This is a genomic window from Flavobacterium ginsenosidimutans (assembly GCF_003254625.1).
Classification (GTDB): Bacteria; Bacteroidota; Bacteroidia; order Flavobacteriales; family Flavobacteriaceae; genus Flavobacterium; species Flavobacterium ginsenosidimutans.
Genome location: NZ_QJRJ01000082.1, coordinates 576,717 through 634,387, shown reverse-complemented (window position 1 = coordinate 634,387; position 57,671 = coordinate 576,717). Strand labels below are relative to the sequence as shown.

Genomic DNA, 57,671 nt, shown 5'->3' with positions numbered 1-57,671 from the left:
GTTGAGCAATATGAGCTTCTAAAGAAAGTAAATCAATATTATCCAGACATTTCATTAAGCAAATCGGTTACAAATTTTTACGCTGACGGAAAAATTATCGATTCGCAACAAGATTTTGATTTAAGAGGAACAAAATTTTCAAGCTACAAATTAGGAATTGAACCAGGAAACAAAAAAGTAAAATTTGATTATACTTCTAGTGAAGCTGGCCACGTATATGGCGACGTTACAATTTTTAACGGAAATGCTCTGCGAACAACTTTTAATGAAAAAACAAATCAAATTGATGTGTCACTAAATGGAAAATCAGTTTATTTGAAAAAGCTATAATTTTTTTCAGATTAAGAAAGCATCATAGATTTATGATGCTTTTTTAATTTATATTTGGTTCAAATTTTTAATAAAACGATTCATAATGAAAAAATTTCTTTTTATAGCATTTTTGATTGCTTTAAAATCATATTCACAGCAAAATAGATTTTCTGGAACTTGGGGAAATGAAAAATGCAAAGACTGTAAAAAAGAATTTATTTTCACCATAACAATAGCGCAGTCAAATTCTAAGATTTTTGGAACTGCAGAAGTTACAAGCGACCATAAAGAACTAAATTCTGGAATTTTAGAAGTTACCGGAGATGTTTATCCACTTGGCGATAAAGCTCAAATTAAATTGAAAGATAAAGACGGAACAAAATCGAGCGCAGTTTTATTTGTAAACGATGCTGTAATCCAGTTTACAAAAAATGGCGGAGGCGATGTTGTGCCAAAAGAGATGATTTTGAAAAAATTATACGAATAACTCTCTTCTCAGAGTTATTCCATTTTGACCTATAATTTATATTATGTAAAATAGAATATTTTAAAAACTGTCCTATAAATGTGCTGTACGGATTTTTGTTTGGGAAATTTTAATTTATGGCAAATTTACCTTCTGCCTCTAAAGATCAATTTTCTGTTAGAATATTTTTTTTCTTAAAACTGAAATCCTTCATAAATACGCTGTATAATTTTTATTTTTAAAAATTCCTGAATATTCAAAATTTAGCTCGCTGGATTATGCAGTTTATTTTTGAATCAAATTATTTTCCTCAAATTCAAATCGCTTATAAATGCGCTGTATGATTTTTATTTTTAAAAAATCCCAAATATTCAAAATTCAGCTTGCTGGATTTCTATACAGTTTATTTTATAATTAAAACATTTTTCTTAAATTCAAATATTCATAAATGCGCTATATGATTTTTGAATTAAAATATTTTCAAATATCGCAGTATTATCGATCTAGTTTGCCAATCATTTTGAAAAGATTAAAACTTTTTGAAGTCTTATTACCATTATCTTTTAACATTTCTTTAAAATAATTAGTTTCTGCTAAAGATACTTTCATTGTAAGACTTTATTTTACTATTTTTACATTCGATACTTTAAAAATAAATTATCACATATATGAATACAGTCGCTGAGCATATTGCAGATTTTTTAAAAGAATACAAACCATTTGATAATTTAACTTTCCAGGAATTATCAGATATTGCCACGAATATTCGTGTAATCAATTTAGAAAAACATGCGGTATTATTTCAAAATAACGATCCGCTTCACGAAAGCTTTTATGTTGTAGCTTCTGGTGTTATCAATCTTACAACCATTGCAGACGCTGAAGAAACCATTATAAATAAATGTCATGAAGGTGATATTTTTGGCTTGCGTCCGTTTTTTGCTAAGAATAACTACATGATGACTGCTAAAGCACGTGAAGAAAGTATTATTTATGCTATTCCAATCGCTGTTTTTAGACCTTTTGTTGCCAATAATTCAGATGTTTTAAACTTTTTATTGGAAAGTTTTGCAGTGAATTCGCGCCATACAAAAGACAGTATGAATTCTAATGGGAAATTGATTTCTGATGCCGATTACCTTGATCAGCAGACAGAAATGCAATACATTCAGTCACTTAACTATAATAATTCGCCATTAACAACTCAAGCTGGTTCTATCATAAAAGATGTTGCAATTTTGATGACAGATTCTATGCTTGACAATATTATAATCTGCGAAAAAAATCATCCAATTGGTATTGTTACCAATGCAGATTTATCGTCTAAAATTGCCACTGGCCGCTATCCTATTACAGAAACAATTGACAAAATCATGTCGTCTCCAGTTGTTACTGTTCTTGAAAATGTTTCTTTAGCAGAAGCACAATTGTTAATGCTAAAACACAATGTGACACACTTATGTGTTACAAAAGATGGAACAAGCAAATCTGTTGTAAAAGGAATTATTTCTGAACACGATCTTATTGTTGCTCAAGCTAGTAACCCTGGCGTTTTAATTAAAGAGATTAAGCGTTCGCAGTTGCCTAAAGACTTAAAACAAATTCGTGATCGTTTATCTGATTTGATTCAGAATTCGATTCAAAAAAATATTCCAATTTCTCACGTTAGTAATATTGCGAGTGAAATTAACTTGGCAATTATCAAAAGGGCAGTTGAATTATCAATTTTAGATTTAGGCTCCCCTCCTGCACGTTTTGCTTGGTTAAGCATTGGAAGTCAAGGGCGTAAGGAGCAGCTCTTACTTACTGATCAAGACAGCATTTTGATTTTTGAAGATGTTACTCCTGAAAAATACAGAGAAGTAAAAGATTATTTCTTAAGATTGGCAAAAAGAACAACTTCTATTTTAGAAAAAGTTGGTTATGACTATTGTCCAAACGGACATATGGGAAGCAATATGCTTTGGTGTAAATCATTGAGTGACTGGACAAAACAATATAATAGCTGGATGAATACTCCAGGTGAAAATAGTAATGATTTGAGCAGTATCTTCTTTGATTATGAAATTGTATTTGGCGAACCAAAAATTGAAGAAGCTATAGAAAATGTAATTTTCAAGAATGCTGTCAACAATACTTTATTCTTCGACTTTTTAGGAAATGATGCTTTAAAGAAAAATTCTCCTTTAAGTTTCTTCAAGAAATTTATAACCGAAGAAGATGGTCCGCACAAAGAGAAATTTGATATTAAAACTCGTGCATTAATGCCGCTGATTGACGGCGCTCGTTTATTGATATTAAATGCAAATATTAAAGGAATTCAAAATACATACCTAAGATTCAAACAATTAGCTATAACAGATTCTAAAAATGCGGAAATTTATTTAAGCTGCGCAGAAGCTTTTTTAACGCTTTCAAAATTTAGAACTGTCGAAGGATTAAAAAATGACGACTCTGGCCAATATATTAATTTAAGAGAAATGTCAAAATCTGACAAAGAGAAATTAAAAAATGCTTTAACCCCAATGAAAGATCTGGAGGAACTGATTAAGAGTAAATTTCAATTGACACAATTCTCATAAAATATGCTAGACTGGCTAAAAAATATCAATAAAGACTATCCAGATTTCTGGAAAGACTATTTAACTAAATTCGAAACTAAACCTAATAAGTTTGTTGTTTTATCAGCAGAAACTTCTGGGCTTAATCCAGATAAGGATGTTATATTGTCTTTGGGTGCATTTTCTGTAATTGATGACAGTATTGTAATAAAGGAAAATTTTGAAACCGTTTTGCTACAATATAAATACCTTCAAGACAACGGACTTTCAAATGAATTTATCATTGAAAGTAAAATGATGAAAATGCCTGAACCTGATGCACTTGAGGCTTTTGTTAATTTTATTGGAAACTCAATTTTAGTTGGGCATCACATCAATTTTGATATTGAAATGCTAAATGCAGCTTTGGAGCGCTTAGATTGTGGCCGATTAAAAAATGAAGCTTTAGATGTTGATGTAATGTATAGAAAACTTACAGATATAAATGACAAGCAGTTTTCTCTAGATGATTTGTGCGAAATTTATAAAATTCCGAAAAGTGATCGAAACTCTTCTTCTGAAGATGCATACAAAATCGGACTTTTATTTTTAAAATTAAAATCTAGATTGGGAATCAAGTAAATTTTTAAAATTTCAAAGTTTTTAAATTCCAATCCCGTATATAGAAAAGCCTCTTAAATTTTTAAGAGGCTTTTCTATTCTTAAAAAAACAAAAATATTTACAAATTTGATTTTTTTAGAATGGTCTGTCCTATTCTATTATTATTTTGTCTTTTAGAGGCTATTATTATCTTTTTTGAGTGAATAGATTTGCTCATAATTTTACAATAAATTATATCTTTAAAATAAAAATAAATCCTTTCTAAAACTTGAATTCTATGAAAAAGCTATTATTTGTTCTGTCATTGCTATTTTTTGTTTCAGCAATTTTTGCACAAAATCAAGATCCTTCGTCTAAGCGTATTCTAGGAAACTGGTATTCTAATACAAACCGAAGTACAAAATGGGTTTTTACCCAAGACGGGAAAGTTTACAATTACAACAATAACCAAATGAAAGTAATGTATAAATATACGGTCTCACACAGCTGTCAAAATTACTCAGATGATACTGCTGAATTTGTAACTCTACGTGACAAGGACGGTAATGAGTTTTGCTTTAAGATAAATGGAATTAATGAAAACAAAAATGGAATTCTGTCGCTTATTAATTTAAGCAATATGCAGCCTCTTGTTTTTGTGAACGATGAAAAATCAAAAATTGTGCAATAATTCCAATCAGTATTATATAAAAAAAATGCCTCTTTTATTAAGAGGCATTTTCTATTTATGTTTTAAATTAAGCAATTCTATCTTTCATAATTTGCTCTACAACTTCTGGATTTAATAAAGTTGACGTATCTCCAAAATTAGAGAAATCTCCTTCTGCAATTTTACGTAAAATTCTACGCATAATTTTTCCTGAACGAGTTTTTGGCAAACCAGAAACGAATTGAATTTTATCTAATTTAGCGATTGGTCCAATGTGATCTGCAATATATTGATTGATCTCTTTAGTTAAGTTCTCTTTATTTCTAACTTCACCAGTTTCTTTCAGAATAACAAAACCATATAATGCATTTCCTTTAATATCATGTGGGAATCCAACAATTGCAGATTCTGCTACAGCTGGGTGCTCGTTGATAGCGTCTTCAATTGGTGCTGTTCCTAAATTATGTCCAGAAACAATTACAACATCATCAACTCTACCTGTAATTCTGTAGTATCCAACTTCGTCTCTTAAAGCTCCGTCACCTGTAAAATATTTTCCAGGGAAAGCAGAGAAATAAGTTTCTTTGTAACGATCGTGATTACCCCAGATTGTTCTAGCAATTCCAGGCCATGGGAATTTAATACATAAACTTCCAACTACTTGATTACCTTCAATTTCATTACGTTTTTCATCCATTAAAACTGGCTGAATTCCCGGTAAAGGCAATGTTGCATAAGTTGGTTTTGTTGGCGTAACAAAAGCAATTGGAGAAATCATGATTCCACCAGTTTCAGTTTGCCACCAAGTATCTACAACCGGACATCTCTTATCGCCCACGTGGTCATTGAACCAGTGCCAAGCTTCTTCGTTAATTGGTTCTCCAACAGATCCAATAACTTTAAGTGATTTAAGAGGATATTTTTGAATATAATCTAAACTTTCTTTTGCTAACGAACGGATTGCAGTTGGCGCAGTATAGAATTGTGTAATTTTATGCTTTTCGATAATATCCCAAAAACGGCTAAAATCTGGATAAGAAGGAACTCCTTCAAAAATTACAGTTGTAGCTCCATTCAATAATGGTCCGTATAAAATATAAGAGTGACCTGTGATCCAACCGATATCTGCCGTACACCAAAAAATATCATTGTCTTCATAATTGAAAACATTTTTAAAAGTATAAGCAGTATAAACCATGTAACCTGCCGTAGTGTGAACCATTCCTTTTGGTTTTCCTGTTGATCCTGAAGTATATAAAATAAATAAAGGATCTTCGGCATCCATAATTTCAGCAACGCTATTATCTAAAGCTGCATCTAATAATGGCTGTAACCAAATATCACGGCCTTCTTTCATTTTAACATCTGTATTAGTTCTTTTTGCAACTAAAACTTTTGTTACAGAAGGGCAAGTATCTAGAGCTTCATCTACAATTCCTTTTAAATCAATAGTTTTATTTCCTCTATAACCTCCATCAGATGTAATTACCATTTTACATTCGCAATCGTTGATTCTCGCAGAAACTGCAGAAGCAGAAAATCCAGCAAAAACAACAGAGTGAATCGCTCCAATTCTAGCACAAGCTAAAACAGAAACTGCTAATTCTGGAATCATTGGTAAGTAAATACAAACTCTATCTCCTTTACGAACACCTTGCTCGCGAAGAACGTTTGCCATTTTTGAAACTCTCTCGTACAATTCATTATACGAAATATGTAAAGCTTCTTCAGAAGGATCATTCGGTTCAAAAATAATTGCCGTTTTATCTCCTCTTTTGCTTAAATGTCTATCAATACAATTTTTGGTAATGTTAACTTTAGCGTCTGTAAACCATTTTACTTCAGCTTCAGCCATATTAAAATCAACTACTTTTTCCCATTGTTGGTACCATGTAAAATTTTCTTCAGCTATTTTTCCCCAAAATTTTCTTGGCTCTCTTATTGACTTATTATAATGTTTAAAATATTGTTCTAAATTTTCAATTTTGTAATAGCTCATCGTTTGTTGAATTTTTTTATAAATGTATTAAATCTGAACGTATTCGTGAAATAATTTAATTCATAAATTTTACCAAATAAAAACATTTATTTAATAAAATATGATAATTATTTGTGTTTGTTTTAAAAATTTAAATTTTAAAGCAATTTAGAAAGGGCAAAAAAGGCATAATAAATAGATATTATGCCTTTTTTAATTTAACAAATTTCAATAACAATTAATTTTGTCAACTGCACTGCGAGTTTTCCTCTATTTTGAAAATAGCAGCATCATTATTAATTAACATAGAAATTTCAACAAGTATATTTTTTTAAGTAAAAATATACCCCAATTTTAGGGATTAGCCTCACTTAACTTACTCTCACTGGAAGTTAAGTGAATGCAATATGCATCTATATCTATTATCTTAATAAGTGCTTACTAATTCAAAATATTACAAATCATTGATACAGTGCAAATCCCGCAAAATCGAATTCTGCGGGAATTCCCAATTTTTTAATTATCCAATTTTTTTCATTGCTGTCATAGACTCTCTCAACCAAGCTCCTACTTCTTCAATAGGATGTTGACGAATTTCTTTGTTTACAGCAATTAGTACCGCATTATCTACTCCGTTTGAAGTTGAAAATGGTTTACCAATAATATTAGTTTCAACTTTTTTCATGAACTCAGTCAATAATGGCTTGCAAGCATGGTCAAATAAGTAACATCCGTACTCAGCAGTATCAGAAATTACACGGTTCATTTCGAACAATTTCTTTCTTGCAATTGTGTTTGCAATTAATGGTAATTCGTGTAATGACTCATAGTAAGCTGATTCTTCAATGATTCCAGCTTCAGTCATTGTTTCGAAAGCTAATTCAACACCAGCTTTTACCATTGCAATCATTAACACTCCATTATCAAAATATTCTTGCTCAGAGATTGGAGCTTCTTGCGGAGCTGTTTTTTCGAAGTTAGTTTCTCCTGTTGCAGCTCTCCATTTCAATAAGTTAACATCGTCATTAGCCCAGTCGATCATCATAGTTCTAGAGAATTCTCCAGAAATGATATCGTCTTGGTGTTTTTGGAATAATGGACGCATGATATCTTTTAATTCTTCAGCTAATTCGTAAGCTTCAATTTTTGAAGGATTGTTTAAACGATCCATCATATTTGTAATACCACCGTGTTTTAAAGCCTCAGTGATAGTTTCCCATCCGTATTGGATTAATTTAGAAGCGTAAGCAGCATCGATTCCTTTTTCAACCATTTTATCAAAACATAAAATAGATCCTGTTTGAAGTAAACCACAAAGAATAGTTTGCTCACCCATTAAATCTGATTTTACTTCAGCTACGAAAGATGATCTTAAAACTCCTGCTCTGTGTCCTCCAGTTGCTACAGCGTATGCTTTTGCCTGATCTAAACCAAATCCGTTTGGATCGTTTTCTGGGTGAACAGCGATAAGAGTTGGAACTCCAAATCCTCTTTTGTACTCTTCACGTACCTCAGAACCTGGACATTTAGGAGCACACATAATAACAGTGATGTCTTTACGAATCTGCATTCCTTCTTCTACGATGTTGAATCCGTGAGAATAAGACAAAGTAGAACCTTGTTTCATTAATGGCATAATAGCAGTTACCACAGCTGTATGTTGTTTGTCTGGTGTAAGGTTACAAACTAAATCTGCAGTTGGAATCAATTCTTCGTAAGTTCCTACTTTGAAACCATTTTCAGTTGCGTTTTTATAAGAAGCTCTTTTTTCTGCAATTGCATCTGCACGCAATGCATAAGAAATGTCTAAACCAGAATCTCTCATGTTTAAACCTTGATTCAAACCTTGTGCTCCACAACCAACAATTACAACTTTTTTTCCAGCTAATGCTGCAATTCCGTCTGCAAATTCTGATTGCTCCATAAATTCGCAAACTCCTAATTGTTCTAATTGTAATCTAAGTGGTAATGTATTGAAATAATTTGCCATTTTTGTTTTAATATTTAATGAAATGAAATTTTAATATTGATTTTATATAACTAAGATTTATTATTTAAAGGTTTCTAATAATGCAGAAATCTCCATTTTTTGTTTAGAAACTGATATTCTTCCAGAACGTACAAACTGCATAATTCCGTATGGTTTGAACTTTTGGTACAATTCTTCAATTTCAGAACGTCTTCCTGATTTTGAAATCACGAAGAAATCACGAGAAACCGTTACAATCGTAGACTGGCTTTCTTTGATAATATTCTGAATCTGTTTCTCATCAAACAACAAACTTGAAGCGATTTTGAATAAAGCATTTTCTAAGAAAATCGTTTCTTCATCTGTATGATAAAATGCTTTTATTACTTCAATTTGTTTTTCAATCTGGCCTACAATATTCTGAACCCATTTTTCTGTCGTATTTACTACGATGATAAATCTTGAAACATTCTCTATTTCTGATTCTGAAACATTTAGACTTAATATATTAATGTGACGCTTTAAGAATATCCCTGATATTCTATTTAATAAACCCACGTTATTTTCTGAGTATACCGATATGGTAAATGTTTTATCTTCCATGTTGTTTTTTAGTTTTATTTGTTTCAAGTTTCAGGTTTCAAGTCTTGCTTAACTTGGAACATGAAACTTGAAACATGAAACTTTTTTCTTAACTTAATCTAATTTCTGATACACAAGCTCCTGTTGGAATCATTGGGAAAACGTTGTTTTCTTTTTCGACTACAACTTCTAAGAAGTATGAATCTTTTGATGCTAGCATCTCAGCGACCGCTGCATCTAAATCTTCACGTTGTGTAACTTTTTTAGATTTGATATAATATCCTTCAGCAATTGCAATGAAATTTGGATTAATCATTTTTGTTGAAGCATATCTGTTATCAAAGAATAATTCTTGCCATTGGCGAACCATTCCTAAGAATTCGTTGTTTAAAATGACAATCTTCACTGGAACCTGAGTTTGGAAAATAGTTCCAAGTTCCTGAATTGTCATTTGGAAGCCTCCATCACCAATAATCGCTACTACTTCACGCTCTGGTTTTCCCATTTTTGCTCCAATTGCAGCAGGCAATGCGAATCCCATAGTACCTAAACCTCCTGAAGTAATGTTACTTTTAGTCGAATTGAATTTAGCATAACGGCAAGCAAACATTTGGTGCTGACCCACATCTGAAACAATGATTGCATCTCCTTTTGAATGTTTGTTGATCATTTCGATAGTTTCTCCCATCGAAATTCCTTTACCGTTTGTTGGATTTAATTCTTCTTTTATTACTGAATCGTATTCAATTTTACTTAACTCTTTAAATTCATTATGCCAAGCATCATGAGATTTTGCATCTAATAATGGTAATAAAGCAGCTAAAGATTCTTTCACATCTCCTAAAACAGCAATTTCTGTTTTAACGTTTTTATCAACCTCTGCAGGATCAATTTCGAAGTGAACTACTTTTGCCTGTTTTGCATAAGTGCTTAATTTACCTGTAACACGATCGTCAAAACGCATTCCGAAAGCAATTAAAACATCGCATTCGTTTGTTAGTAAATTTGGCGCATAGTTTCCGTGCATTCCTAACATACCAACATTTAAAGGATGATCTGTTGGTAAAGCTGATAATCCTAAAATTGTCCAAGCTGCTGGAATTCCAGCTTTTTCAACCACTGCTTTAAACTCAGCTTCTGCCTGACCAAGAATAACTCCTTGTCCAAAAACAATAAAAGGTTTTTTGGCACTATTGATTAAAGCTGCAGCTTCAGCAACTTTATCTAAATTTAATTTTGGAACTGGAACATAACTTCTTATTCCTGTGCATTTTTCATAGCTAAATTCGAACTCATCAAACTGAGCGTTTTTAGTAATATCAACCAATACAGGCCCTGGACGTCCAGAACGAGCAATATAAAATGCTTTTGCAATAATTTCAGGAATTTGAGAAGCTTCAGTTACCTGAAAATTCCATTTTGTAACCGGAGTTGAAATTCCGATAATATCTGTTTCCTGAAATGCATCAGATCCTAATAAATGTCTTCCAACTTGCCCAGTAATACATACTAATGGAGTTGAGTCGATTTGAGCATCTGCAATACCAGTTACTAAATTTGTAGCTCCTGGTCCAGAAGTAGCAATTGCTACCCCTACTTTTCCTGTAGCTCTTGCATAACCTTGAGCTGCATGCGTTGCACCTTGTTCGTGACGTACTAAAACGTGGTGTAACTGATCTTGAAATTTATATAATTCGTCGTAAACTGGCATTATAGCTCCACCTGGGTAACCATAAATTAAATCTACTCCTTCTGCTAATAAACATCTTATAACGGCTTCTGCCCCTGATATTTTCATAGTATATTGTTTTTCAAAAGTCAAACTTCAATTTTAAATTTTTATTGATGTTGAAGTTTGCTTTTTGATTTTGTTATTTTTTTTAATTAATTATCGGTTACACATCCTGTTGATGCACTAGAAACCGATCTAGCGTATTTAAGTAAAACCCCTCTGTCAACTTTTAATTTCGGCTGAACCCAAGCCGCTTTTCTAGCTGCAAATTCTTCGTCAGATATCTTCAGGTCGATTGTATTTTTCACAGCGTCAATAGCGATTAAATCCCCATCTTTTACTAGCGCAATACCACCACCATCATATGCTTCTGGTGTAACGTGACCTACCACGAAACCGTGCGAACCGCCCGAGAATCTACCGTCTGTGATTAGTGCACAACTGCTTCCTAATCCAGCGCCAATAATAGCAGATGTAGGCTTCAGCATTTCAGGCATTCCCGGACCACCTTTTGGCCCACAACCCCTGATGACGACTACATTACCTGGTTTAATCTTTCCGGCTTGAAGACCTGGAATTACTTCAAATTCACCTTCAAATACAACAGCTGGTCCTTCGAAATATTCTCCTTCTTTTCCGCTGATTTTTGCCACAGCACCTTCAGAAGCAAGATTTCCGTATAATACCTGAATATTTCCTGTTGGTTTTAATGCTTTTTGAATTTCATGAATTACTTCTTGTCCGTCTTGTAAATCTGGAGTTGAAGCTAAATTTTCAGCAACTGTTTTTCCTGTTACAGTCAAACAATCTCCGTGAATAAGTCCTACTTTCAGTAAGTATTTCATAACTGCTGGAATACCTCCAACTTCGTGAATGTCTTCCATCATATACTTACCACTTGGTTTCATATCTGCCAATACTGGTGTTCTATCGTTAATCGCCTGGAAATCATCTAAAGTGATTGTAATTCCAACTGAATGCGCCATTGCAATTAAGTGCATAACCGCATTTGTAGAACCACCTAAAACCGCTACGATTGTAATAGCGTTTTCAAAAGCCTTACGAGTCATAATGTCTCTTGGCTTAATATCTTTTTCTAATAATATTTTGATTGCTTTTCCAGCTTCAAGACATTCGTCTCTTTTTTCTTGGCTTAAAGCAGGATTAGAAGAACTATAAGGCAAGCTCATTCCTAATGCTTCAATAGCAGAAGACATAGTATTTGCAGTGTACATACCACCGCAAGCACCAGCTCCCGGACAAGCATTTTGAATAACTCCTTTAAAATCTTCTGGAGTAATTTCGCCTTTTACTTTTTTTCCTAAAGCTTCAAAAGCAGAAACGATGTTTAAAGATTCACCTTTCCATTTTCCAGAGTGAATAGAACCACCGTAAATCATCATTGACGGACGGTTCAATCTTCCCATTGCGATTAATGCTCCTGGCATATTTTTATCGCAACCAGGAATTGCAATAATACTATCATACCATTGCGCTCCCGCAACAGTTTCGATAGAATCTGCAATTACGTCTCTAGAAACCAGTGAGTAACGCATACCTTCAGTTCCGTTAGAAATACCGTCACTGACACCAATGGTATTAAAAATAAGTCCGACAAGATCCGCATTCCAGACACCTTTTTTAACATCTTGTGCTAAATCATTCAGGTGCATGTTGCAAGTGTTACCATCGTAACCCATGCTCACAATACCAACTTGTGCTTTTTTTAAATCTTCCTCAGTTAAACCAATTCCGTACAACATCGCTTGCGCCGCAGGCTGTGTTTGATCTTGTGTGATGGTCTTGCTGTACTTATTTAATTCCATTATTGCTTATTTATTTTTTAATTTTTTGTTCAAAAAAAAACCTTCCAAGTATTTGGAAGGTTTGTAATATAGTCTTTCAATTATATTTATAACATTCCCGATGCAGATGTGTGAATCACATTGACAACAACGACAGAAGTAATAATAATTGAGATTTGCATCCTTTGTTTTTTAGTGTTACAAAAGTAAATAAACTTAAGCAACTAAAAAAACAAAATCTCAACATTTCAAAGACTTCTTGTTATTATCTTCACATTTTAACAAAAAAGATTAAACAATTGTCGATTGCCCAATACTTACATTGTCATTATTAAAATACAGCAAATCATCTTTACTGAAAATAAAATTAGAAACGAACTCTCCTACTTCGTTTGTTCCAAATTTTGAATCTGGTTTCAAATCAACTGTAACTACTTTGTATTCAATTGCTTTTTCTACCGCTTTATAAACTACATGAGCTTCTTTAGTCAATCCAAAATGCTCCAGCAAAAGCGCAGCCGCTAAAATCGAAGCAATCGGATTAGCAATGTTTTTTCCTTTTGCCTGTGGATATGATCCGTGAATTGGCTCAAACAAAGCATTTTTCTCTCCTAAAGATACTGATGGCAATAAACCAATAGATCCTGTAATTACACTAGCTTCATCAGATAAAATATCTCCAAATAAGTTCTCAGTCAAAATCACATCAAACTGTTTTGGATTTAAGATTAACTGCATTGCTGCATTATCCACAAATAAGAAATCTAAAGCTACATCTGAATACTCTTCGCTCACTTTCTGAACTACTTTTCTCCACAATCTAGAAGTTTCCAAAACATTTGCTTTATCAACCAATGTTAGCTTTTTGCGTCTTTTTTGTGCCGATTTAAAAGCTAAATGTGCTATTCTAGTGATTTCTTCTTCTGAATATTCACATAAATCAGAAGCATGTGTTCCTTCTTCATTTAGTGTTTTAGCTCCAAAATAAGCACCACCTGTTAATTCTCTAAAAATGGTAAAATCAGCTCCTTCAATAATTTCTCTCTTTAAAGGAGAAGCTTCAATTAAGGCTTTATAAGGTTTTATAGGACGAATATTAGCAAACAATCCTAATTCTTTTCGCAGTTTTAATAATCCTTGTTCTGGACGAACTTTGGCATTTGGATTGTTATCGTATTTAGGATCTCCAATCGCACCAAGCAAAACTGCATCTGTGTTAAGACAAAGATTCAGAGTTTGCTCCGGTAAAGGATTTCCCGTTTTATCGATAGCAACCGCTCCCATCAGCGCTTCTTCAAAAACAAATTCATGATTATACACTTCGCCAATGGCGTACAAAGCTTTCTTGGCTTGTAAAATTACCTCAGGCCCAATTCCATCTCCTGGTAAAACTGCAATTTTTAAATTCATAATCTCTCGCTCTTTATGTCTTTAAATCCTTATTGTTCCAAATTTATTTTTGAAATATTAACTTCTGATTAATTCGCCTTCTATTTTAGAAGCTTCAATAATCTGATGAATATCTGCGTCTACAACTTCTTTTTTAATGTCAGCGAATTTCAAGAATTCGATATAAACGATATCTAATTGTGTTTTTGTCAATTCGTAACCTACTTTTTTAGCACGGTAAGCCAAAGCAGCTCTTCCGCTTCTTGCTGTTAAAATGATTGAAGATTCATTTACACCCACATCTAGCGGATCCATAATCTCGTAAGTTGCTCTGTTTTTAATTACACCATCTTGGTGAATTCCAGAACTGTGTGCAAAAGCATTTGCTCCTACGATTGCCTTATTTGGCTGAACAATCATTCCCATACTTTCAGAAACTAAACGACTCATTTCGTTTAATTCTCTTGTATTGATGTTTGTATCTAAATTTAAGTAAGGGTGTTGTTTGAAAATCATTACTACTTCTTCAAGTGCAGTATTTCCAGCTCTTTCACCAATACCATTAATTGTACATTCAATTTGTCTTGCTCCATTGATAGCACCTGCGATTGAGTTTGCAGTTGCCATTCCTAAATCATTATGACAGTGACATGAAAGGATTACGTTTTCGATTCCTTTTACGTTTTCTTTCAAGTATTTAATTTTTGCTCCGTATTCTTCTGGAAGACAATATCCAGTAGTATCAGGAATATTCAATACAGTTGCTCCAGATTTGATAACTTCTTCGCAAACTTTTGCTAAGAATGCATTATCAGTTCTTCCTGCATCCTCTGCATAGAATTCAACATCTTCTACATACGATTTTGCATGTGCTACAGCGAATTTCGCTCTTGCAATAATATCTTCAGGCGTAGTTTGTAATTTGTGGAGTATGTGAGATTCTGAGGTTCCGATTCCAGTATGGATTCTAGGTTTCTTAGCGTGCTTTAAGGCAGCTGCCGCAACATCAATGTCATTTTTTACGGCTCTTGTTAGTCCGCAGACGGTTGCATTTTCTACAATTTTACAAATCTCAGAGACCGATAAAAAATCGCCCGGACTTGACACAGGAAACCCTGCTTCGATAATGTCAACCCCCATTTTGTCAAGTCGTTCTGCGATAACTAATTTTTGTTTAGTATCTAACTTACATCCTGGGACTTGTTCACCATCTCGCAAAGTGGTGTCAAAAATTTGAACTTTCTCTCTATTCATATTCATTAATTTAATGTAATTTCACATCTTGATAACAAATATATATTGTACTATCGCAGTACGAAATTCGTTTTCATGAAATTATACTGCTCATAAAACGTTTTATATCTTATTAACTAATTTATTATCAATAAGTTACATTATTATTTTTTACAATGGCTAACCATCAAAAAGATTTCTTATTTGTTTTAATCAAATCACTTTCGAAATCAGAAAAAAGACAGTTTAAAATTTTTGCAAGCCGATTAGAGACGAGTTCAAACACAAAATTTATCGAATTATTCAATATTCTCGATAAATCTGAAGTTTATGATGAAAAACTCATTTTAAAAAGTGGCGTCATTCAAAAAGTACAGCTATCTAACTTAAAATCATACTTATACAAACAAATCTTGGTTAGTATAAGGTTAAATATTCCTAGCCAAAACATTCGTTATCAGCTTCGAGAGCAAATGGATTTTGCTGTTATTCTTTATAATAAAGGATTATATAAGCAGAGTTTAAAAATATTAGACAAAACAAAACAGCAAGCCCTTGAAAATGATGAAAAATATATGGCGTATGAGATTGTAGAATTCGAAAAATTAATCGAATCGCAATATATTACCCGAAGTATCCAAGGCCGCGCAGACGAACTGGTTATTCAGGCAAAAGAATTAAACTACAGAAATACAATTTCAAGTAAATTATCAAACTTATCACTTCAGTTGTATGGAATCATGCTGAAAACAGGATATGTAAAAAGCGATGCCGAATACAAGTATATTGATGATTATTTCAACAGACATATTTCAAAGTTAGACGAAAGCAAATTTGGTTTCCGAGAAAAATACTGGTTTTACAATGCCAATTTATGGCGAAGCTTCTTGGTTCAGGACTTTTTAGCAAGTTATAAATATGCCTATAAATGGGTTACATTATTTTATGATAATCCAAATATGATCTATCTGAATCCTGTATTTTTCTTAAAAGGAAATCATTATTTCTTAGAATCGCTTTATATGTTAAAATATACATCGAATTTCAAAAGATACCTGAATCTTCTAGAAGAGACTATTGCTGATCCAAAATTCCCTGTAAATGACAACATTGCGTCACTATCATTTCTATATGTTTACAATAACAAGTTAAATCTACATATCTTGGAAGGTACTTTCGCGGAAAGCGAATATTTAATTCCTGAGATTTTAAATAAACTGAAATTACACAGCGAACATCTGGATGAGCATCACGAAATGCTGTTTTTCTATAAAATTGCTTCTATTTATTTTGGTAGCGAAAAATACAATGAATGCATTAATTACTTAGATAAAATCATCAACAATAAAAACTTGACAATGCGTGAGGATTTAATGTGTTTCGCGAGATTGTTATCGCTGATTGCGCATTATGAGCTTGGAAAAGATTATTATTTAGAAAATCATTTGAAGAGCACGTATAAGTTTTTATTGAAAATGAATGACTTACACGAGGTTCAAAAAGAGATCATAAAATTCCTTAGAAACTTAAACAACTTCTACCCTGCTGATATTAAAAAGGAATTTAAAAAAATGCATACTCGTTTTGTAGAACTTGAAAAGAATACCTACGAAAAAAGAGCTTTTTTATACTTAGATATCATTTCATGGCTTGAAAGCAAAATAGAAAACAGAAAAATTGCGGATATTATTAGAGAAAAAGCGAAATTGAATAATCGATAAGTTTTTTAAACTCCAATTCTCTAAATTCCAAATTCCAATAACAAAAGCGCTAAAAAAACTTACTTTTTTAGCGCTTTTGTTGTCATCCTGAGGAACGAAGGATCACACTCGTAAATCAACAAAGATTGGAAAATTACTATTCGATAGTTTCTAGTGTGATCCTTCGTTCCTCAGGATGACAACTTTACGCAAAAAACAAACCCGACAGATTTTTAAAACCTGTCGGGTTTAGTATTAATAAAATTCCAATTTTGGAATTTAGAATTTTTATATTGGAATTTCTTAAACTTTATTCCACAATATTAGAAGTCGTAACATAGAAGTTTTTATCAACTTCCAGCTTTCTATCCTCACTTGTTGTTTTTATTGATTGCCATTCTGTTGTTGGTTTCAGCCAAGTTTCAACTCCGTTTAATGTAACTTTTACCGGCATATCAAATTTCGAAACACAATTTGTCCAATGGTATCCTAAAGTTCCGTTTTTAAACATATATTCAAAAACAGGAATTTTAGTTGTAGTCAAATATTGCGCATAAACTCTATTGAAATTAATTCCCGATTGCTCGTTAATATAATCCTCAATTTGTTTTGAAGTCACGGTTTGATGATAAAAAGTTTTATTTAAACCTCTTAAAATAGATTTCCATTTAGCATCGTCATTAATAACCTGACGAATTGTATGAAGCATATTCGCTCCTTTTGGGTACATATCGCCAGATCCTTCATTGTTTACATCGTAATGACCAATAATTGGTTTATCATTTTCAATACCATTTCTGCATCCAATCACATATTCAGCTGCTGCTTCTTTACCATAATAATACTCAATAAAAAGGCTTTCAGAATAATTAGTGAAACTCTCATGAATCCACATATCAGCTATGTCTTTGTATGTAATATTATTAGCAAACCATTCGTGCCCTGATTCATGAATAATGATAAAATCAAATTTTAATCCCCATCCAGTTCCACTAAGATCTTTTCCTAAATAACCTTGTTTATACTGATTCCCATAAGTAACAGAACTTTGGTGTTCCATTCCTAAATAAGGCACTTCAACTAATTTATAGCTGTCTTCGTAAAAAGGATAAGGTCCAAACCAATTTTCAAAAGCTTTCAACATTTTTGGAGCATCTTTAAAATGTTCTTTTGCCAAAGCCAGATTATCCTTTAAAACATAATAACTGCAATCTAAGTTTCCTTTTTCTCCTTTGAAAACTTCAGTAAAGTTTGCATAATCACCAATATTAATATTTACACCATAATTATTGATTGGATTAGAAACATACCAATTGAAGGTTTTTGTGCCGTCTTTTTCTTTTTTAACACTCTTCAATCTTCCGTTAGAAACTTCTGTCAAATCGCCAGGAACATTCACGCTGATTAACATGTTTTCAACTTCATCATACATATGATCTTTGCATGGCCACCAAACGCTCGCGCCTAAACCTTGACAAGATGTAGCAATAAAATCTTTTCCATTTTTATCCTTTTTCCAAGAAAATCCGCCGTCCCAAGGAGCTCTAACTGCTTCTTTCGGTTTCCCTTCATAAGAAATTACAATCTCTTTAGTATCTCCAACTTTTTGTTTTTCGCTTAAAGTGATAAAAAAAGCATTTCCATCTCTTTCAAACTTTAACTCTTTTCCGTTTTGAGTTACTTTAGTGATGTTCATCGGCTGCTGCAAATCAATCTGCATTCTGTTGTTTTCTGTTAAAACAGCATAACGAACGGTGTTAGTACCCGAAATAAATTTATCAGATGGCTTTACTTTCACATCCAAATGATAGTATTTTAAATCCCACCAAGCTCTTTCTTTTGTAATACTGCCTCGCAATGTATCCTGATGCGTAAAAACAGTTTCTGACTTGTTTAAAAGTCCTTGTGCATTTGCAGTGAAACCAACCAAAAAGGCGATAAAAACGCCACTAAAGTATTTTTTCATTATTTAAAAATTTGTATGAAATAAAGGAATTAAATCAGTTTATTTTTAACAAATGTAAACATTCAGATCAAGTAATTTAAAAATTTATGATTTTGATGATAAAAAAATACCTCCAATTTTAATTAATCTTCTCTATTTTAGTGGTTTCAAAATATTAGAATTTAAATATGAGATTTGACACCATACTTTCGTCTTTGGCCGTAATAATAACAGCAGCTGTTAATTCGCAAAATATTCCAATTCCAAAAACAAAAAGCAAAATAAGCATTGATGGCGATTTATCTGATTGGAAAACTCCATTTTTAGGGCCTTTTGCAATTCATGATTCAGAAAAAAAAGCAGTACAGAATACATTTGTTTCACTTTCGTGGGATAAAAAAAATCTCTATTTAGCTTATAAATGCACAGATTCTAATATTATTGGAAAAACACAAGACAAAGATTCTCAAATTTTTTACACCGATGATTTGGTTGAAATTTTTCTGGATCCAGATGGAGACAGCCACAATTATATTGAAGTTGGAGTAAATGCATTTTCTACAAATTATGATTTGCTTTTAAAATGTATTTCGCCAGAATGCGGAGGATGGAATACTGAACTAAATTTTGATATTAAAGGAATAGAAACTGTAAGCAATATAAATTCTGATGGATATACAGCAGAAATAAAAATTCCCTTTTCTAGTCTTGAAAAAATTGAAAATGGAGGCTTTATAAAACCAAAAATCGGAACGAAATGGAAAGGAAATGCTTTTAGAATTGATTACGGTAACACAACTGAATATCTTGCTTTACACCCTTATAAGAGTTCAAAATTTGGATTTCATCAGCCTGAAGAATTTGCTGTTTTTGAGTTTATCGAATAATTTGTTTAACCGTTTATTTGGTTAATTGTTTAATCGTATAGTTTGTCATTTCGACTTCAAAGTTTGGTTTTCATCAATCAGCACAATTTGCGGTTTTTAAGTTTACCGAATAGTATTAAACATAGCCCGCGGTTTCAACCGCAGGAGTGCATGTAATATAACAATACGTTTCCCGCGGTTGAAACCGCAGGCTATATTAATTGACAATTTCTATTATTTAAAACCTATTTCTGACGCTTTTTCAAAACTTCAATAACATCATTCAGCTGAAAACCTTTTGCTTGAAGCAGAATTAAATAATGAAACAATAAATCCGCGCTTTCGCTAAGGAACAAATCATCATTACTATCTTTTGCTTCAATAACAACTTCTACAGCTTCTTCACCTACTTTTTGAGCTATTTTATTGATGCCTTTTTCGAACAAATAAGCTACATAACTTTTCTCAGAATCAGCATTTTCTCTACGAGTTTTAATTGTATTTTCTAACTGAGAAATAAAACCGTAATTCGCATCATTTGGCTCTTGCCAACAAGTATTAGCACCTGTGTGACAAGTTGGCCCAACAGGTTTCGCCTGAATTAAAAGCGTATCTCCGTCGCAGTCGTTTTTGATACTTACTAAGTTCAAAAAGTTACCACTCTCCTCACCTTTTGTCCAAAGTCTTTGCTTAGAACGGCTGAAAAAAGTTACTTTTTGGGTTTCTATTGTTTTTTGAAGCGATTCTTCGTTCATATAACCCAGCATCAAAACATTTTTTGTTTCTGAATCTTGGATTATAGCCGGAATTAATCCGTGTGCGCTTTTGATATCGATGTCCATAATTATTTTAGATTTTTGATTTCAGATTTTAGATTCTCAAAGCTGAAATTGATTTTTTTATTTATTGGTTGGAATTTGGAATTTAAAAATTTGGAATTTCCTCTCAAATTCTAACTTCTATATTATTGTTTTTTAATTCTTGTTTCAAGGTTTTGATTTCTATTTCTTTAAAGTGAAAAACGCTTGCTGCTAAAGCGGCGTCTGCTTTTCCTTCTTTAAACGAATCTACAAAATGCTGAATGTTTCCAGCGCCTCCCGAAGCTATAATCGGAATATTTACTAGTTCTGAAAGTTTCGCCAAAGCTTCATTTGCAAAACCATTTTTAGTTCCGTCGTTGTCCATCGAAGTAAATAGAATTTCTCCTGCACCACGTTCTGCAACTTCCACAGCCCAATCGAATAAATTTAATTCAGTTGGAACTTTTCCGCCAACCAAATGTACAATCCATTGTCCGTCGATTTGTTTCGCATCGATTGCAACCACAACACATTGGCTTCCAAATTTCTGAGCCAAATCATTAATCAATTGCGGATTTTTTACTGCCGATGAATTAATCGAAACTTTATCAGCTCCATTATTAAGCAGAATATCAACATCTTCTACAGATGAAATTCCGCCGCCAACAGTAAACGGAATATTGATTTTTTCTGCCACGCTTCGTACCATATTTACTAGTGTTTTACGTCTTTCTTCGGTTGCTGAAATATCCAGAAAAACCAATTCATCTGCACCTTCAGCCGAATAAATTTCAGCCAATTCTACAGGATCTCCAGCATCTCGCAAATCAACGAAATTAACACCTTTTACAGTTCTTCCGTTTTTTATATCTAAGCAAGGTATAATTCTTTTTGCTAACATTTTTAATTTGGTTGTTGGTTATTGGTTGATTGTTGTTGGTTAATACTATAAACTATCAACCGACAACTAACAACTATAAACCAATTATATAATTCTCTAACTGTTTCAATGTAATTCTTCCTTCGTAAATCGCTTTTCCAATTATGGTTCCTTCACAGCCTAATTCAGCTAATTTTGGCAATTCGTCGAAAGTTGAAATTCCGCCAGAAGCGATTAATTTTATACTTTTTGCTTCCGCTAAAATTTTACCATACAAATCAAAACTTGGACCTTGAAGCATTCCGTCTTTGGCAATATCTGTACAAATAACGTACTGAATTCCTTTGGTTTGATAATCTTGAATAAACGGAACCAAATCTTCATCAGAATCCTCTAACCAACCAGAAACCGCAATTTTTTCATCTTTAGCATCAGCGCCTAAAATAATTTTATCAGAACCGTATTCTGAAATCCATTTTTCGAAAATTGCTCTGTTTTTTACCGCAATACTTCCGCCTGTAATCTGATTTGCACCGCTTTCAAAAGCAATTCTCAAATCATCGTCTGATTTTAAACCGCCGCCAAAATCAATTTTTAAGCTTGTTTGAGTGGCGATTTGTTCTAATATTTTATAATTGACAATTTTGCTTGATTTTGCACCGTCAAGATCTACTAAATGCAAATATTCGATTCCGTGGGCTTCAAATGATTTCGCCACTTCAAGCGGATTTTCATTGTAAATTATTTTGGTATCATAATCACCTTTGGACAAACGAACGCATTTTCCTTCAATGATATCTATGGCTGGTATTATTCGCATTTTTCTAATTTTAGAGTTCAGATTTTAGATTTAGATACTAAAACTGAAATTGATATTTTGATTGGTTTTTGAATTTTGATATTTCAAATTGGAATTTACATTTTTAAAAAATTGCTTAGAATCTTTTCTCCAACATCTCCGCTTTTTTCTGGGTGAAATTGAGTTCCGTAAAAATTATCTTTTTGTAATGCCGATGCATATTCAACGTCGTAATTCGTTGTAGCAATAGCTTCATCGCAATTTGGCGCATAAAAACTATGAACCAAATACATGAATTCATTCTCAGAAATGCCTTTGAACAAATCGGTTTTTAAATCATAAATCTGATTCCATCCCATTTGTGGCACTTTTACGTTGTTTGAAAATTTCAAAACATCAACATCAAAAATCCCTAATCCTTCTGTATTTCCTTCTTCTGTTTTGTTGCACATCAATTGCATTCCAAGACAAATTCCTAAAACAGGCTGTTTTAATTGCGGAATCAAACTTTCTAAACCGCTTTCACGAAGTTTTGTCATCGCTGAACTCGCCTCGCCCACGCCAGGAAAAATCACTTTATCAGCCGATTTAATTTCGTCTGTATTATTACTCAAAACAGCCTTAAAACCCAATCGTTCAATAGCAAACATAATGCTCTGAATATTTCCTGCTCCGTAATTTATAATTACTATTTTCATTTTGTTTTTTGTTTGTTTTGTTTCAAGTTTAAAGTTTCAGGTTTCACGTTCTGTTGAGCAACTTGAAACTTTAAACCTGAAACTTGAAACAAATTTTAAAGCATTCCCTTTGTCGAAGGCAAAATCATTTTTTCGGTGTCTCTTTTTACGGCTACTTTTATTGCTTTCGCGAAAGCTTTGAAAATGGCTTCAATTTTATGATGTTCGTTGATTCCTTCGGCTTTGATATTTAAGTTGGCTTTTGCGCCGTCTGTAAATGATTTGAAGAAATGATAGAACATTTCAGTTGGCATTTTTCCCACCATTTCACGTTTAAATTCCGTTTCCCAAATCAGCCAGTTTCTTCCTCCGAAGTCAATTGCTGCTTGCGCTAAACAATCGTCCATTGGAAGGCAGAATCCGTAACGCTCAATTCCTAATTTATTTCCCAGTGCTTTCGCGAAAACTTCTCCAAGAGCAATTGCTGTATCTTCGATTGTATGGTGCTCATCTACTTCTAAATCACCTTTTACAGTGATTTCCAAATCCATTTGACCGTGACGTGAGATTTGATCTAGCATGTGATCAAAAAACGCAATTCCAGTGTCGATTTTGCTTTTTCCTGTTCCGTCAAGGTTTAAGTTGATATAAATATCTGTTTCGTTCGTTTTTCTTGTAATCGATGCTGAACGTGCCTCTAACTTTAAAAACTCATAGATTTTCTTCCAATCCATTGTTTGTAAAACGATTGTTTCGTTTAATTCCTCACGTTTAGATGAAATTTCGTTGCTTCCTGCTCCGTCAGTATCATTCATGAAAATGGCTTTTGCACCAAGGTTTTTAGCCAATTCAACATCTGTTAAACGATCACCCAAAACAAAAGAATTAGTCAAATCATATTCTGGATTATTTAAATATTTAGTCAGCATTCCAGTTCTTGGTTTGCGTGTTGGTGCATTTTCTTCTGGAAAAGATCTATCTACAAAAATTTCATCAAAAACAACTCCTTCATTTTCAAATGCTTTTAGAATAAAATTCTGCGTTGGCCAAAACGTATCTTCTGGAAAACTATCTGTTCCTAAGCCGTCTTGATTGGTTACCATTGCTAGTTCGTAATCTAATTCACTAGCAATTTTAGCCAGATACTGAAACGCTTTTGGATAAAATTCCAGTTTATCTAAGCTGTCTAATTGTAAATTTTCAGGTTCTAAAACGATCGTTCCATCGCGATCGATAAAAAGTACTTTTTTCATATTTTATTTTTTTTCCGCCACGAATTCACGAATTATATTAAATCTCGATGGCAAAATGACTTTGTGTTCTTTGCGTAATTCTTTGCGAACTTTGCGGTTAAATAAATTCCTAACTTAATCGTTTCAATTCTCTAATTACAACTGCATTTTCTTCTTTTGTTCCAATTGTAAAACGAAGACAATTTTCGCATAAAGGCTGTGTTGTTCTGTTTCTGATAACGATTCCTTTTTCAATTAACTGATCGTATCTTTTGTTAGCATCATCTACTTTTGCCAAAATAAAATTAGCTTCTGTTGGATATACTTTTTCCACAAAACTTACTTCAAGTAAAACTTTAAGCAACTCTTCTCTCTGCTCAATAATAGAAGCTATTTCTTGTTTTATTTTATCAGAATCTTTCAAACGTTCTATAGCTCGTTGTTGAGTCAATTCGTTTACGTTATAAGGCGGTTTGATTTTATTTAAAATCGAAATTACAGCTTCAGAACCATAACAAATTCCTAAACGAATTCCAGCCAAACCATAAGCTTTAGAAAGTGTTTGTGTAATGACTAAATTTGGATATTCATCAATTTCTGTCAGCCAGCTTTCTTTATCTGAAAAGTCAATATAAGCTTCATCAATTACCACTAAGCCATTGAAATTTTGAAGCAGTTTCACCACACTTTCGTCTGAAAAGGAATTTCCTGTCGGATTATTTGGTGAACATAAAAAGATGATTTTTGTATTCTCGTCAACCGCTTCTAGAATCTTTTCAACTTGTGGCTGAAAATCTGTCGATAGGAGAATTTCTCTGTTTTCAACAGCATTAATATTCGCTAAAACGCCATACATTCCGTATGTTGGTGACAACGAAATAATATTGTCTTTATTAGGTTCGCAGAAAGCTCTGAAAAGTAAATCTAAAACTTCATCACTTCCGTTTCCTAGCAAAATCTGATTTTGTTTTACTAAATTATTCTTAGCCAAAATAGCTTTAACCGAATTCTGTTGCGGATCAGGATAACGATTTACTCCATTTTGAAACGGATTTTCATTGGCATCCAGAAAAATCATATCGGCTGTATCGAAATCTTCAAACTCATCTCTTGCAGAAGAATACGGTTTTAAAGATTTCACGTTTACACGTGTTATAGTATTTATATCGAAGGTACTCATTGTTTTATTTATTTATTCTAAGTCTTTTAATCGAAGTGTTACAGCATTTTTGTGAGCTTGTAAACCTTCAGCTTCAGCCATTTTTTCAATAGCGCTTCCTATATTCAAAATTCCAGTTTTGGTAATTTTTTGAAATGTCATCGATTTCATAAAACTATCCAGATTTACACCACTATAATTTTTAGCATAACCATTTGTTGGCAATGTATGATTTGTTCCTGAAGCGTAATCTCCAGCACTTTCTGGCGTATAATTTCCGATGAAAACAGAACCAGCATTTACAATTCCGTTACAGTAGAAATCATCATATTCTGAACAGATTATAAAGTGTTCTGGCCCATATTCATTGATTAAATCTAAAGCAATTTGATCGTTTTCTACATAAATCAATTTTGAGTTTTCGATTGCTTTCTCTGCGATTGCTTTTCTTGGTAGCACTTCTAGTTGTGATTGAACTTCTTTTTCAACTTCATCAATTAGTTTTCTTGAAGTCGAAACTAAAATCACCTGACTATCTGTTCCATGTTCTGCCTGAGATAATAAATCTGAAGCAACAAAAGCAGGAACCGCTGTGTCATCAGCCACAATTAATAATTCTGAAGGTCCTGCAGGCATATCGATTGCAACTCCAAATTGCGTTGCCAATTGTTTTGCTACTGTTACAAACTGATTTCCAGGTCCGAAAATTTTATACACTTTAGGAATGGATTGCGTTCCGAAAGTCATTCCGGCAATCGCCTGAATTCCGCCAACTTTTAAAATTTTAGTTACACCGCATAAATTTGCCGCATATAAAATTGCTGGATTAATTTTTCCTTTTTTATCTGGCGGAGAACACAATACGACTTCTTTACTGCCTGCAATTTCAGCTGGAACTGCCAACATTAAAACAGTAGAAAATAAGGGAGCTGTTCCTCCTGGAATGTATAATCCAATTTTCTGAATTGGTCTTTTTTCCTGCCAGCAATTTACTCCTTCAATTGTTTCAACTTCCACTCTATCAGTTTTTTGAGCGTTGTGGAATTTATAAATATTGTTTTTTGCTAATTCAATAGCTTCTTTTAATTCATTAGGAATCAAGCTAATCGCTTCATTAATTTCTTCTTGAGAAACTTCATAATTATCTAAAGAAATTCCGTCAAAAATCGAAGTATATTTAGCTACAGCTTCATCTCCTTTTCTTTGAACTTCCTTGAAGATTTCTTTTACCGTAACTTCGATATCGTCAACAGTTTGAGTTGGTCTTTTTAGTATTTCTGACCAGATCTCTGGTTTTGGATTGTCTATTTTATTCATTTTCTTAAGCTTTAAGCTTTAAGCTGTAGGCTTTAGGCTTTATTAACGTTGTGTTTATTTTTTTTCTTAGGGAGCAAACTTTTCTAAAGCCTAAAGCTTAAAGCCTACTGCCTAAAGCGGGCGAAGCCCTACAGAACCATTTTCTCAATTGGGCAAACCAGAATTCCCTCCGCTCCTACTTCTTTTAACTGGTCGATTACGTCCCAAAAAGTATCTTTATCGATTACAGAGTGAACACTGCTCCAACCTTCTTGCGCTAACGGAAGAACCGTTAAACTTCTCAAAACTGGAAGAATTTTTCCAACAGCATCGATTTTATCGTTTGGAACGTTCATTAGGATATATTTTGAATTTCTAGCTCTTAAAACCGCTTGAATTCTGAATTTTAACGTATCAATGTGTTTTTGGATTTCTGGAGAAACTTTTGGAGAAACTGCTAAAACTGCTTCACTTTTCAAAATAACTTCAACCTCTTTTAAGTTGTTTTTGAATAAAGTGCTTCCACTTGAAACAATATCTACAATTGCATCTGCAAGACCAATATTTGGGGCAATTTCAACAGAACCAGAAATTTGGTGAATGTCGACAGTTAGACCAAATTTACTGAAATATTCGTTAACAGTGTTTGGATATGAAGTCGCAACACGAAGATTGGCTAAATCTTGAACTGAATTGTATTCAAAAGTTTTTGGAACAGCTACAGAAACTTTGCATTTTGAGAATCCCAATTTCTGAACTACTTCAATTCCTTTTCCTTTTTCTACCAAAAGATTGTCACCAACGATTGCTAAATCTACAACTCCATCAATTAAATATTGCGGAATATCAGAATTTCTCAGATATAAAACTTCAAGAGGAAAATTTGAAGCTTCTGCTTTTAATTGATCGATTCCGTTGTTGATTGAAATACCGCAGTCTTTTAGAATTTGGATACTGTCTTCGTTTAAACGACCAGATTTTTGAATTGCAATTTTTAAAGTACTCATTTTTTAGTTGTTTGTTTGGATTAATAGTTTGAGTACAAAGAGAGTTAGAATTAAAAAACCCGTTTGATGTACTCAAACGGGTTTTAAAATATGATGATTTACATGCATACCATTAACACATCGCTTGAGAGCAATAATGTAAATGATGATGATGTAATTGAATTGAAATCATGATTTGTTTTGTTGTTTACTTCTTTGATTCGGTTGCAAATATACTAGATAAAATAATTAAAAAGCAATTTTTATTTTAACTTAACGGTAGTTTATTGTTAAAAAACGCTTTCAACAGCATTTTGCTTAATGATTTTAGAATTACTTTAACGAATTATTATATTCTTCAAAAACTAGCAATACTCTAGTTCCTTTTCCGATTTCGCTTTCAATTTTAAATTTAATCTGAAGCAAATCTGTCATTCTTTTTACAATAAATAAACCAAGTCCAGTTCCTTTAATTTCAGAATGATTTAACGAATCTGATCTAAAAAACGGATTCAAAATAGACTCTAAATCTTTCTTCGCAATTCCGATTCCTTGATCTGAAATAATACAGTTTATTTTATGATTTTCTCTCGATAATGAAATTTTAACCTCACTGTCAGGTTTTGAGTATTTTATAGCATTTGAAATTATATTTCGAAGAATCGTTACCGCCAAATAATTATCTGAATAAATATAAAACTCCTCTGAAGCATCCAAAATCACATTAATTCTTTCTGATTTAATTTTCTCTATATTTAATTTGAGGACATCTAAAATTACTGCATTTAGATAAACATTTTCTTTAAGAATATTCTGTTTTTGATTCTCAAATCTAGCCATCATAAGCAACTGATCTACGAGAGAATTTAAGTGGTCAACCTCATTAATGCAATAATTGATTTTTTCTTCGTATTCCTTGCTATCCCTAGGTTTACGGATAAGCACTTCAAGTGTTCCTTTAATAACAGTAAGTGGCGTCCTTAACTCATGCGAAGCATCAGAAGTGAACTGTTTTTCACGCTCAATTGCATCTTCAATTCGATTCAATAAATTGTTGATTGTTTTGGAAAGTGTAAACAATTCATCCCTTGTTTTTGGCAACGGAATTCGCGCTTTAAGATTGTCTTTTGTAATAATCTTAGAGGTTTGAATAATGTTATTTATCGGTTTAATACTTCGCCCAGCATAAAATCTCGCAAGAAAAAACAAAATCAACAGAATGATTGGAAAAGTAATCAGCAAAGTATCCATCAGATTATCCAAAACCTTTGAAGAATCAGACAATGACATGGCAATAATTAAATACCCTATTTTTCTTGATTTTATATGTAGCGGAACTTGAATTTGACGAATTTTATTGTCCAATAATTTGGTATCATAAAGCTCAAAATGATCTTTATTGTCATGAAAAACGAGCTTTTCATTCTTTAAATTAGGAGACTTTTCAATGATTTTCTTGTTCAAATCTAAAAACTGAACAAAAACTGGATTTACGTCAACAGAATTGTGTTCTCTTTCCTCCCATTCTTCAGCATCCATAAAAATCACAACACCATTTTCAATTTTTAGTTCTTTTAAATGATCCTGAACTTCTATGTTTAGATTTTCATCGATATGATTGTAAACCGTCAGTTTTACAATAAAATAAATAGCCGAAAAGACTGCTAAAACCAATAGTCCAGTTCCTACAATATAATTTAATGCAATTCTATTTCTAAAGGATAATGATGTCATGTGTTAATCATTGGCAATATAACCTATGCCGCGGATGGTTTTTATGTAATCTTCTTCAATTTTCAGGTTTAGCTTTTTACGAATTGCATTCATAAAAACATCTATAACACCTGTATCATATTCAAAATTGATTTCCCAGACATCTCTCAAAATCTGATTTCTAGTACAAACTTTTCCTTTATTCTGAATCAAATACGCTAATAACTCAAACTCTCGCTGCGTTAACGAAATTTCCTCCTCACCTTTTAAAACAATGTGCTTAGACAAATCCATTGTAATGTTTCCAAGCGTCAAGCTCTCAGTTTGATTTTTATTCCTAAAATGCACCTTAACACGCTCAACCAATTCCTCAAAACTGAAAGGCTTTTTAATATAATCGTTTGCGCCCGCTTTCAATCCTTCAATTGTTTCCTGCACGGTATCTTTTGCTGTTAAAAAAATAATTGGCGTAGTTTGGTCTTTAACTCTAATGGCTTTACACAGATCAAGTCCGTTGATTTTTGGCAGCATCCAATCTAAAAGAATCAGGTCAAACTTTTGTTCTTGAACCAGTTCAAAACCTTTAGAACCGTCACTCGCAGTAGTTATTTGATAGCCTTCTTCTTGTAAACCTTGTTTTAGAAACTGGACAATTCCTAATTCGTCTTCTACTATTAAAATATGCATTTATCGTATTTAATTAAGATTCGCATTCCATTTTACAATTCAAAGATAGAGAATTTCACTCTCAGAAATAGACCTAAATATCAAGAAATAAAGATAATCAGCATCTTAAGCAAACATTAAGTTAATGTTAAGTAAGGTAAAAGTTGAACTTAATCTAGCGTTAATCATTCGAAAGTAATTTTGTAAAAAAATAAAACATATGGATTTTTATAAAAAACTTTCACCTTTTTACAATCTTACAGTATTCTATTTTATTGTGAGTTTCATACTTAGAATAGTTTTACTATTTCATCCAATTACACAAAGTTCGTTTACATTTACTGAAAGCCTGAAAATCTTTTCATTAGGTTTAGTTTCAGACTTTTTTGTTTTTATTTTAGCTTCGGGCTTCCTGTGGCTTTATCTTATTTTTATTTCAAATTCTAAATACAACAAACCTTACGGATACATTATTCTTGGAGGTTTTGTAGCGCTTTTAATTTATACGGCTTCTGGAAAAAGCATTTTTGATGAATACGGTGGCGCTTTACCAAGAATCATTTTGATTTTTGTTTCTATAAAAACACTTTTATTTTCACTTTTTCTTTTCTTGCCAAAACAAAGAGATAAAATTAGATTTTGGCTTTTTGCATTTGTGATCTTTTTATACGTTTTATTAATTCTTCAAAATGGAATAAGCGAATTTTTCTTTTGGAATGAATTTGGTGTAAAATACAATTTCATTGCTGTAAACTATCTGATTTATACTAACGAAGTAATTGGAAACATCATGCAATCTTATCCTGTAGTTCCAATTTTCTCTGCCTTGTTTATTATCACTGGAATTATTACGTTTTTCATTATAAAAAAATCAAGAAACTATATTGACGAAATTCCTAGTTTCAATGAAAAATTAAAAATTACAGCCGTTTACGCCGTTTTATTTGTTTTTTCTTTATTGGCTGTTCCGAGTTTAGCTAAAACGGAAAACTCTAAAAACGTATTTGTGAATGAATTACAATCGAATGGAATTTACAAGTTCTATTTGGCTTTTCAGAACAACAAATTGGATTATTTTAAATTCTACAAAACGATTCCAAACGAAAAAGCCTTTGCGATATTAAAACAAGAAATTCCAACTATTTCAGGAAAAAACACTTTGCGCGAAATAAAAGAAGATTCGCTCGAACAACGCAAAAATGTGGTTTTAATTACGATTGAAAGTTTAAGTGCTGATTTCATGAAAATGTACGGAAACAAACAAAATATTACTCCTTTCTTAGATAGCCTTGCTCAAAAAAGCTTACTGTTTACAAATGTATATGCCGCTGGAAACAGAACTGTACGCGGTCTAGAAGCGGTTACTTTATGCCTTCCGCCTACTGCTGGTGAAAGTGTTGTGAAAAGAGAGGATAACAAAAATAAATTTTCGACTGGATCTGTTTTTCTTCAAAAAGGTTACAATGTAAAATTCATGTACGGCGGCGATGCTTTTTTTGATAATATGCAAGATTTTTATTCTGGAAATGGATATCAAATTATTGACAAATCGAATTTTACTGAAAACGAAGTGACTTTTTCTAATGTCTGGGGAGTTTGTGACGAAGATATGTACAATAAAGCGATCAAAATCATGAATGTTGAAGCAAAGCAAAACAAGCCTTTCTTCAACCATATAATGACAGTTAGTAATCACAGACCTTTTACATATCCTAATAATAAAATTGATATTCCTGGAAACATCAAATCTCGTGACGGAGGTGTAAAATATACCGATTACGCTTTAAGCCAATTCTTTAAACAAGCTGAAAAACAGCCTTGGTTCAAGAATACCGTTTTTGTAATTATTGCAGATCATTGTGCTTCGAGCGCAGGAAAAACGGAGCTTCCTGTAGACAAATATAGAATTCCGGCTTTAATTTATATTCCAAATGCGAAGCCTGAAAAATTTAATAAATTGATGTCTCAAATTGACGTAATGCCAACATTATTTGGATTGCTTAATTTTGATTACGAAAGTAAATTCTTTGGTTGTGATGTCTTTAAATCAGATTATCAACCTAGAGCTTTTATAGCAACTTATCAGGATTTAGGTTTAATAAAAGACAACGTTTTAACGATTCTTTCTCCAAAACAGCAGATAAAACAGTTTCAGTTAAAACTTAATGAAAAATCTGGAATTTCTCCCGAATATCAAATTCATTATGATGAAATTCCACTGAAAGCTGAAAATAAAAATTTAGCTGACGAAACCATTTCATACTATCAGTCAGCTTCTTATGTATTGAAAGAAAAGGAATATCAGTTTAAAGATTTAGCAAATAAGAATAAGAAACTATATGCCAATGTTCATAATTAATTGATTACAATTTATTGAAAAAGGCCTCAAATCTTTACGATTTGAGGCCTTTTTTTAGGTTTCAAAAACTAACTTGAAACGAAAATTTAGTCGTTTTGATTCTTCATTCCGAATAAATTCCCTTTCTGATATAATTTTAAATCTTCTTGCAAGAATTGATAGTTTCTTTGAGTAACAGCTGGCGAATCTAAATCACTTAAATCTGGCTTTCCTGCGTTTACCCAAGCAGTATACCAAAAACTTGCTGTTGCAGCAATTGCTTTTTTCATTTGATTTTCAACCATACCGTTCAATTCTGCATGCAATTTTGCAGCATATTCATCAGTAAATTTAGAGGTATTGTATTTCGTTTTTGCGATTTTACCTTCTGCATCCATTTCAAAAACTTTGTTTTCTGGAGTTGCAGTTCTTAGTTTTTTATCAATATCTAATAAAGGTTGCGCTAAACTGTGAGTATCATTAATCAAGTCCCAAATTGCTTTATGAACATCTGCATAATACTGTGCCTCAGGAACGTTTAATTTGTAATTTTTAACAAATAACTCTGGTAATCTACTTTCCCAAAGTGAATGAATTCCTTTTTGATCAGTCAATTGCCCATCGTGATTTGCAGAAGTATGCAATGGCATGTGTGCATCACCAACATAATGACCTAAATCTGCAGAAAGAAATAAGATTTCAGATCTATTTTTTTCTTTAAAAGCTTTAGTCAACTTTGCCATCATTTCTTCAAGATACCAAGGCAAAATTCCATTATCGCTCAAAAATTTAGCATCGTACTTTTGTTTTGCTTCTTCTAATGTCTTTGGATAACTGTCAGCAGATCCAAAGTTTTCCATATCAAAATAATGTCTTGGACCTTCTTCTTTATAATTTAAAGCATACTTACGGATATCTGGAACCGAAGCTTCTTGAGTAATAAAATCAATGTGATTGTAAAAAAATATCTGCAATTGTTTTGGTAAAGCCATTACAGCTGCTTTGTTAATACGTTCATGGCCAACATTTCCCCATGATAGAGTAATAAAGCCAATAATTAAAACACCGAAAGCGATTAATTTTGGTCTCATTTGGATTTTTTTCATTTGTTTTTTTATTAGAGGGAGCAAATTTAGCTTTAATTAAAGAATACGCAAAAAATACTATCAACAAGATTCTACAATTTTAATTTTTTGAGATTTTAAGCTGTAAAAACAGTACAAGCGTATATTAACACTAATTTTCTTTATACATTTGCTTTACTAACAAAATTCAATTTTATGCGCCAGATTACCTTAAATTTATTTCTATTAATTTCTACTTTTTGCTTTGCACAAGAAACTGATTTACAGCTAAAAAATGTTAGCGATACCATATTAAACCCAAAAAGAATCCTTAAAGTTTCCGATCCGCTAAACGGTGAGAAAACAATGCAAAAACTGTTTCCTGGCAATTTATATCATCTTTCTGACAAAAACACTTTTATAAGCTGGAAATGCAAATCATGCCAACCTTCTCCTTTTCTTGATGTAAATGGCGTAGAAGGCGATCAAATGTTTCCTTATACAGAAGGCGTTGCCACAAGACTTATAGCTAATATCGATTATAGTGATTCAAAAGGGAATCAGTTTAAAATTTTAGCCTTTAATCATTCTGTTCATGACGAAGACGGACTCCAAACAGGACGTTTTTCTGGAGGCTTACTTGGCTTGGCAAAATTTACAAAAAATGGCAATTCTTGGGAAATGCGATCTTTTCAACCTGCAGTTGCTGCATTTGGGGCTTTTGCTCAATGTCCGACTCCTAAATTGGTTGAAATTGGAGAAGATCAATATGCTTTTACTTTGATTCATGCAAATGGTGGTGCTGGCGGCGCTTACGAAGGCTATCTTTACCTCATTGCTGGTTTTGGCGGAAAATATCAGCCCATTCTGGAAGTCAATAATTATCAGTTAACTAACTCTTCTTTTATTGCTTGGAGCGGATCTTACAAAGTAGTCAATGACAATTCTAAGAAACATTTCAGAGATATTATTATTACTACAAAAGGAACTTATAATATAAAAGCAAGAGGTGAAGATGAATTTGACGTTGAATTTCCTGAAGAAATTGCAACAATGACCAAAACCAAAAAAGCATTTGATTTTGAGATTGAAAGACGCTATTCATTCAAAGGAAAATTTTACAAAATGATTGATAAACCAATTGTGAAATTTTCAAACGTAAAATAGATTTAACTTAAATAAAGTATTGACACTAAAGCTAAAACTGCAATAAAAATCCAAAGAAAAATTCCTTGAAGCAAAGGCTTTACTCCTACTGTTTTTAAAGTCGCAAAATTTAAAGTAGCTCCAATTAAAAACAAAGTGATAGTTAAACCAATTTTTGCAATTCCAACAATGTGTGCTGTAAAAATTGCTGTTGATGAAAAATAAGTATTTACTAACATTGCCAGAATAAACAAGCCAATAAAATAAGGAATTTTAATCTTTGTCCCGACGCTTCGGGATTGTCTTTTAAAGAAAAAAGCAGTCAAGATCGAAATAGGAATAATCCATAAAGCCCTTGCTAATTTTACCGTTGTAGCAACTTGTAGCGCTTCTGCACCATATTTATTTGCAGCCCCAACAACTGAACTTGTATCGTGAATTGCAATGGCACACCAAAGACCAAAATCTTTTTGAGACAAATCTAATTGATGTCCGATAAACGGAAAAACAAACAAGGCAATTGAATTTAGTATAAAAATAACCCCTAAAGCAATTGAAGTCTGATTTTCGTTTGATTTGATAACAGGCGAAATAGCTGCAATCGCACTTCCTCCACAAATAGCTGTTCCACAAGAAATTAAATGAGACGTTTTTTTCTCTGTTTTAAGCCATTTCCCCAACAAAAATCCGAAAATTAAAGTCGTGAAGATTGAAAAAACAGTTAGCAAAAAACCTTCTTTTCCAGCTGAAACTGCGCTTGTAGCGTTCATTCCGAATCCCAAACCAACAACTGAAAACTGCAATAAAAATGTAATGGCTTTATGATTGAATTCCACAAATGGATTCCCGAAAAGGTTCACAATTAAAACTCCCAATAAAAGTGCAATTGGCGGAGAAATAATCGAAAATAAGCACAAAAGAATTACGGCAAGAAAAAGTACTTGCTGTAATGATTGATTGATTTCAAATAATTGTGCTGTTGTTTCTTGTTTTGTTTTCAAAATTATGGCAATTGATATTTACTTTGCAAAGTTCTATTGTTTCTATCTAAATCGCCAATCGTAAATTGCAATCGACTATAACTTCAAATTATAATGATTACCTAGATTTTGAATGAATAACTCGGATAAAGAGTCTGATTTTCCTTGTAAGGTTATAATGTAAAAATATCTTTCTATAGATAACTTCTCCACATCTAGAACAATCAATTCATTGTTTTTCAATTCTTTATTTACTGCATGAATAGACATAAAAGCAAAGCAATCTGAGTTCAATAAATATGATTTTATGCTTTCAGTACTTCCTAATTGCATTTCTATTTGCAAATCGTTAAATTTTAAACCCGCTTTTTTCAAAGCAAATTCTATAACTTCAAGTGTTCCAGATCCACGTTCACGCGTAATGAATTTCATTGATTTTAAATCATTTAATGAAATTTCATTTTGTTTTACGAAAGGATTTTTACTGTTGCAAACCAAAACCAATTCGTCTTTTAAAAATGGAATGTATTTTATAGATTGATTTTTAGACTGCCCTTCTACAATTCCGATTTCGATTTCTTTATTGATTAAGGCATTTTCGATTTGTTCTGTATTTCCATTCAACAAATTGACTTTTATATCTTTTTGCTTCTGATGAAAACGCGCCAAAACTGGTGAAATAACATATTGAGAAATGGTTGTACTTGCTCCTAATCGCAACAAACCTTGACGTTCTGCATTGAACGAACTCATTTCAAAATCTATTTCACGGTAGATATCAAAAATACTTTTAGTATATTTTAGAAGGATTTTTCCAGCTGGAGTTAAAGCGATTTTAGAACCGTTTCGTTCAAAAAGTTTGGTCTTATAAGTTTCTTCTAACTCTTGAATGTGTTTAGAAACCGCCGGCTGAGTAATATACAATTCCGTTGCCGCTTTAGTAAAATTAAGGCGGAGCGCAACCGTGTAGAAAACTTTTAGCCTGAAGTCCATTTTTATTGTCGTTATTTTTTTGTTTCAGGTTTAAAGTTTCAAGTTTGGAAAACCTTTGAACCTTTGTACCTTAACTACAGTAATCCATTATATTTTCTAACAAACCATTCTGTCGTCAATAAGATTGCAATTAGAATTAAAAGCCAAACCCAGTCAATAATTGGAGTTTTACTAGAAATACTTTTCTCGATCGATTTGTATTCTTTGTTTTCTAAAAGAGTGCTAATCAAGTTATCAGCTTGATTTTCAAAAAAAGCTTTTCCACTAGTTTGTTGTGCTAATTGCTGTAATTTAGTAACATCTGGATTTACAAATTGCTTTTCGATATCAAAATCTAAAATTTCAAAATGGCTTGCGTATGAGGTATTTGAATTTAATTCCTTTACTGTAAAGTTATATTTTCCAGCAGGAAGTCCTTCTAAATTAGCTGAAAAAGAATTACTTCCTTTTAGTAAATCGTAATTTTTAGTTTGTTTTGTCTCTGCATTTACAACACTGATTGTAAGTCTAGCTTTTTCATCAAACTCATAATTTTTATTGAAATACTGTGCATTGATGATAATTTCTTCTCCAGAATTGTAAAAGCTTTCGTGTGTTACCACTAAAGATTTTTTTGAAGCCGATGATGCTAAATATTGAACGATTTTATCAATAAAAACATCATATTTTTCAAATGACTGATTGTCAACATGGCTTTGCAAACGCCATTTCCAACTATTTTCTCCTAAAAGAAAAGCCGTTCTTTTTCCTTGATTTTCGGCGAAAGCCAATAAAGGCGCATTCGTAGAAACGTTTCTAATTTTTGACGAAAGCAAAACAGAGACATTTCCGTTTGTACTTATATTTCCAAATGGATTTTGTAAAGGCGGGAAATTTTCAAAACCAATATCATCAATTGCAAATAGATTAAAATCGGAATGGAATTCGCTAAGAAAATCTTCTCGCTGATTGCTCATTTTAAAAATCAGATTATTTTGCTGCTGATTTAAAAAATTGAAATCGGTGTTGTTTCCTGTTATAATAAAGGTATTTGTTCCTTTTAATTTATTGTTGTCAAATATTGCTTTGAAAGCTGTTGTTGGCTGATATAAAACTAAAACAGAAATATCTTGTAAATCATTAATTTGGTTTGGCTTAACCAATATCACTTTACGTTGTGCATTAACTTCAATTGAACGTTTTAAAGCTGCAATATCTGGATGATTTATAGCCGAAACAATAGCAATTGTAGACTTTTGATCGATAATTTCTACTGCAAAATTTTTAATATTATTGTAGTTATTCTTTTCTTTTACTGAAGATTGAATACTAGCTTTGTAAATCTGCAATCCTACTTTATCTGCTGGAAGAAGCAGATTTATAGAAGATGTTTTTTTAGATGGCGAAAATGAAAGTTTTTCTCTCGCTACAACGGTATTTCCTTGAGAAATGGTAAATTCTGCATTGGCAGTTTTGTCACCGGCATATTGCAGAAAAACTTCAACAGGAAATTTATTTTTGTGAAAAGCGTATTTATTTACATTTAACTGATTGATTTTTAAATCAAAAAAAGTAGTTGTATCTCCCACAACCAAAGGATAAACTTTATTGACAGGATCAAAACGATATACATAGTCGTTTCCTGTAGTTTGATTTCCGTCGGTAATTATAACCGTCGGGAAAATCAGGTTTTTATTGATGCTTTTTAGATTTTTAGCAACTTCATCTAAATTGGTCTGATTCCCTTTAAAATCAAATTTATCTGAAGTTTTAAAATCATTGTCAAATTGATACGATTGTATATCGAATTTTTCTTTTAAAGCAGGGTTCGAAACCAGTTTCTGATATAATTCAACCGCTTTTTGATCTGATTTTAAAGCCGTTATTGAACTTGAATTATCGACAACAATTGCCAAAGGCGTTTTGGTAATTTCCAAAGAATTTTTAGAAATTATAGGATTGATCAATAAAACCAATAATCCAAAAATGGCCAAAAAACGTAAAAAAGCCAAAAGTATAATCACATTGGATTTACTTTTGGCTTTAAAAAAATATTGAAAATACGACAACCCACCAGCAATTACTAAAGAAAGCAATAATAAAAGAATCGTGTTTGTCGTCATAATTTATTTCGTAATTGGAAGATATTAATAATTCAAAGATTTCAAAACCTTTGAACCTTTGCAACTTAGTACCTCAGTACCTTAGGTTAGCATTCCTCCACAAACATTAAGAACTTGTCCTGTAATGTATGCACTCATGTCTGAAGCTAAGAATAAACAAGCATTTGCTACATCTTCTGTAGTTCCTCCGCGTTTCAACGGAATACCTTCTCTCCATCCTTTTACTACGTCTTCGCTTAATTTTGCAGTCATTTCAGTTTCAATAAAACCTGGAGCGATCGCATTGCAACGAATGTTACGAGAACCTAACTCAAGTGCTACAGATTTAGTAAATCCAATTGCACCAGCTTTAGATGCAGCATAATTTGTTTGACCCGCGTTTCCAGAAACTCCAACAACAGAACTAATATTAATGATAGATCCTGCTCTTTGTTTCAAGAAAGTTTTCTGAATCGCTTTAGTCATATTAAAAACTGATTTCAAATTCACATCAATTACTTGGTCGAAATCTGCCTCAGACATACGCATTAACAAATTGTCTTTTGTAATTCCAGCGTTGTTGATCAAAATATCAACAGTTCCAAAATCAGCTAAAACAGCATCAACAAAAGTTTGAGCTTCTTTAAAATCTGCTGCGTTAGATTGGTATCCTTTAGCTTTTACTCCTAAACTATTCAATTCTGCTTCTAAAGCTTCTGCAGAAGCTGCAGATGAACTGTATGTAAAAGCAATGTTTGCTCCATGTTTAGCAAAAACTTCAGCAATTCCTTTTCCAATTCCACGGCTTGCACCAGTAATAATTGCAACTTTTCCTTCTAGTAATTTCATATTAAGGTATTCGTTTTATTTTTTGAGTTACAAATATAGAGTATTTGGGCGTTTAATAAAATTTGTAATACAAAAAATACCTCAGAAAATTGTTTATTTTACTTATGTAATGACCTAGAATTTTATAAGACTAGATAATATAAAATTCTCATGAAGAAAATCCAATAAAAAAAAGCCTTACTATCTCTAGCAAGGCTCTCTTTTATTGACTATTCTAATTTTAGAATGCTACATTCCATCTAGGTAATTTTGCATTTTCATCTAAGAAATTTTGCAAAACTTGTCCTTCAACAGCAGTTGGTATTGCTTTTACATCTGCTGTAAAAGTTTCATACCAAACAACTTCAAGCTCAGAAATATTTTCTAATTTCATTTGTGCTGGCCAAGAATATTTTCTACCTGTTTTTGCAAACTGATGCCCGTTTACGATTTTATCGTAAAGTCCGCCATTTTTACTTTTTAGCGTTCCATCATTCTGAACAGTTCCTGTAGAACCTACCATGATCAATTCTTTTGCGTCACCTTCAACAGCATATACAACAAAAATACCTGCACTTCCTTCTGGAGCATTGCAAACCTGTTCTAAACTATCTTCAACTTTAAAAGTAAAACTATTGCTTACTTTAAATTTTTCTAAATCTTTACTCATCTTTCTATTTTTAGCTTCTAAGATACTGAGGTTCTGAGATGCTAAGTTTTTTTCATTTATGCCTCAGCCTTTAAAATGTAAAAAAGTCTCAATTATAAGTTGAGACTTTTTTGAAATTTATTATTTCGAAACTTGAAGATTATCCAAGTACTTCTTTTACTTTTTTACCAATTTCAGCTGGTGAATCAACAACGTGAATTCCGTTGTCTCTCATGATTTGTTTTTTAGCAGCAGCAGTATCATCAGAACCTCCAACGATAGCACCTGCGTGACCCATTGTTCTACCAGCAGGAGCAGTTTCTCCAGCGATAAATCCAATAACTGGTTTACGGTTACCATCAGCTTTTACCCATCTTGCAGCATCAGCTTCTAATTGACCACCAATTTCACCAATCATGATGATAACTTCAGTTTCTGGATCGTTCATTAATAATTCAACAGCTTCTTTAGTTGTAGTTCCAATGATTGGATCTCCACCAATACCAATTGCTGTAGTGATACCTAAACCTTGTTTTACAACTTGGTCAGCAGCTTCATAAGTTAAAGTTCCTGATTTAGAAACGATACCAACAGTTCCTTTTTTGAAAACGAAACCTGGCATAATACCAACTTTAGCTTCACCTGGAGTGATTACACCTGGACAGTTTGGACCGATTAATCTTGAATTTCTTTCTTTAACATAATTATTTGCTTTAATCATATCTGCTACAGGAATTCCTTCTGTAATAGCAATAATTACTTTAATTCCAGCATCAGCAGCTTCCATAATTGCATCAGCAGCAAAAGCTGGCGGAACAAAAATGATAGAAGTATCAGCACCAGCTTGATCTACAGCATCTTTTACTGTATTAAAAACTGGACGATCTAAATGGCTAGTACCACCTTTTCCTGGAGTAACACCCCCAACAACATTAGTACCGTACTCAATCATTTGAGAAGCGTGGAAAGTACCTTCGCTTCCTGTAAATCCCTGAACAATTATTTTGGAATCTTTATTAACTAAAACACTCATGATATATATTTTATGTAGTTTTTAAATTTGTGTTGCAAAAATAAGGTTTTGTAATGTATTTTGCCTCTTTTATTGTCAAAAAAATATTAAGAAAATTGACTCATTTGATAACCTCTGTAAAGTTTATCGTCTTTGATCTGCCAAATTGTTGCAAAATGCGCCAATAACATCTCTTCCCTCGGATTCTCTATTGTTTTTACGAAATGAGAGTAACGTACTGATACTAAATCATCTTCCGCAAGAATATGACTAATTCTCACCTTAGAACGAACGTAAGCCCGACTAAGTTCATTAGCCATTTCAACAATAGAATCATAATCCATCTGAATAAAACCTTTACTGCTGTTCCATTCAAGCGTAACATCAGGATGCAGATATGTTTTTAAAATTTCGCTATCAATTAAGGCATCTGACTTGTAAAATTTCTGAACAAATTCTTTAATAGACATATTACTTCAATTTACTTAATATTTCAGGAATCTTCTTGATATTAGCTAATTGCTTTAATTTTTCTCTTGACTCTTCGATTGGAGTACCAAAATAAGATTTTCCTCCTTCAACTGACTTGGTTACACCCGTCTGTCCCATCACAACCGCTTTTGCTCCAATCGTTATACCACTAGTTGTACCAACTTGCCCCCACAACGTTACTTCATCTTCAATAATCACACAGCCTGCAATACCAGTTTGAGAAGCAATTAAGCATTTTTTCCCAATAACAGTGTCGTGTCCAACATGTACTTGGTTATCTAATTTTGTACCTGCACCAATAGTTGTATCTCCCGTAACCCCTTTGTCAATTGTACAAAGCGCACCAATACCAACATTATCTTCAATAACAACTCTTCCGCCGGAAATCAACTGATCAAAACCTTCAGGACGTTTTTTATAATAAAAAGCATCTGCTCCTAAAATGGTTCCTGCATGGATAATTACATTGTCCCCAATTACAGTATGATCGTAAATTGAAACATTAGAATGGATTAAACAGTTTTTGCCAATTTTAACATTGTTACCAACAAAACTATTTGGCTGAATTACTGTCCCTTCCCCTATCTCTGCAGAAGGCGCAATGGCAACATTAGCAAATTGAAAAGGTTTAAAATGTTTGGTAAGAATATTAAAATCTCTAAATGGATCATCAGAGATTAAAAGGGCTTTTCCTTCTGGACATTCTACTTCTTTGTTTATCAAAACTATCGTAGCTGCCGATTGCAAAGCTTTGTCGTAGTATTTTGGGTGGTCAACAAAAACAATATCACCAGGTTCAACGACATGTATTTCGTTAATACCTAAAACTTGAAAGTTTTTGTCTCCAATAAATTTGCAGTTAAGCAAATTTGCAATTTCTTGTAAAGAATGACTCTTTGGAAATTTCATATATTATAATTAGAAAATTTGTCAATTAGAAAATGAGTCAATTAGAATGTGAATATACAAAATTATGTCGATTCACAAATTATCTAATTGACTCATTGTCAAATTTATCTTAATTAAAAAACTACTCTTTTACACGCTCCATGTAAGAACCTGAAGCTGTATCGATTTTAATTTTATCACCTTCGTTGATGAACAACGGAACGTTAATGTTAGCACCTGTTTCTACTGTAGCATTTTTTGTTGCGTTTGTAGCTGTGTTTCCTTTAACTCCTGGCTCAGCGTAAGTAACTTCAAGAATTACAGATGCTGGCATATCTACAGATAACGGCAAATCTGTTTCTGTATTGATTTGAACCATTACGTTTGTTCCTTCTTTTAACAAATCTGGAGCATCTAAGATGTTTTTGTTCAATGAAATCTGCTCGAAAGTTTCAGCGTTCATGAAGTGAAACTCATCACCTTCTGGATATAAATATTGAAATGTGTGCGTTTCAACTCTAATAACATCAATTTTATGACCTGCTGAAAAAGTATTATCTAATACTTTACCTGAAGTTAAACTTTTTAGTTTTGTTCTTACGAAAGCTGGACCTTTTCCAGGTTTTACGTGAAGAAATTCAATAATTTTATAGATGTCGTGATTAAATTTAATACACAATCCGTTTCTAATATCTGATGTAGATGCCATTTGTTTTTTTATTTTAGATTTTAGCCCCGAAGCTTCGGGATAGATTTTAGATTCCTAGACAAAGAATCAATCTTCATTTTTAATTTTATATTTTTCAATTTACAGCTTAGAAATCTAAAATCAGAAATCTAAACTCTAAAATTAATAGTTTCCTGAGTAACCTTTCATAATTCCTCGAGAAGAATTTCTAATAAAATCTAGAATTTCATCTCTTTCAGGAGTAGCTTCCATTTCGGCCTCAATAATACTTAAGGCTTGAGTTGTATTGTAATTCTTTTGATATAAAATTCGGTATATTTCCTGAATTTCTCTAATTTTTTCAGTAGTAAATCCTCTTCTTCTTAAACCAACCGAGTTAATTCCAACGTAAGACAATGGCTCTTTTGCTGCTTTTGTAAATGGAGGAACGTCTTTTCTAACCAAAGATCCTCCAGAAATCATAGCGTGATCTCCAATATGAATAAATTGGTGAATTGCCGCCAAACCTCCAATAACTGCATGATTTCCAACAACTACGTGACCTGCCAAAGCAACACCGTTTACAATAATTGCATTATTTCCAATTTCACAGTCGTGTGCAATGTGAGCATAAGCCATTACTAAGCAATTGTTACCAATTACAGTCTGACCAGAAGCAATTGTTCCTCTATTTATAGTTACACATTCTCTAATTGTACAATTATCACCGATAATAGCAAGAGAATCTTCACCTCCGAATTTTAAATCTTGTGGCACAGCAGAAATTACGGCTCCTGGAAAAATGTTGCAATTTTTACCAATTCGAGCGCCTTCCATAATGGTCACGTTTGAACCAATCCAAGTACCATCACCAATAACAACATTATTGTGAATTGTTGTAAATGGCTCTATTACAACGTTTTTAGCGATTTTTGCGCCTGGATGAACATATGCTAATGGTTGATTCATCTGTATGTTTTATATTTTTAATTAAAATATTCTAAGTTTGAAGCAACAAACCTAAACAATAAATTTGAGAATTTATTATTGTTTTCTTGCTATTTGTGCCATTAATTCTGCTTCAGTAACTAATTTACCATTTGCATAAGCGTTTGCTTGCATATGGCAAATTCCTCTTCTGATAGGAGAAATTAACTCACATTTAAAGATTAAAGTGTCTCCTGGCAATACTTTATGTTTAAATTTAACATTGTCAATTTTCATAAAGTAAGTTAAATAATTCTCAGGATCCGGAACGGTACTTAAAACTAAAATACCTCCTGTTTGTGCCATTGCTTCTACAATTAATACACCTGGCATAACTGGAGCTTCTGGAAAGTGACCTACAAAGAAATTCTCATTCATAGTAACATTTTTCAATCCTACTACGTGACGATCAGACATTTCGATAATTCGGTCGATCAACAAGAATGGAGGTCTGTGAGGAAGCATTGACATGATTTTATGAATATCCATCAATGGCTCTTGATGCAAATCATAAGTTGGAACATGATTTCTCTGCTCTATTTTGATAATTTTAGCCAGTTTTTTAGCAAATTGAGTATTTACAAAGTGCCCTGGTTTATTAGCAATAATTTTTCCTTGAATACGAACTCCAATAAGAGATAAATCTCCAATAACATCAAGCAATTTGTGTCTTGCAGCTTCGTTTGGATAGTGTAAAGTTAAGTTATCTAAAACTCCATTTGGTTTAACAGAAATTTCATCTTTACCAAATGCTTTCTTTAAATTAGCCATTGTAGATTCAGAGATTTCTTTATCTACATATACGATTGCGTTGTTTAAATCACCACCTTTAATAAGACCGTGCTCTAACAATGATTCTAATTCATGTAAGAAACTAAAAGTTCTAGAACTTGCAATTTCCTGTTTAAAATCAGATAAGCTTTTAAGCGTAGCATTTTGAGTACCTAATACTTTTGTACCAAAATCTACCATAGTTGTTACTTGATATTCATCGCTTGGCATAACAAGAATTTCGCTTCCTGTTGCTTCATCAGTAAACGAAATAACTTCTTTTACTACATAAACATTTCGGCTAGCATCTTGCTCTTCAATACCTGCTTTCTCAATAGCTTCAACAAAATATTTTGATGAACCATCCATAATTGGAAGTTCAGAGGCATTCAATTCAATAATAATATTATCCAAATCGCAACCAACTACTGCAGCTAAAACGTGCTCTGGTGTTTGAATTTTTACACCTAGTTTCTCAAGATTTGTTCCTCTTTGAGTATTAACAACATAATTAGCATCAGCCTCAATGACTGGTTGGCCTTGCAAATCTACTCTTACAAAAGTGAAACCATTATTAACGGGAGCAGGTTTAAAAGTCATTGTAACTTCTTTTCCAGTATGTAATCCAACTCCTGTTAGTGAAATTTCATTCTTGATGGTCTTCTGTTTAACCATTATTTCCATTTTTTGGGTTTATTATTTGTGTTTCTTTAATTCATCAACTTCTGCAACAATCTTAGGCAGATTTTTGAAGTGTACGTATGATTTATTGTAATCGCTGTATGCAAGCGCTGGAGAGCCTTGTAATACTTCATCATCTTTAATGTTTCTTGCAACTCCTGACTGTGCCTGAAGTCTAACATTATTCCCTATAATTAAGTGGCCAGCAATTCCAACCTGTCCTCCAATCATACAATTTTCGCCAATTTTGGTAGAACCAGCAACACCGCTTTGAGCAGCAATTACAGTGTTTTTACCAATTTCAACATTGTGCGCAATCTGAATCTGATTGTCTAGCTTAACTCCTCTTCTTATTATAGTAGAACCTAAAGTTGCTCTATCTATTGTAGTATTAGCGCCAACATCAACATTGTCTTCGATAATAACATTACCAATTTGTGGCACTTTACTATATTCTCCATCTTCATTAGGTGCAAAACCAAAACCATCAGCTCCTATAATTACACCTGAATGAATCGTACAATTATTTCCAATTACAGTTTCTGAGTAAATTTTTGCTCCCGCGAAAATAAAAACATTATCACCGATCACAACATTATCTCCAATAAAACTATTTGGGTATATTTTTACATTATTACCTAAAACTACATTTTGCCCGATATAACTAAAGCTTCCTAAATATAAATTTTCTCCATATTTAGTCCCTTCAGACATAAAAGACTGAGGTTCGATACCTGTTTTGTTTAATTTTACTTGATTATAAAAATGTAAAAGTTTAGAAAATGCTGCGTAAGCATCTTCCACTTTAATTAGTGTAGTAGTAATATCCTGTTCAGGAATAAAGCTATCATTAACAATTGTTACTGTCGCTTTAGTCGTATATATAAAGTTAATATACTTTGGGTTAGCCAAAAAAGTAAGCGATCCTTCGTCTCCTTCTTCGATTTTTGAAAGTTTAGAAACTTCTGCATTGGGATTTCCAACAACTTCTCCTTCTAAAATTCCTGCTATTTGTTCTGCTGTAAATTTCATCGCGACAAAAATATAAAAAATAGGTTTTAAATGTTAATTTTAGATAAGTTGTTTTGGAAAACAGATATAATATTTTGTAACCAATTTAGATAACGATTTCAAATTCAGCTGATCAGAAGCTTCAACAACATCTTCAATTGTTCTATCTTTTTTCAAAATTCTGATAGGTTCTGCTTCTTTGCTATAAGCTTGATTTTTGATTTTTCCTCTAAAAATAAAATATCCAGCCTCTAATTGACTAATATGATGTTTGTTAGCAAATTGCTCTTTTAAAGATTGAGATTCTTCCATTGAAACCTTCTCTGCGCTCATTTTTATTTTAAGCAAATCTCTATTGATAATCATTTTACTCAAAGTGCTTAAAACAAAATCATCTTGTCTTTGCCAAGCTTTCAAAGCACTTATAATATCAAAATCGTCTAATTGCGAAAACAAATCCAATTTTTCAGCATCAAAATCTTCAAGTGTAATTTTATTATGCATAAAATACGAAAGTGGCTCACTACAAGGAAGATCAACGCCTTTCAACACTAATTCTTTTGCTCGTTTTAGAACTTTCATCAAAATTAATTCAGCTACTAAACTCGTTTTGTGAAGATAAGCCTGCCAATACATTAATCTTCGCGAAAGTAGGAATTTTTCAACAGAATAAATTCCTTTTTCTTCAATTACCAAAACATCATCTTCCACATTCATCATCTGAATCAATCGTTCAGAATTCACATTTCCTTCTGCAACACCAGTGTAAAAACTATCTCGTTTCAAATAATCCATTCTGTCCATATCTAATTGACTTGAAATCAATTGCAACATGAATTTTCTATGATATTCTCCTTTAAAGACCTGAATTGCTAAACTTAGTCTTCCACCAAATTCTTCATTCAGCTGATTCATAAATAATAATGAAATAGCTTCATGATGCACATCTTCAACAATACTTCTTTCCATTGCATGAGAAAATGGCCCATGTCCAATATCATGAAGTAAAATCGCTATTAATAACGCATTTTCTTCTTCTTCAGAAATGACAACATCTTTAAAACGTAGCGTATCAATTGCTTTCTTCATTAAATGCATACACCCTAAAGCGTGATGAAAACGAGTATGGTTAGCTCCTGGATACACCAAATAGGACAATCCCATTTGTGATATACGACGCAGACGCTGAAAATATGGGTGCTGAATTAAGTCGTAAACCAGTTCATTTGGAATCGTAATGAAACCATAGATAGGATCGTTGAATATTTTTAATTTGTTGATCTGAGTCACTACTGAGTTATTTTTTTGGTCAACAAATATAAGTAAATAAGTATAAAGAGTCTGGTGTTTTTTATTTAAAAATCACAGTTGAAATCAACATGATAATCAATAAAATACATTAAAAAATGTTAAAATTCAAAACAAAATCTTGAAGTAACTTTGGTAAATTTATACTATTTTTAATACTTTTTAAGTTCTATAACTCTAAATTGCAGTAAAAATTAAATTGTTTTATGGATAAGATAAAAATACTTTGGGTCGATGATGAAATCGATCTTTTAAAGCCCCATATATTATTTCTAGAAAAAAAGAATTACGAAGTTACAACTTGCAATAATGGCCTTGATGCAATTGCATTATTTGAAGAAGATAACTTTGATATTGTTTTTTTGGATGAAAACATGCCTGGAATGAGCGGATTAGAGACACTTTCTGAAATGAAAGAGAAAAAATCAGCTATTCCGATGATTATGATTACCAAAAGCGAGGAAGAATATATTATGGAAGAAGCCATTGGTTCTAAAATCGCTGATTACCTTATAAAACCGGTAAATCCTAATCAGATTTTATTGAGTTTGAAGAAAAATCTGGATGATTCGAGGTTAATTACCGAAAAAACAACTTTAGACTATCAGAAAGAATTCAGAAAGATTTCGATGGAATTAGCAATGGTTAATTCTTACGAAGATTGGGTTGAATTGTACAAAAAGTTGATTTTCTGGGAATTAAAACTAGAAGATATCAACGATACAGCGATGATCGAAATCTTAGAATCTCAGAAAGTTGAAGCGAACTCACAATTCGGAAAATTCATTGAAAGAAACTATGAAGATTGGTTTGCACCAAAAGCGGATAAACCGATTCAATCTAATACATTATTCAAAGAATTAGTTGTTCCAGAAATTAAAAAGAAAGACAAACCAATTCTTTTTGTCGTAATTGACAATCTACGTTACGATCAATGGAAATCTTTTGAAAGTGTAATTTCAAATTATTATAAGTTAGAAAAAGAAGTTCCGTACTACTCTATTCTTCCAACCGCTACACAATATGCCAGAAACTCTATTTTTTCAGGTTTGATGCCTGTAGAAATGGAAAAACAATTTCCTGAATATTGGAAAAATGATGTTGAAGACGGAGGAAAAAACCTTTACGAAGCAGAATTTCTGTCGGCTCAATTAAAGCGTTTGGGTCTAAATATTAAGGAAGATTATTTCAAAATCACAAACTATTCTGGAGGTAAAAAGCTAGCAGAAAACTTTAAAGCTTTAAAAGGAAATGATTTAGTAACTGTAGTTTACAATTTCGTAGATATGCTTTCGCATGCTAAAACTGAAATGGAAGTTGTAAAAGAATTAGCGTCAGACGATAAAGCGTATCGTTCTCTAACATTAAGCTGGTTTAAAAATTCTCCTTTATTAGAGATCATTCAACAAGCCCAGCTTTTAGGTTTCAAATTGATTTTAACCACAGACCACGGAACAATTAATGTAAAAAATCCGTCGAAAGTTGTGGGAGATAAAAATACAAGTCTAAATTTGCGTTATAAAACTGGACGTAGCTTAACATACGAACAAAAAGATGTTTATGTAGTAAAAGATCCTAAAACAATTGGTTTGCCTGCGATAAATATGAGCAGTTCGTTTATTTTTGCCAAAAATGATTTTTTCTTGGCTTATGTAAACAACTACAATCATTATGTGAGCTATTACAAAAACACATACCAGCACGGAGGGATTTCATTAGAAGAAATGATTATTCCGTTCTTGGTTTTTAATCCTAAATAAAAGAGTTTTCAGTCGCAGTCTCAGTTTTCAGAGAGGACTTGAGACCAATTTGGAAATATTCTACCACAGATTAAAGAATTAGCAAGGGTAAAAAAATCTTTTAAAATCCTTTAATCTGTGGCAAAAAAAATAAATTTTGCTTTCGCGAAAAACAATTAAATTAAATTAAAAGTTTTTAATTTCAATCGCAGTTTACGGCTTCTTACTGAGACTGAAAACTGCGACTGAGACTAAAATAAATAAACAACAAATGAACATCGTTTTTTCATTAGATCAAATTCAAGAAGTTGCAGAGCAGGTTATTGCTTCAAATCCTAAAAAAATCATTCTTTTTAATGGAGAAATGGGAGTTGGAAAAACAACTTTAATTAAGCAATTATGCAAAACCCTAGGAGTTGAAGACGCAACAAGCAGTCCAACTTTCTCTTTAGTAAATGAATATCAAACTTCTAATAATCAAACCGTTTATCATTTTGATTTTTATCGATTAAATAAAGAAACTGAAGCTCTTGATATGGGAGTTGATGATTATTTATATTCTGGAAATTGGTGTTTTATTGAATGGTCTGAAAAAATTGCAAGTTTAATTCCAGAAGAACATTCTACAATTAATATTGAACTGCTTTCAGACGGAAAAAGACAATTGAAATTAATATAGAAACTTTAAGATTTTAAAGTAAATCAAATAAAACCTTTATTTACAGTAAAAATATCTTAACATTCAGCTTGCAGTATTAGCAGAATTTTTGCATTAATTTTAAAACTTTTTACGTAATTTGTACTCTTAATTTTTTGCACTATCCATGTCAATCACATTAACTCCATTTACAAAACAACAATTAATACCACAGGAAGAAAAACTTGAGGTTGGTCGTTTTAAAAGAGAACTTTTTATAGGAATTCCTAAGGAAACTAGTTATCAGGAACGTCGTATCTGTCTTACGCCTGACGCTGTCAATTCCTTAACATATGAAGGCCACCGCGTTATGATCGAATCTGGGGCGGGAGAAAGTTCGAGTTATACTGATAAAGAATATGCAGATGCTGGTGCAGAAATCACAAAAGACACAAAAAGAGTTTTTGGCTGTCCGTTTCTATTAAAGGTAGAACCGCCGACTTTGTCCGAAATACAAATGATAAACCCGGAAACGGTTATTATTTCTGCTATTCAGCTTAAAACTAAAAAGAAGGAATACTTCGAAGCTTTGGCTCAGAAAAAAATCACAGCATTAGCTTTTGAATATATTAAAGATGAAGACGGATCTTATCCTGCGGTAAAATCTCTAAGTGAAATTGCAGGAACTGCTTCAATCCTTATTGCAGCAGAATTAATGATTACTGACGAATTTGGAAAAGGACTTTTGTTTGGAAACATTACAGGCGTTCCTCCTACTGAAGTTGTAATTTTAGGAGCAGGAACAGTTGGTGAATTTGCTGCAAAAACTGCCATTGGACTCGGTGCAAACGTAAAAGTTTTTGATAATTCTATTACTAAACTACGTCGTTTGCAAAACAATTTAAATCAAAGAATTTTTACTTCAACGATACAACAAAAAGGTTTATTAAAAGCCTTAAGGCGCTGTGATGTAGCAATTGGTGCGATGCGCGGAAAAGAACGCTGTCCGATTGTTGTTAATGAAACAATGGTGGAGCACATGAAAAAAGGTGCAGTAATAGTTGATGTCAGCATCGATACTGGAGGTTGCTTTGAAACTTCGGAAGTTACTACTCACGAAAAACCAACATTCATAAAAAGTAATGTTTTACACTATTGTGTACCAAACATCCCTTCACGTTATTCCAAAACTGCTTCATTATCAATTAGTAACATCTTAACTCCATATCTTCATCAGATAGCCGAAGATGGTGGTATTGAAAGTGCAATTCGATGCAACAAAGGTCTTAAAAACGGAATTTATCTTTATCACGGAATTCTAACAAATAAAGCGATTGGCGATTGGTTCGATTTACCAGACAACGATATTAATTTACTTGTATTTTAAGGGAACTTTAATGTACCTTTGCAAAAATTTTATTTCATGAAGTTCGTACACCGTTTTGCATATTATCTGATTGGTCTCGTAATGGGATGTTTTATTGTATCAGGATTTTTTATTGGAAAAGACACTCGCTGTAACTATTTCCCAAATGCAAGAGTTTTAAATAATCTTAGAACAAAACCATTTCAATATTCACCAAAAGCCATTCAGACTTTAAATGAAAAATGGGTTGACACTGCAGACGTCAAAAATACATTAACTTATGGAGATGTTGATTTTGATCAAAGCAATGTTTCGTTCAAGAAAGGAAAACTTTATATCATTGAAGGAAAAACAGTAAAAAATCAAGAGATAATTCTAAAAGTAGTCAATTACGAAAACAAAGCTGTTTTAGAAGAAATTGTAAAAAAATAAAAAGAAACCCAATAACATTAAATCACGTTATTGGGTTTTCTTTTGCAAAATATATTTGTTTTTTTAATCACAAAAACACAAAGTTTTTCCCTTTGTCACTTTGAAACTTTGCAACTAAAAAAAATCACCATTCAATTTCTTTTAATCCTTTAGATTTTAAGAAATCATTTGTTTGGCTAAAATGTTTGTTTCCAAACCAAAATCCCCTATTCGCGCTTAATGGCGAAGGATGTCCAGATTTCAAAATATGATGTTTTGAAGCATCAATTAAAGCAGCTTTCTTTTGAGCGAAACCTCCCCAAAGCAAGAAAACAACATTTTCTTTTTCAGCAGAAATCTGTTTGATAACGGCATCAGTGAATTTTTCCCAGCCTTTTCCTTGGTGGCTTCCTGCTTCAGATTGTCTAACGGTTAAAGTAGCATTTAAAAGAAAAACACCTTGATCTGCCCAACGTTCTAAATTACCCGTATTAGGCATTGGTATATTGAAATCATCTTGAATTTCTTTAAATATATTTTGAAGTGATGGCGGAAACGGAATTCCATCATTCACTGAAAAACACAAACCATTTGCCTGATTTGGACCATGATAAGGGTCTTGTCCAATTATAACCACTTTTACTTCATCAAAATGACAATGATCAAAAGCTGAAAAAATTTGACTCCCTTTTGGGTAACAAACTTTTGTTGCGTATTCTGATTTTACAAATTCAATTAAATCGTTGAAATATGGTTTTTCGAATTCTTCATTTAAAACTGGTTTCCAAGAAGAATGCATTTTTACGTCCATAATTTTTTTTATGCGAATTTCAGAAATTATTGCTTAGAATCATATTTATTAAAAGAAAAATGTTAAAAGTTAAAAGTCAAAAATTAAAACGATAGCAAAGAAAAAAATTTATAATTCATAATTCATAATTCACAATTGATGAATGTTTTCGTACTTTTGCCTTTACTTTCATAAAGAAATTAAATGATCAGTATTACAGAAAAAACGTTACAAGACTTACAATTTCCAACCGTTCTAGAAACCATTTCAGATGGATGCAACACTGATATTGGAAAAGAAAAGGCTTTACAAATAAAACCAATTAGAGACAAAGAAGAATTAATGCAATCTTTGATGCAAACATCAGAGTATGTATCTTCTTTTCAAAATAATAACGCAATTCCGAATCACGGATTTGACGCTATCACGCACGAAATTAAATTCTTAGCAATTGAAGATAGTTTTCTTGAAGTAGGAAGTTTTAGAAAAATTGCTAATCTTTCGGCAACCACAAATGTCTTATTGAATTTCTTAAAAAAATTCGACGATTATTATCCAAATCTAAATGCAAGAGCTTCAAGAGTAGAATTGACAAAAGATATCATAACTGCAATTGACGCAATCGTAGATAAATATGGAGAAATAAAGGACAACGCTTCTCCTGCTTTGGCTGGAATTCGGCAAAATATGAATTTGGTTCGCGGAAAAGTGAATCAAAGTTTTGGTGTGGCTTTAACTCAATATAACGGTTTAGGTTATCTGGACGATATTAAAGAAAGTTTTGTGCAAAATCGTAGAGTTTTAGCGGTTTTAGCCATGTATCGCCGCAAGGTTAAAGGCTCAATTTTAGGAAGTTCAAAAACTGGAAGTATCGCTTATATCGAGCCTGAAGCTACTTTAAAATATTCTAGAGAATTAGCCAATTTAGAATACGAAGAGAAAGAAGAAATCACGAGAATTTTAAAGAATTTATCCAATGTAATTCGTCCTTATCTTCCTTTATTAATTGAATATCAAGACTTTTTAAGTGATATTGATGTAGTTGCTGGAAAGGCAAAATATGCAAATCGTATTAATGGAATTTTACCAACAATTACAGAAGAAAGAAGATTGTTCTTTAGAGAAGCCTATCATCCGATTTTGTATTTAAATAATAAACAAAAGCAAGAAGTTACATATCCGCAAACTATTGAGCTACAACAAGAAAACAGAATTATTGTAATTTCTGGACCAAATGCGGGAGGAAAAACTATTTCCTTAAAAACAGTTGGATTATTGCAATTAATGCTACAATCTGGAATTTTGATTCCGGTTCACGAAAGAAGTGAAACTTTCTTATTTGATAGAATCTTAACTGATATCGGAGATAACCAATCCATTGAAAATCATTTAAGTACATATAGCTACAGATTAAAAAACATGAATTACTTTTTAAAGAAATGTAATAAGAAAACCATGTTTTTAATTGACGAATTTGGTACAGGTTCTGATCCTGAACTTGGTGGAGCTTTGGCTGAAATTTTCTTAGAAGAATTCTACCATCGTGAAGCTTTCGGAATTATTACTACGCATTATTCAAATTTAAAAATTCTTGCAAACGAATTGCCATACGCAACGAATGCGAATATGATGTTTGATGAAAAATCTCTTGAACCAATGTACAAATTGGCTTTGGGTCAGGCAGGAAGTTCGTTTACTTTTGAAGTTGCTCAAAAAAATGGAATTCCGTTTGGATTAATTAATCGAGCGAAAAAGAAAATCGAAGTTGGGAAAGTTCGTTTTGATAAAACCATCGCAACGCTTCAAAAAGAAAGATCAAAACTGGAAAAAACTTCTTTGAATTTAAAAGAGGAAGAAACCAGAGCGCGTGAAGAAAGTAAAAAGATGGAAAACATCAATACTAAAATCCAGCAAAAACTAGAAAGCTATCAAGAATTGTATGATAGTAATCAGAAGATTATATATATAGGACAAAAAATTGACGATATCGCTGAAAAATATTTCAACAACAAAAACAAAAAAGAACTTATTGGTGAATTTTTGAAAATTGTTGAGATCGAAAATTCTAAACGTAAAAAAGCAACTCCGAAAGAAGTAAAAGCAAAAGTTGAAAAACAAAAAGAAATTATTGCTGAAGTACAAGTAAAAGTTGAGGAAATTCGAAAAGAGAAAAAAGAAAAGAAACTTAAACCTGTTGTAGAAAAACCAAAACCAATTTTAAAAGTTGGTGACAGAGTAAGAATGCTCGATGGAAGATCTGTTGGAAGCATTGATTTAATCGAAAAAAATAAAGCGACGGTTAATTACGGAATTTTTACTTCGAAAGTAAGTTTGGATGAATTGGAATTGGTTGAAGCGGTAAAAAAATAAAATTTTCACTCACAGTCGCAATTTTATAGCCTTGAAATTGATTTAAAAAGACCAAAATTAAAATAAATCGATTTAAGGATTTTTTTTTGATTTTACATAAAAGAAGGTCGCTATTTTTTAAAAACTCATTTAAAACAATTTATGAAAGCCGTTTTTAATTAATAAATTTTATCAAAAAATAAAAAACAATAAATAAAACAAATACATAATAAAGAAAGCATTTTAGTAGTTTAAAGTATTATAAAATGTAAAATAAGAAACTCGAAATTAACTTTTAATGGAAAATCTTCCTAAAAATAAAAAAATAGTTCTTTTTGACGGAGTTTGTAATCTCTGCAGTTCTGCGGTTCAATACATTATCAAACACGACAGAAAAGACATTTTCAGATTTGTTGCATTGCAATCTGATTTAGGAATTTCAATTTGCAAACATTTAGGAATCAGCTTTTCTAAGATGGATAGCATTATTTTGTATGATCCAGGAACAGCTTATTTTTATAAATCTTCAGCAGTTATCGAAATAGCTAAAAATTTTGGAGGTTTTTGGAAATTAACTCCTATTTTTAGAGTTATACCAATTTTTATAAGTGACCGAATTTACAATTATGTTGCTAAAAATAGATACAATTGGTACGGCAAAAAAGAAAGCTGCATGATTCCAACTCCAGAATTGAAAGCGAAGTTTCTTTAAGAGAAATTCCAGTTTTTGAAATTCCAAATTCCAATTTTATATACTTCAAGGAGCTTCTTGTGAAGATTTCTCGTTCCTCGAAATGACAAAACTAGACGATAAAATAAAAAATCCCAAATTCACATCAATTGGAATTTGGGATTTTTTTATTGAAATTTTCAGATCTTATTATCTAATCAATTTTCTGTATTTCAAACGTTTCGGAGTTAAATCACCACCAAGGCGTTTCTTTTTGTTTTCTTCATAATCAGAGAAACTTCCTTCAAAGAAATAAACTTCAGAATCTCCTTCGAAAGCTAAAATGTGAGTACAAATTCTATCTAAGAACCATCTGTCGTGAGAAATAATTACAGCACAACCTGCAAAATTCTCTAAACCTTCTTCAAGTGCACGAAGTGTATTTACATCTAAGTCATTCGTAGGCTCATCCAGTAAAAGTACATTTCCTTCTTCTTTTAAAGTCATTGCCAAGTGTAAACGGTTACGTTCTCCACCTGAAAGCATTGAAACTTTTTTGTTTTGCTCTCCACCACCAAAGTTGAAACGTGATAAGTAAGCTCTCGAGTTAACTTGCTTTCCTCCCATCATAATCAATTCCTGACCATCTGCAAAGTTTTCCCAAATAGATTTATTCGGATCAATATTAGAGTGAGACTGATCTACATAAGCAATTTTTACAGTTTCTCCAACTGAAAATTCTCCACTGTCTGTAGCTTGTTCGCCCATAATCATTTTAAAAATAGTAGATTTACCAGCACCGTTTGGTCCAATAATTCCAACTATCCCTGCTTGTGGCAAGGTAAAATTTAAATTATCATATAATAATTTTTCACCAAAAGCTTTTGCAACATTTTTAGCTTCAATAACATTTGTTCCTAAACGTGGACCGTTCGGAATATAGATTTCCAGATTTTCATCTAGTTGTTTTTGGTCTTCATTTAATAATTTGTCGTAGTTCTGCAAACGCGCTTTTTGTTTCGTCTGACGACCTTTTGCTCCTTGACGAACCCACTCCAACTCACGCTCCAAAGTTTTTCTACGTTTAGAAGCTACTTTTTCTTCCTGAGCCATACGGTTTGATTTTTGATCTAACCAAGAAGAATAATTCCCTTTCCAAGGAATACCTTCTCCTCTATCCAACTCAAGAATCCATCCAGCAACATTATCTAAGAAATAACGGTCGTGCGTTACAGCAATAACAGTTCCTGAATATTGCGCTAAATGCTGCTCTAACCATAGAACTGACTCAGCATCAAGGTGGTTGGTTGGCTCATCCAGTAATAATACATCAGGTTGTTGCAATAACAAACGACATAAAGCAACACGACGACGCTCACCTCCTGAAAGGTTTTTGATTGGTGTATCTCCTTCTGGAGTACGCAATGCATCCATTGCGATTTCTAATTTTGTATCGATTTCCCAAGCGCCAAGAGCATCAATTTTGTCTTGTAATGCCGCCTGACGATCCATTAATTTATCCATTTTATCTGGATCCGAGTAGTTTTCTTCAAGGCCAAATAAATCATTAATTTGATTGTATTCTTCTAAAACTGCCATAGTTTCAGCAGCTCCTTCACGAACAATCTCGATAACTGTCTTAGAATCATCAAGAATTGGCTCTTGCTCTAAATATCCTACTGTATATCCAGGCTGAAAAACTACATCACCTTGGTAGTTTTTGTCAACTCCAGCAATAATTTTTAGAAGAGAAGATTTTCCAGAACCATTTAAACCTAAAATACCAATCTTAGCTCCATAAAAGAAACTTAAGTAAA

Annotated in this window: 49 protein-coding genes (2 of these 49 cut by a window edge); 15 read left to right on the top strand and 34 right to left on the bottom strand. The window is 32.4% G+C overall.

The annotated features are described in order from the left end of the window. The 5 genes from DM444_RS23315 to DM444_RS23295 all read left to right on the top strand — a co-directional run. On the top strand, positions 1–330 hold the 3' portion of the coding sequence (locus tag DM444_RS23315; RefSeq protein ID WP_111291091.1) for a hypothetical protein. 87 nt of this gene lie to the left of the window's left edge; the window shows 330 of its 417 coding nt (coding positions 88–417); its start codon lies beyond the left edge, outside the window; it ends in the stop codon at positions 328–330. 85 nt (positions 331–415) lie between these two features. Then, on the top strand, positions 416–799 hold the full coding sequence (locus tag DM444_RS23310) for a hypothetical protein (protein WP_111291089.1): 384 nt from the start codon (positions 416–418) through the stop codon (positions 797–799). A 647-nt stretch (positions 800–1,446) separates the two neighbouring features. Then, a complete protein-coding gene (locus tag DM444_RS23305) occupies positions 1,447–3,360 on the top strand; it encodes a DUF294 nucleotidyltransferase-like domain-containing protein (RefSeq protein WP_111291087.1) in 1,914 nt (637 codons plus the stop codon). 3 nt (positions 3,361–3,363) lie between these two features. After that, positions 3,364–3,960: a 3'-5' exonuclease gene (locus tag DM444_RS23300; RefSeq protein ID WP_111291085.1), complete on the top strand. Its 597-nt coding sequence runs from the start codon at positions 3,364–3,366 to the stop codon at positions 3,958–3,960. 257 nt (positions 3,961–4,217) lie between these two features. Then, positions 4,218–4,610 (top strand): hypothetical protein, encoded by a 393-nt coding sequence (locus DM444_RS23295; RefSeq protein WP_111291083.1) that lies wholly within the window; start codon positions 4,218–4,220, stop codon positions 4,608–4,610. Positions 4,611–4,677: 67 nt separating this feature from the next. On the opposite strand, the gene acs is transcribed toward DM444_RS23295, so the two are convergent. The 7 genes from acs to DM444_RS23260 all read right to left on the bottom strand — a co-directional run bounded on the left by acs (position 4,678) and on the right by DM444_RS23260 (position 15,298). Continuing rightward, positions 4,678–6,588: an acetate--CoA ligase gene (gene acs / locus DM444_RS23290; protein ID WP_111291081.1), complete on the bottom strand. Its 1,911-nt coding sequence runs from the start codon at positions 6,586–6,588 to the stop codon at positions 4,678–4,680. Between the two features lie 499 nt (positions 6,589–7,087). Next, entirely contained in the window at positions 7,088–8,557 is a 1,470-nt protein-coding gene (gene ilvC, locus DM444_RS23285; protein WP_111291079.1) for a ketol-acid reductoisomerase, read from the bottom strand. A gap of 60 nt (positions 8,558–8,617) precedes the next feature. Continuing rightward, on the bottom strand, positions 8,618–9,139 hold the full coding sequence (ilvN, locus tag DM444_RS23280) for an acetolactate synthase small subunit (protein ID WP_111291077.1): 522 nt from the start codon (positions 9,137–9,139) through the stop codon (positions 8,618–8,620). Positions 9,140–9,227: 88 nt separating this feature from the next. After that, entirely contained in the window at positions 9,228–10,916 is a 1,689-nt protein-coding gene (gene ilvB, locus DM444_RS23275) for a biosynthetic-type acetolactate synthase large subunit (RefSeq protein WP_111291075.1), read from the bottom strand. An 86-nt stretch (positions 10,917–11,002) separates the two neighbouring features. Further along, complete coding sequence (gene ilvD, locus DM444_RS23270; protein WP_111291073.1) at positions 11,003–12,676, bottom strand: dihydroxy-acid dehydratase; 1,674 nt, start codon at positions 12,674–12,676, stop codon at positions 11,003–11,005. Positions 12,677–12,946: 270 nt separating this feature from the next. Beyond that, positions 12,947–14,065 carry a 3-isopropylmalate dehydrogenase gene (gene leuB, locus DM444_RS23265; protein WP_111291071.1) on the bottom strand — a complete coding sequence of 373 codons (1,119 nt, stop codon included), beginning with the start codon at positions 14,063–14,065 and terminating at the stop codon, positions 12,947–12,949. Between the two features lie 57 nt (positions 14,066–14,122). After that, positions 14,123–15,298, bottom strand: coding sequence for a 2-isopropylmalate synthase (locus tag DM444_RS23260; RefSeq protein ID WP_095929340.1), 1,176 nt, complete (start codon positions 15,296–15,298; stop codon positions 14,123–14,125). Between the two features lie 155 nt (positions 15,299–15,453). On the opposite strand from DM444_RS23260, the gene DM444_RS23255 reads away from it, so the two are divergent. Continuing rightward, positions 15,454–16,998: a hypothetical protein gene (locus DM444_RS23255; RefSeq protein WP_111291069.1), complete on the top strand. Its 1,545-nt coding sequence runs from the start codon at positions 15,454–15,456 to the stop codon at positions 16,996–16,998. A gap of 289 nt (positions 16,999–17,287) precedes the next feature. On the opposite strand, the gene DM444_RS23250 is transcribed toward DM444_RS23255, so the two are convergent. Beyond that, entirely contained in the window at positions 17,288–18,943 is a 1,656-nt protein-coding gene (locus DM444_RS23250) for a M1 family metallopeptidase (protein WP_111291067.1), read from the bottom strand. 167 nt (positions 18,944–19,110) lie between these two features. On the opposite strand from DM444_RS23250, the gene DM444_RS23245 reads away from it, so the two are divergent. Then, positions 19,111–19,809 carry a carbohydrate-binding family 9-like protein gene (locus DM444_RS23245; RefSeq protein WP_111291065.1) on the top strand — a complete coding sequence of 233 codons (699 nt, stop codon included), beginning with the start codon at positions 19,111–19,113 and terminating at the stop codon, positions 19,807–19,809. Positions 19,810–20,033: 224 nt separating this feature from the next. Here the strand turns inward: DM444_RS23245 and hisIE are convergent, their stop codons facing one another. The 10 genes from hisIE to DM444_RS23195 form a co-directional block, all read right to left on the bottom strand. Continuing rightward, positions 20,034–20,633, bottom strand: a complete 600-nt coding sequence (gene hisIE / locus DM444_RS23240; RefSeq protein ID WP_317048493.1) for a bifunctional phosphoribosyl-AMP cyclohydrolase/phosphoribosyl-ATP diphosphatase HisIE — start codon at positions 20,631–20,633, stop codon at positions 20,034–20,036. A gap of 100 nt (positions 20,634–20,733) precedes the next feature. Next, positions 20,734–21,489 carry an imidazole glycerol phosphate synthase subunit HisF gene (gene hisF, locus DM444_RS23235; protein ID WP_111291061.1) on the bottom strand — a complete coding sequence of 252 codons (756 nt, stop codon included), beginning with the start codon at positions 21,487–21,489 and terminating at the stop codon, positions 20,734–20,736. A gap of 73 nt (positions 21,490–21,562) precedes the next feature. Next, positions 21,563–22,288 (bottom strand): 1-(5-phosphoribosyl)-5-[(5-phosphoribosylamino)methylideneamino]imidazole-4-carboxamide isomerase, encoded by a 726-nt coding sequence (gene hisA, locus DM444_RS23230; protein WP_111291059.1) that lies wholly within the window; start codon positions 22,286–22,288, stop codon positions 21,563–21,565. Positions 22,289–22,383: 95 nt separating this feature from the next. Beyond that, positions 22,384–22,965 (bottom strand): imidazole glycerol phosphate synthase subunit HisH, encoded by a 582-nt coding sequence (gene hisH / locus DM444_RS23225; protein WP_111291057.1) that lies wholly within the window; start codon positions 22,963–22,965, stop codon positions 22,384–22,386. A 95-nt stretch (positions 22,966–23,060) separates the two neighbouring features. After that, complete coding sequence (gene hisB / locus DM444_RS23220) at positions 23,061–24,197, bottom strand: bifunctional histidinol-phosphatase/imidazoleglycerol-phosphate dehydratase HisB (protein WP_111291055.1); 1,137 nt, start codon at positions 24,195–24,197, stop codon at positions 23,061–23,063. A gap of 109 nt (positions 24,198–24,306) precedes the next feature. Next, the gene (gene hisC / locus DM444_RS23215) at positions 24,307–25,356 is read right to left on the bottom strand and encodes a histidinol-phosphate transaminase (RefSeq protein ID WP_111291053.1); all 1,050 of its coding nucleotides are present in this window, start codon (positions 25,354–25,356) and stop codon (positions 24,307–24,309) included. Between the two features lie 12 nt (positions 25,357–25,368). Continuing rightward, positions 25,369–26,652, bottom strand: coding sequence for a histidinol dehydrogenase (gene hisD, locus DM444_RS23210; RefSeq protein ID WP_111291051.1), 1,284 nt, complete (start codon positions 26,650–26,652; stop codon positions 25,369–25,371). Between the two features lie 128 nt (positions 26,653–26,780). Continuing rightward, a complete protein-coding gene (gene hisG / locus DM444_RS23205) occupies positions 26,781–27,638 on the bottom strand; it encodes an ATP phosphoribosyltransferase (RefSeq protein WP_111291049.1) in 858 nt (285 codons plus the stop codon). Between the two features lie 312 nt (positions 27,639–27,950). Then, positions 27,951–29,351, bottom strand: a complete 1,401-nt coding sequence (locus DM444_RS23200; protein WP_111291047.1) for a sensor histidine kinase — start codon at positions 29,349–29,351, stop codon at positions 27,951–27,953. Positions 29,352–29,354: 3 nt separating this feature from the next. Continuing rightward, a complete protein-coding gene (locus tag DM444_RS23195) occupies positions 29,355–30,017 on the bottom strand; it encodes a response regulator transcription factor (protein ID WP_111291045.1) in 663 nt (220 codons plus the stop codon). Positions 30,018–30,216: 199 nt separating this feature from the next. Between DM444_RS23195 and DM444_RS23190 the strand changes: the two genes are divergently transcribed. Further along, positions 30,217–32,355 (top strand): LTA synthase family protein, encoded by a 2,139-nt coding sequence (locus tag DM444_RS23190; protein WP_111291043.1) that lies wholly within the window; start codon positions 30,217–30,219, stop codon positions 32,353–32,355. Between the two features lie 86 nt (positions 32,356–32,441). Here the strand turns inward: DM444_RS23190 and DM444_RS23185 are convergent, their stop codons facing one another. Next, positions 32,442–33,440, bottom strand: coding sequence for a zinc dependent phospholipase C family protein (locus DM444_RS23185; RefSeq protein WP_111291041.1), 999 nt, complete (start codon positions 33,438–33,440; stop codon positions 32,442–32,444). 174 nt (positions 33,441–33,614) lie between these two features. Between DM444_RS23185 and DM444_RS23180 the strand changes: the two genes are divergently transcribed. Then, positions 33,615–34,565 (top strand): hypothetical protein, encoded by a 951-nt coding sequence (locus DM444_RS23180; RefSeq protein WP_111291039.1) that lies wholly within the window; start codon positions 33,615–33,617, stop codon positions 34,563–34,565. 2 nt (positions 34,566–34,567) lie between these two features. Here DM444_RS23180 and DM444_RS23175 read toward each other — a convergent pair whose 3' ends face one another. The 13 genes from DM444_RS23175 to DM444_RS23115 all read right to left on the bottom strand — a co-directional run bounded on the left by DM444_RS23175 (position 34,568) and on the right by DM444_RS23115 (position 47,874). Further along, positions 34,568–35,545 carry a YeiH family protein gene (locus DM444_RS23175; protein WP_111291037.1) on the bottom strand — a complete coding sequence of 326 codons (978 nt, stop codon included), beginning with the start codon at positions 35,543–35,545 and terminating at the stop codon, positions 34,568–34,570. Between the two features lie 75 nt (positions 35,546–35,620). After that, positions 35,621–36,517 (bottom strand): LysR family transcriptional regulator, encoded by an 897-nt coding sequence (locus tag DM444_RS23170; RefSeq protein WP_111291035.1) that lies wholly within the window; start codon positions 36,515–36,517, stop codon positions 35,621–35,623. 74 nt (positions 36,518–36,591) lie between these two features. Continuing rightward, positions 36,592–38,619 carry a hypothetical protein gene (locus DM444_RS23165; RefSeq protein WP_111291033.1) on the bottom strand — a complete coding sequence of 676 codons (2,028 nt, stop codon included), beginning with the start codon at positions 38,617–38,619 and terminating at the stop codon, positions 36,592–36,594. A gap of 81 nt (positions 38,620–38,700) precedes the next feature. Further along, complete coding sequence (gene fabG / locus DM444_RS23160) at positions 38,701–39,447, bottom strand: 3-oxoacyl-[acyl-carrier-protein] reductase (RefSeq protein ID WP_111291031.1); 747 nt, start codon at positions 39,445–39,447, stop codon at positions 38,701–38,703. Between the two features lie 220 nt (positions 39,448–39,667). After that, on the bottom strand, positions 39,668–40,096 hold the full coding sequence (locus DM444_RS23155; RefSeq protein WP_111291029.1) for a hypothetical protein: 429 nt from the start codon (positions 40,094–40,096) through the stop codon (positions 39,668–39,670). Positions 40,097–40,235: 139 nt separating this feature from the next. Next, a complete protein-coding gene (gene sucD / locus DM444_RS23150) occupies positions 40,236–41,108 on the bottom strand; it encodes a succinate--CoA ligase subunit alpha (protein WP_111291027.1) in 873 nt (290 codons plus the stop codon). 86 nt (positions 41,109–41,194) lie between these two features. After that, entirely contained in the window at positions 41,195–41,557 is a 363-nt protein-coding gene (locus tag DM444_RS23145; protein ID WP_111291026.1) for a nuclear transport factor 2 family protein, read from the bottom strand. Between the two features lies 1 nt (position 41,558). After that, positions 41,559–42,488, bottom strand: coding sequence for a UDP-3-O-(3-hydroxymyristoyl)glucosamine N-acyltransferase (locus DM444_RS23140; protein WP_111291024.1), 930 nt, complete (start codon positions 42,486–42,488; stop codon positions 41,559–41,561). A 121-nt stretch (positions 42,489–42,609) separates the two neighbouring features. Then, on the bottom strand, positions 42,610–43,176 hold the full coding sequence (efp, locus tag DM444_RS23135) for an elongation factor P (protein WP_095929274.1): 567 nt from the start codon (positions 43,174–43,176) through the stop codon (positions 42,610–42,612). 141 nt (positions 43,177–43,317) lie between these two features. After that, positions 43,318–44,103 carry an acyl-ACP--UDP-N-acetylglucosamine O-acyltransferase gene (gene lpxA, locus DM444_RS23130; RefSeq protein WP_091497682.1) on the bottom strand — a complete coding sequence of 262 codons (786 nt, stop codon included), beginning with the start codon at positions 44,101–44,103 and terminating at the stop codon, positions 43,318–43,320. Positions 44,104–44,178: 75 nt separating this feature from the next. Beyond that, positions 44,179–45,567, bottom strand: a complete 1,389-nt coding sequence (locus tag DM444_RS23125) for a bifunctional UDP-3-O-[3-hydroxymyristoyl] N-acetylglucosamine deacetylase/3-hydroxyacyl-ACP dehydratase (RefSeq protein ID WP_111291231.1) — start codon at positions 45,565–45,567, stop codon at positions 44,179–44,181. Positions 45,568–45,588: 21 nt separating this feature from the next. Further along, positions 45,589–46,605 carry a UDP-3-O-(3-hydroxymyristoyl)glucosamine N-acyltransferase gene (gene lpxD / locus DM444_RS23120; RefSeq protein ID WP_111291022.1) on the bottom strand — a complete coding sequence of 339 codons (1,017 nt, stop codon included), beginning with the start codon at positions 46,603–46,605 and terminating at the stop codon, positions 45,589–45,591. 39 nt (positions 46,606–46,644) lie between these two features. After that, positions 46,645–47,874 carry an HD domain-containing protein gene (locus DM444_RS23115; protein WP_111291020.1) on the bottom strand — a complete coding sequence of 410 codons (1,230 nt, stop codon included), beginning with the start codon at positions 47,872–47,874 and terminating at the stop codon, positions 46,645–46,647. A gap of 224 nt (positions 47,875–48,098) precedes the next feature. Between DM444_RS23115 and porX the strand changes: the two genes are divergently transcribed. The 4 genes from porX to DM444_RS23095 all read left to right on the top strand — a co-directional run bounded on the left by porX (position 48,099) and on the right by DM444_RS23095 (position 52,066). Next, positions 48,099–49,652 carry a T9SS response regulator signal transducer PorX gene (porX, locus tag DM444_RS23110; protein ID WP_111291018.1) on the top strand — a complete coding sequence of 518 codons (1,554 nt, stop codon included), beginning with the start codon at positions 48,099–48,101 and terminating at the stop codon, positions 49,650–49,652. Positions 49,653–49,902: 250 nt separating this feature from the next. After that, positions 49,903–50,310, top strand: a complete 408-nt coding sequence (gene tsaE, locus DM444_RS23105; RefSeq protein ID WP_111291016.1) for a tRNA (adenosine(37)-N6)-threonylcarbamoyltransferase complex ATPase subunit type 1 TsaE — start codon at positions 49,903–49,905, stop codon at positions 50,308–50,310. A gap of 145 nt (positions 50,311–50,455) precedes the next feature. After that, positions 50,456–51,655 (top strand): alanine dehydrogenase, encoded by a 1,200-nt coding sequence (locus DM444_RS23100; RefSeq protein ID WP_111291014.1) that lies wholly within the window; start codon positions 50,456–50,458, stop codon positions 51,653–51,655. A gap of 36 nt (positions 51,656–51,691) precedes the next feature. After that, positions 51,692–52,066: a DUF4258 domain-containing protein gene (locus DM444_RS23095; RefSeq protein ID WP_111291012.1), complete on the top strand. Its 375-nt coding sequence runs from the start codon at positions 51,692–51,694 to the stop codon at positions 52,064–52,066. 124 nt (positions 52,067–52,190) lie between these two features. Here DM444_RS23095 and DM444_RS23090 read toward each other — a convergent pair whose 3' ends face one another. Beyond that, positions 52,191–52,856 (bottom strand): uracil-DNA glycosylase, encoded by a 666-nt coding sequence (locus DM444_RS23090; RefSeq protein ID WP_111291011.1) that lies wholly within the window; start codon positions 52,854–52,856, stop codon positions 52,191–52,193. A gap of 183 nt (positions 52,857–53,039) precedes the next feature. Here DM444_RS23090 and DM444_RS23085 point away from each other — a divergent pair, with 183 nt between their 5' ends. Continuing rightward, on the top strand, positions 53,040–55,205 hold the full coding sequence (locus DM444_RS23085; protein ID WP_111291009.1) for an endonuclease MutS2: 2,166 nt from the start codon (positions 53,040–53,042) through the stop codon (positions 55,203–55,205). Positions 55,206–55,482: 277 nt separating this feature from the next. Continuing rightward, complete coding sequence (locus DM444_RS23080) at positions 55,483–55,896, top strand: thiol-disulfide oxidoreductase DCC family protein (RefSeq protein ID WP_111291007.1); 414 nt, start codon at positions 55,483–55,485, stop codon at positions 55,894–55,896. 168 nt (positions 55,897–56,064) lie between these two features. Here DM444_RS23080 and ettA read toward each other — a convergent pair whose 3' ends face one another. Beyond that, a protein-coding gene (ettA, locus tag DM444_RS23075) for an energy-dependent translational throttle protein EttA (RefSeq protein WP_111291005.1) crosses the window boundary here: on the bottom strand, positions 56,065–57,671 show its 3' portion. It continues 85 nt past the right edge of the window; 1,607 of the gene's 1,692 nt are visible here — the last part of the coding sequence; the start codon falls outside the window, past its right edge — the gene reads right to left on this strand; it ends in the stop codon at positions 56,065–56,067.

Excerpts from the sequence above, each read along its gene's own strand:
- DM444_RS23310 (WP_111291089.1), top strand. The coding sequence starts at position 416 with ATGAAAAAATTTCTTTTTATAGCATTTTTGATTGCTTTAAAATCATAT.
- DM444_RS23305 (WP_111291087.1), top strand. The coding sequence starts at position 1,447 with ATGAATACAGTCGCTGAGCATATTGCAGATTTTTTAAAAGAATACAAA.
- DM444_RS23300 (WP_111291085.1), top strand. The coding sequence starts at position 3,364 with ATGCTAGACTGGCTAAAAAATATCAATAAAGACTATCCAGATTTCTGG.
- DM444_RS23295 (WP_111291083.1), top strand. The coding sequence starts at position 4,218 with ATGAAAAAGCTATTATTTGTTCTGTCATTGCTATTTTTTGTTTCAGCA.
- acs (WP_111291081.1), bottom strand. The coding sequence starts at position 6,588 with ATGAGCTATTACAAAATTGAAAATTTAGAACAATATTTTAAACATTAT.
- ilvC (WP_111291079.1), bottom strand. The coding sequence starts at position 8,557 with ATGGCAAATTATTTCAATACATTACCACTTAGATTACAATTAGAACAA.
- ilvN (WP_111291077.1), bottom strand. The coding sequence starts at position 9,139 with ATGGAAGATAAAACATTTACCATATCGGTATACTCAGAAAATAACGTG.
- ilvB (WP_111291075.1), bottom strand. The coding sequence starts at position 10,916 with ATGAAAATATCAGGGGCAGAAGCCGTTATAAGATGTTTATTAGCAGAA.
- ilvD (WP_111291073.1), bottom strand. The coding sequence starts at position 12,676 with ATGGAATTAAATAAGTACAGCAAGACCATCACACAAGATCAAACACAG.
- leuB (WP_111291071.1), bottom strand. The coding sequence starts at position 14,065 with ATGAATTTAAAAATTGCAGTTTTACCAGGAGATGGAATTGGGCCTGAG.
- DM444_RS23260 (WP_095929340.1), bottom strand. The coding sequence starts at position 15,298 with ATGAATAGAGAGAAAGTTCAAATTTTTGACACCACTTTGCGAGATGGT.
- DM444_RS23255 (WP_111291069.1), top strand. The coding sequence starts at position 15,454 with ATGGCTAACCATCAAAAAGATTTCTTATTTGTTTTAATCAAATCACTT.
- DM444_RS23250 (WP_111291067.1), bottom strand. The coding sequence starts at position 18,943 with ATGAAAAAATACTTTAGTGGCGTTTTTATCGCCTTTTTGGTTGGTTTC.
- DM444_RS23245 (WP_111291065.1), top strand. The coding sequence starts at position 19,111 with ATGAGATTTGACACCATACTTTCGTCTTTGGCCGTAATAATAACAGCA.
- hisF (WP_111291061.1), bottom strand. The coding sequence starts at position 21,489 with ATGTTAGCAAAAAGAATTATACCTTGCTTAGATATAAAAAACGGAAGA.
- hisA (WP_111291059.1), bottom strand. The coding sequence starts at position 22,288 with ATGCGAATAATACCAGCCATAGATATCATTGAAGGAAAATGCGTTCGT.
- hisH (WP_111291057.1), bottom strand. The coding sequence starts at position 22,965 with ATGAAAATAGTAATTATAAATTACGGAGCAGGAAATATTCAGAGCATT.
- hisB (WP_111291055.1), bottom strand. The coding sequence starts at position 24,197 with ATGAAAAAAGTACTTTTTATCGATCGCGATGGAACGATCGTTTTAGAA.
- hisC (WP_111291053.1), bottom strand. The coding sequence starts at position 25,356 with ATGAGTACCTTCGATATAAATACTATAACACGTGTAAACGTGAAATCT.
- hisD (WP_111291051.1), bottom strand. The coding sequence starts at position 26,652 with ATGAATAAAATAGACAATCCAAAACCAGAGATCTGGTCAGAAATACTA.
- hisG (WP_111291049.1), bottom strand. The coding sequence starts at position 27,638 with ATGAGTACTTTAAAAATTGCAATTCAAAAATCTGGTCGTTTAAACGAA.
- DM444_RS23200 (WP_111291047.1), bottom strand. The coding sequence starts at position 29,351 with ATGACATCATTATCCTTTAGAAATAGAATTGCATTAAATTATATTGTA.
- DM444_RS23195 (WP_111291045.1), bottom strand. The coding sequence starts at position 30,017 with ATGCATATTTTAATAGTAGAAGACGAATTAGGAATTGTCCAGTTTCTA.
- DM444_RS23190 (WP_111291043.1), top strand. The coding sequence starts at position 30,217 with ATGGATTTTTATAAAAAACTTTCACCTTTTTACAATCTTACAGTATTC.
- DM444_RS23185 (WP_111291041.1), bottom strand. The coding sequence starts at position 33,440 with ATGAAAAAAATCCAAATGAGACCAAAATTAATCGCTTTCGGTGTTTTA.
- DM444_RS23180 (WP_111291039.1), top strand. The coding sequence starts at position 33,615 with ATGCGCCAGATTACCTTAAATTTATTTCTATTAATTTCTACTTTTTGC.
- DM444_RS23170 (WP_111291035.1), bottom strand. The coding sequence starts at position 36,517 with ATGGACTTCAGGCTAAAAGTTTTCTACACGGTTGCGCTCCGCCTTAAT.
- DM444_RS23165 (WP_111291033.1), bottom strand. The coding sequence starts at position 38,619 with ATGACGACAAACACGATTCTTTTATTATTGCTTTCTTTAGTAATTGCT.
- fabG (WP_111291031.1), bottom strand. The coding sequence starts at position 39,447 with ATGAAATTACTAGAAGGAAAAGTTGCAATTATTACTGGTGCAAGCCGT.
- DM444_RS23155 (WP_111291029.1), bottom strand. The coding sequence starts at position 40,096 with ATGAGTAAAGATTTAGAAAAATTTAAAGTAAGCAATAGTTTTACTTTT.
- sucD (WP_111291027.1), bottom strand. The coding sequence starts at position 41,108 with ATGAGTGTTTTAGTTAATAAAGATTCCAAAATAATTGTTCAGGGATTT.
- DM444_RS23145 (WP_111291026.1), bottom strand. The coding sequence starts at position 41,557 with ATGTCTATTAAAGAATTTGTTCAGAAATTTTACAAGTCAGATGCCTTA.
- DM444_RS23140 (WP_111291024.1), bottom strand. The coding sequence starts at position 42,488 with ATGAAATTTCCAAAGAGTCATTCTTTACAAGAAATTGCAAATTTGCTT.
- efp (WP_095929274.1), bottom strand. The coding sequence starts at position 43,176 with ATGGCATCTACATCAGATATTAGAAACGGATTGTGTATTAAATTTAAT.
- lpxA (WP_091497682.1), bottom strand. The coding sequence starts at position 44,103 with ATGAATCAACCATTAGCATATGTTCATCCAGGCGCAAAAATCGCTAAA.
- DM444_RS23125 (WP_111291231.1), bottom strand. The coding sequence starts at position 45,567 with ATGGTTAAACAGAAGACCATCAAGAATGAAATTTCACTAACAGGAGTT.
- lpxD (WP_111291022.1), bottom strand. The coding sequence starts at position 46,605 with ATGAAATTTACAGCAGAACAAATAGCAGGAATTTTAGAAGGAGAAGTT.
- porX (WP_111291018.1), top strand. The coding sequence starts at position 48,099 with ATGGATAAGATAAAAATACTTTGGGTCGATGATGAAATCGATCTTTTA.
- tsaE (WP_111291016.1), top strand. The coding sequence starts at position 49,903 with ATGAACATCGTTTTTTCATTAGATCAAATTCAAGAAGTTGCAGAGCAG.
- DM444_RS23100 (WP_111291014.1), top strand. The coding sequence starts at position 50,456 with ATGTCAATCACATTAACTCCATTTACAAAACAACAATTAATACCACAG.
- DM444_RS23095 (WP_111291012.1), top strand. The coding sequence starts at position 51,692 with ATGAAGTTCGTACACCGTTTTGCATATTATCTGATTGGTCTCGTAATG.
- DM444_RS23090 (WP_111291011.1), bottom strand. The coding sequence starts at position 52,856 with ATGGACGTAAAAATGCATTCTTCTTGGAAACCAGTTTTAAATGAAGAA.
- DM444_RS23085 (WP_111291009.1), top strand. The coding sequence starts at position 53,040 with ATGATCAGTATTACAGAAAAAACGTTACAAGACTTACAATTTCCAACC.
- DM444_RS23080 (WP_111291007.1), top strand. The coding sequence starts at position 55,483 with ATGGAAAATCTTCCTAAAAATAAAAAAATAGTTCTTTTTGACGGAGTT.